This is a genomic window from Maridesulfovibrio ferrireducens (assembly GCF_016342405.1).
GTDB classification, from domain to species: domain Bacteria; phylum Desulfobacterota; class Desulfovibrionia; order Desulfovibrionales; family Desulfovibrionaceae; genus Maridesulfovibrio; species Maridesulfovibrio ferrireducens_A.
In genome coordinates, this window is the sequence record NZ_JAEINN010000013.1 from 57,672 (window position 1) to 115,342 (window position 57,671).

General features: G+C 41.4%; 50 protein-coding genes (2 of these 50 cut by a window edge). 39 read left to right on the forward strand and 11 right to left on the reverse strand.

Annotated features, from left to right (window positions below):
• The 27 genes in view from JEY82_RS14210 to JEY82_RS14340 are tightly spaced (at most 50 nt apart) and all read left to right on the forward strand, a layout consistent with a single transcriptional unit that may run on beyond the window.
• On the forward strand, nucleotides 1-328 hold the 3' end of the coding sequence (locus JEY82_RS14210; protein WP_304086642.1) for a hypothetical protein. The gene continues 482 nt to the left of window position 1, outside the view; the window shows 328 of its 810 coding nt (coding positions 483-810); the start codon falls outside the window, past its left edge; the stop codon is at nucleotides 326-328.
• A complete protein-coding gene (locus tag JEY82_RS14215) occupies nucleotides 328-1,059 on the forward strand; it encodes a TcpQ domain-containing protein (RefSeq protein WP_304086645.1) in 732 nt (243 codons plus the stop codon). Before JEY82_RS14210 ends, JEY82_RS14215 begins: the two co-directional genes overlap by 1 nt.
• Before the next feature lie 2 nt (nucleotides 1,060-1,061).
• On the forward strand, nucleotides 1,062-2,564 hold the full coding sequence (locus tag JEY82_RS14220) for a type II secretory pathway component PulD-like protein (protein WP_304086648.1): 1,503 nt from the start codon (nucleotides 1,062-1,064) through the stop codon (nucleotides 2,562-2,564).
• A gap of 2 nt (nucleotides 2,565-2,566) precedes the next feature.
• Nucleotides 2,567-3,811 carry a type 4b pilus protein PilO2 gene (pilO2, locus tag JEY82_RS14225; RefSeq protein WP_304086651.1) on the forward strand — a complete coding sequence of 415 codons (1,245 nt, stop codon included), beginning with the start codon at nucleotides 2,567-2,569 and terminating at the stop codon, nucleotides 3,809-3,811.
• Nucleotides 3,798-4,598, forward strand: a complete 801-nt coding sequence (locus JEY82_RS14230; RefSeq protein ID WP_304086654.1) for a hypothetical protein — start codon at nucleotides 3,798-3,800, stop codon at nucleotides 4,596-4,598. The genes pilO2 and JEY82_RS14230 overlap by 14 nt, the downstream gene beginning before the upstream one ends.
• A gap of 3 nt (nucleotides 4,599-4,601) precedes the next feature.
• Complete coding sequence (locus tag JEY82_RS14235) at nucleotides 4,602-6,206, forward strand: GspE/PulE family protein (RefSeq protein ID WP_304086657.1); 1,605 nt, start codon at nucleotides 4,602-4,604, stop codon at nucleotides 6,204-6,206.
• Nucleotides 6,193-7,260, forward strand: coding sequence for a type II secretion system F family protein (locus JEY82_RS14240; protein ID WP_304086660.1), 1,068 nt, complete (start codon nucleotides 6,193-6,195; stop codon nucleotides 7,258-7,260). Before JEY82_RS14235 ends, JEY82_RS14240 begins: the two co-directional genes overlap by 14 nt.
• An 11-nt stretch (nucleotides 7,261-7,271) precedes the next feature.
• Nucleotides 7,272-7,787, forward strand: coding sequence for a hypothetical protein (locus tag JEY82_RS14245; protein ID WP_304086662.1), 516 nt, complete (start codon nucleotides 7,272-7,274; stop codon nucleotides 7,785-7,787).
• Between the two features lie 33 nt (nucleotides 7,788-7,820).
• Nucleotides 7,821-8,300 carry a type 4 pilus major pilin gene (locus JEY82_RS14250; RefSeq protein WP_304086665.1) on the forward strand — a complete coding sequence of 160 codons (480 nt, stop codon included), beginning with the start codon at nucleotides 7,821-7,823 and terminating at the stop codon, nucleotides 8,298-8,300.
• A 12-nt stretch (nucleotides 8,301-8,312) separates the two neighbouring features.
• On the forward strand, nucleotides 8,313-9,299 hold the full coding sequence (locus JEY82_RS14255) for an ATPase, T2SS/T4P/T4SS family (protein ID WP_304086668.1): 987 nt from the start codon (nucleotides 8,313-8,315) through the stop codon (nucleotides 9,297-9,299).
• The gene (gene pilM, locus JEY82_RS14260) at nucleotides 9,287-9,715 is read left to right on the forward strand and encodes a type IV pilus biogenesis protein PilM (RefSeq protein ID WP_304086670.1); all 429 of its coding nucleotides are present in this window, start codon (nucleotides 9,287-9,289) and stop codon (nucleotides 9,713-9,715) included. Before JEY82_RS14255 ends, pilM begins: the two co-directional genes overlap by 13 nt.
• 9 nt (nucleotides 9,716-9,724) lie before the next feature.
• Nucleotides 9,725-10,873 (forward strand): shufflon system plasmid conjugative transfer pilus tip adhesin PilV, encoded by a 1,149-nt coding sequence (pilV, locus tag JEY82_RS14265; RefSeq protein ID WP_304086673.1) that lies wholly within the window; start codon nucleotides 9,725-9,727, stop codon nucleotides 10,871-10,873.
• Between the two features lie 11 nt (nucleotides 10,874-10,884).
• Complete coding sequence (locus tag JEY82_RS14270; protein WP_304086676.1) at nucleotides 10,885-11,496, forward strand: phage tail protein; 612 nt, start codon at nucleotides 10,885-10,887, stop codon at nucleotides 11,494-11,496.
• A 9-nt stretch (nucleotides 11,497-11,505) separates the two neighbouring features.
• Nucleotides 11,506-12,720 carry a TrbI/VirB10 family protein gene (locus tag JEY82_RS14275; protein WP_304086678.1) on the forward strand — a complete coding sequence of 405 codons (1,215 nt, stop codon included), beginning with the start codon at nucleotides 11,506-11,508 and terminating at the stop codon, nucleotides 12,718-12,720.
• Nucleotides 12,720-14,672: a type IV secretory system conjugative DNA transfer family protein gene (locus JEY82_RS14280; protein ID WP_304086681.1), complete on the forward strand. Its 1,953-nt coding sequence runs from the start codon at nucleotides 12,720-12,722 to the stop codon at nucleotides 14,670-14,672. Before JEY82_RS14275 ends, JEY82_RS14280 begins: the two co-directional genes overlap by 1 nt.
• On the forward strand, nucleotides 14,659-15,081 hold the full coding sequence (locus tag JEY82_RS14285; protein ID WP_304086684.1) for a hypothetical protein: 423 nt from the start codon (nucleotides 14,659-14,661) through the stop codon (nucleotides 15,079-15,081). Before JEY82_RS14280 ends, JEY82_RS14285 begins: the two co-directional genes overlap by 14 nt.
• Nucleotides 15,050-15,445: a DUF1937 family protein gene (locus tag JEY82_RS14290; RefSeq protein WP_304086687.1), complete on the forward strand. Its 396-nt coding sequence runs from the start codon at nucleotides 15,050-15,052 to the stop codon at nucleotides 15,443-15,445. The genes JEY82_RS14285 and JEY82_RS14290 overlap by 32 nt, the downstream gene beginning before the upstream one ends.
• Entirely contained in the window at nucleotides 15,408-17,099 is a 1,692-nt protein-coding gene (locus tag JEY82_RS14295; protein ID WP_304086690.1) for a hypothetical protein, read from the forward strand. The genes JEY82_RS14290 and JEY82_RS14295 overlap by 38 nt, the downstream gene beginning before the upstream one ends.
• On the forward strand, nucleotides 17,096-17,620 hold the full coding sequence (gene traF / locus JEY82_RS14300) for a conjugative transfer signal peptidase TraF (protein WP_304086694.1): 525 nt from the start codon (nucleotides 17,096-17,098) through the stop codon (nucleotides 17,618-17,620). The genes JEY82_RS14295 and traF overlap by 4 nt, the downstream gene beginning before the upstream one ends.
• Nucleotides 17,613-18,230 (forward strand): S26 family signal peptidase, encoded by a 618-nt coding sequence (locus tag JEY82_RS14305; RefSeq protein ID WP_304086697.1) that lies wholly within the window; start codon nucleotides 17,613-17,615, stop codon nucleotides 18,228-18,230. The genes traF and JEY82_RS14305 overlap by 8 nt, the downstream gene beginning before the upstream one ends.
• 19 nt (nucleotides 18,231-18,249) lie before the next feature.
• Nucleotides 18,250-18,417 (forward strand): hypothetical protein, encoded by a 168-nt coding sequence (locus JEY82_RS14310; RefSeq protein ID WP_304086700.1) that lies wholly within the window; start codon nucleotides 18,250-18,252, stop codon nucleotides 18,415-18,417.
• Nucleotides 18,418-18,419: 2 nt separating this feature from the next.
• A complete protein-coding gene (locus JEY82_RS14315; RefSeq protein WP_304086703.1) occupies nucleotides 18,420-20,600 on the forward strand; it encodes a DNA topoisomerase in 2,181 nt (726 codons plus the stop codon).
• Nucleotides 20,600-21,271, forward strand: coding sequence for a Lar family restriction alleviation protein (locus tag JEY82_RS14320; RefSeq protein ID WP_304086705.1), 672 nt, complete (start codon nucleotides 20,600-20,602; stop codon nucleotides 21,269-21,271). The genes JEY82_RS14315 and JEY82_RS14320 overlap by 1 nt, the downstream gene beginning before the upstream one ends.
• A 16-nt stretch (nucleotides 21,272-21,287) precedes the next feature.
• Nucleotides 21,288-21,503 (forward strand): hypothetical protein, encoded by a 216-nt coding sequence (locus JEY82_RS14325; protein ID WP_304086708.1) that lies wholly within the window; start codon nucleotides 21,288-21,290, stop codon nucleotides 21,501-21,503.
• A 4-nt stretch (nucleotides 21,504-21,507) separates the two neighbouring features.
• Nucleotides 21,508-23,835: a zincin-like metallopeptidase domain-containing protein gene (locus tag JEY82_RS14330; RefSeq protein ID WP_304086711.1), complete on the forward strand. Its 2,328-nt coding sequence runs from the start codon at nucleotides 21,508-21,510 to the stop codon at nucleotides 23,833-23,835.
• A 50-nt stretch (nucleotides 23,836-23,885) separates the two neighbouring features.
• Entirely contained in the window at nucleotides 23,886-24,164 is a 279-nt protein-coding gene (locus JEY82_RS14335) for an XRE family transcriptional regulator (RefSeq protein WP_304086715.1), read from the forward strand.
• A 3-nt stretch (nucleotides 24,165-24,167) separates the two neighbouring features.
• Entirely contained in the window at nucleotides 24,168-25,028 is an 861-nt protein-coding gene (locus JEY82_RS14340; RefSeq protein ID WP_304086717.1) for a hypothetical protein, read from the forward strand.
• Between the two features lie 85 nt (nucleotides 25,029-25,113).
• Here JEY82_RS14340 and JEY82_RS14345 read toward each other — a convergent pair whose 3' ends face one another.
• The 9 genes from JEY82_RS14345 to JEY82_RS14385 all read right to left on the reverse strand — a co-directional run bounded on the left by JEY82_RS14345 (nucleotide 25,114) and on the right by JEY82_RS14385 (nucleotide 39,151).
• Nucleotides 25,114-25,944 (reverse strand): FliG C-terminal domain-containing protein, encoded by an 831-nt coding sequence (locus tag JEY82_RS14345; protein ID WP_304086720.1) that lies wholly within the window; start codon nucleotides 25,942-25,944, stop codon nucleotides 25,114-25,116.
• Between the two features lie 91 nt (nucleotides 25,945-26,035).
• Nucleotides 26,036-28,147 (reverse strand): site-2 protease family protein, encoded by a 2,112-nt coding sequence (locus JEY82_RS14350; protein WP_304086723.1) that lies wholly within the window; start codon nucleotides 28,145-28,147, stop codon nucleotides 26,036-26,038.
• A gap of 3 nt (nucleotides 28,148-28,150) precedes the next feature.
• Nucleotides 28,151-28,417: a hypothetical protein gene (locus tag JEY82_RS14355; RefSeq protein WP_304086725.1), complete on the reverse strand. Its 267-nt coding sequence runs from the start codon at nucleotides 28,415-28,417 to the stop codon at nucleotides 28,151-28,153.
• A gap of 13 nt (nucleotides 28,418-28,430) precedes the next feature.
• Nucleotides 28,431-29,783 carry an efflux RND transporter periplasmic adaptor subunit gene (locus tag JEY82_RS14360; protein ID WP_304086728.1) on the reverse strand — a complete coding sequence of 451 codons (1,353 nt, stop codon included), beginning with the start codon at nucleotides 29,781-29,783 and terminating at the stop codon, nucleotides 28,431-28,433.
• Entirely contained in the window at nucleotides 29,780-30,601 is an 822-nt protein-coding gene (locus JEY82_RS14365) for an efflux RND transporter periplasmic adaptor subunit (protein WP_304086729.1), read from the reverse strand. The genes JEY82_RS14360 and JEY82_RS14365 overlap by 4 nt, the downstream gene beginning before the upstream one ends.
• A gap of 81 nt (nucleotides 30,602-30,682) precedes the next feature.
• Nucleotides 30,683-32,206, reverse strand: a complete 1,524-nt coding sequence (locus JEY82_RS14370; protein WP_304086731.1) for a TolC family protein — start codon at nucleotides 32,204-32,206, stop codon at nucleotides 30,683-30,685.
• 14 nt (nucleotides 32,207-32,220) lie between these two features.
• A complete protein-coding gene (locus JEY82_RS14375; RefSeq protein WP_304086733.1) occupies nucleotides 32,221-36,960 on the reverse strand; it encodes a GLUG motif-containing protein in 4,740 nt (1,579 codons plus the stop codon).
• A gap of 188 nt (nucleotides 36,961-37,148) precedes the next feature.
• Nucleotides 37,149-38,837, reverse strand: coding sequence for a TraI/MobA(P) family conjugative relaxase (gene traI, locus JEY82_RS14380; protein WP_304086737.1), 1,689 nt, complete (start codon nucleotides 38,835-38,837; stop codon nucleotides 37,149-37,151).
• Nucleotides 38,834-39,151, reverse strand: coding sequence for a conjugal transfer protein TraJ (locus tag JEY82_RS14385; RefSeq protein ID WP_304086739.1), 318 nt, complete (start codon nucleotides 39,149-39,151; stop codon nucleotides 38,834-38,836). Before JEY82_RS14385 ends, traI begins: the two co-directional genes overlap by 4 nt.
• Nucleotides 39,152-39,792: 641 nt before the next feature.
• On the opposite strand from JEY82_RS14385, the gene JEY82_RS14390 reads away from it, so the two are divergent.
• Genes JEY82_RS14390 through JEY82_RS14420 form a run of 7 tightly spaced genes read left to right on the forward strand, consistent with a single transcriptional unit; the run spans nucleotide 39,793 to nucleotide 50,779 of the window.
• Entirely contained in the window at nucleotides 39,793-43,056 is a 3,264-nt protein-coding gene (locus JEY82_RS14390) for a helicase-related protein (RefSeq protein WP_304086743.1), read from the forward strand.
• Nucleotides 43,057-43,062: 6 nt separating this feature from the next.
• A complete protein-coding gene (locus tag JEY82_RS14395; RefSeq protein ID WP_304086746.1) occupies nucleotides 43,063-43,722 on the forward strand; it encodes a DUF4391 domain-containing protein in 660 nt (219 codons plus the stop codon).
• 25 nt (nucleotides 43,723-43,747) lie between these two features.
• Nucleotides 43,748-44,044, forward strand: a complete 297-nt coding sequence (locus JEY82_RS14400) for a hypothetical protein (RefSeq protein WP_304086749.1) — start codon at nucleotides 43,748-43,750, stop codon at nucleotides 44,042-44,044.
• Nucleotides 44,045-44,088: 44 nt separating this feature from the next.
• Nucleotides 44,089-44,625 (forward strand): hypothetical protein, encoded by a 537-nt coding sequence (locus JEY82_RS14405; RefSeq protein WP_304086751.1) that lies wholly within the window; start codon nucleotides 44,089-44,091, stop codon nucleotides 44,623-44,625.
• A gap of 1 nt (nucleotide 44,626) precedes the next feature.
• Complete coding sequence (locus JEY82_RS14410; protein ID WP_304086754.1) at nucleotides 44,627-46,498, forward strand: site-specific DNA-methyltransferase; 1,872 nt, start codon at nucleotides 44,627-44,629, stop codon at nucleotides 46,496-46,498.
• On the forward strand, nucleotides 46,495-47,712 hold the full coding sequence (locus JEY82_RS14415; RefSeq protein WP_304086757.1) for a YhcG family protein: 1,218 nt from the start codon (nucleotides 46,495-46,497) through the stop codon (nucleotides 47,710-47,712). Before JEY82_RS14410 ends, JEY82_RS14415 begins: the two co-directional genes overlap by 4 nt.
• Nucleotides 47,696-50,779 (forward strand): type III restriction-modification system endonuclease, encoded by a 3,084-nt coding sequence (locus JEY82_RS14420; RefSeq protein ID WP_304086759.1) that lies wholly within the window; start codon nucleotides 47,696-47,698, stop codon nucleotides 50,777-50,779. Before JEY82_RS14415 ends, JEY82_RS14420 begins: the two co-directional genes overlap by 17 nt.
• A 287-nt stretch (nucleotides 50,780-51,066) precedes the next feature.
• On the opposite strand, the gene JEY82_RS14425 is transcribed toward JEY82_RS14420, so the two are convergent.
• The gene (locus JEY82_RS14425) at nucleotides 51,067-51,489 is read right to left on the reverse strand and encodes a hypothetical protein (RefSeq protein WP_304086762.1); all 423 of its coding nucleotides are present in this window, start codon (nucleotides 51,487-51,489) and stop codon (nucleotides 51,067-51,069) included.
• A 298-nt stretch (nucleotides 51,490-51,787) separates the two neighbouring features.
• Here JEY82_RS14425 and JEY82_RS14430 point away from each other — a divergent pair, with 298 nt between their 5' ends.
• The 4 genes from JEY82_RS14430 to JEY82_RS14445 all read left to right on the forward strand — a co-directional run bounded on the left by JEY82_RS14430 (nucleotide 51,788) and on the right by JEY82_RS14445 (nucleotide 56,302).
• Nucleotides 51,788-52,273, forward strand: coding sequence for a methylated-DNA--[protein]-cysteine S-methyltransferase (locus tag JEY82_RS14430; protein ID WP_304086764.1), 486 nt, complete (start codon nucleotides 51,788-51,790; stop codon nucleotides 52,271-52,273).
• 281 nt (nucleotides 52,274-52,554) lie between these two features.
• Complete coding sequence (locus tag JEY82_RS14435) at nucleotides 52,555-53,457, forward strand: hypothetical protein (RefSeq protein WP_304086768.1); 903 nt, start codon at nucleotides 52,555-52,557, stop codon at nucleotides 53,455-53,457.
• Between the two features lie 375 nt (nucleotides 53,458-53,832).
• Nucleotides 53,833-55,131, forward strand: coding sequence for a hypothetical protein (locus tag JEY82_RS14440; protein WP_304086770.1), 1,299 nt, complete (start codon nucleotides 53,833-53,835; stop codon nucleotides 55,129-55,131).
• Nucleotides 55,118-56,302 (forward strand): sensor histidine kinase KdpD, encoded by a 1,185-nt coding sequence (locus JEY82_RS14445; RefSeq protein ID WP_304086772.1) that lies wholly within the window; start codon nucleotides 55,118-55,120, stop codon nucleotides 56,300-56,302. The genes JEY82_RS14440 and JEY82_RS14445 overlap by 14 nt, the downstream gene beginning before the upstream one ends.
• Before the next feature lie 188 nt (nucleotides 56,303-56,490).
• Here the strand turns inward: JEY82_RS14445 and JEY82_RS14450 are convergent, their stop codons facing one another.
• Nucleotides 56,491-57,432: an FkbM family methyltransferase gene (locus JEY82_RS14450; protein WP_304086775.1), complete on the reverse strand. Its 942-nt coding sequence runs from the start codon at nucleotides 57,430-57,432 to the stop codon at nucleotides 56,491-56,493.
• 154 nt (nucleotides 57,433-57,586) lie between these two features.
• Between JEY82_RS14450 and JEY82_RS14455 the strand changes: the two genes are divergently transcribed.
• A protein-coding gene (locus JEY82_RS14455) for a DegQ family serine endoprotease (RefSeq protein ID WP_304086778.1) crosses the window boundary here: on the forward strand, nucleotides 57,587-57,671 show its 5' end (the start). It continues 1,367 nt past the right edge of the window; only the first 85 of its 1,452 coding nucleotides appear in the window; it begins with the start codon at nucleotides 57,587-57,589; its stop codon lies off the right edge, out of view.

Here is a 57,671-nt window from a genome sequence, read left to right on the forward strand (position 1 = left end):
ATTTTATGATGCACTAAAAAAACTACCTGACAGTGCAACTATATTCAAGCAAGTCCCTACCTTAGAAAAAATAAATACAGTTCAGGTGAAAAAGAATCTTCACGAGACAATAGAAGATGCGAAGCTGAAATTTATTCAGAACCTGATAAAGACCGCTTCCCTTACAGGCTATTTTGTCGAGCTAGGGATGCAAGTCATTATTAGCTCAAATGAAAAAGTCATACACTTAACTAAATGGATTTACGTTTCTACTCTCAAAGAAGCTGAAAATATATTAAACACATGGCTTAATGAAAGAGACAAAGAGTTAGTTGGGGAGGACAAGTAATGAAATTACTTTTTACACTTCTTCTACTGACCATTCCCTTCACTGGCTGCACTGCTTTTAAAATTATGAAAAAGCATGTGACAATCGCAGAGCAAACTGCGCCCATGTACGAAGATCACGAAGTTGAACCTCTGGTTGAAGAAGCCGCGCTCAAAGTTGCAACGCACTACCCTCCCGGCAGAACTGTTTTTCACATGAATGTTTCAGACAATCCTTTTGGAAGACAGTTTGAAAACAATCTACGTGGTCAAGGATTTCAATTCAGCCCCAAAACCACCGATCCTAATGTCCTGAATGTGAATCAGGTGTTCGACGCCATAGGCAACAGCACCATGTACTACCTGCATATCCAGTCTTCTGACGGCTGGTCATTTGGGCAGGTCTACAATCTTACATTTGAAGGCTTTCAAAAAGCCGGACTCCTTACCCAGACACCCGCCTTTTTTGAATTTGTCGGTGACGATTCTCAGCAAGTGGAATCACCACTCAATGAAAATTGGTCCATTGTTCCCGGTGGACTTAAGGATCAGCTCAAACGCTGGGCAGGCAGGGCAGAATATCAGCTCGTCTGGAAAGCCGGTCATGACTTCCAAATGCAAGCTCACGCCACTTTCAGAGACACATTTCCAAGAGCGGTTAAACGTATGTTTTCCAGAATGCACGCCGGCGGAAATTCCCTGCGCGTAACCATCTATCAAGCAAATAAAGTCATTGAAGTTTGCGAGGATTAACAATGAAACATTTTATATTATTCATTCTCATAATGTCTCTTTGCAGTTGCGGAAGCTTTAAACCTTCCCCGCAGGAAAGGTCTGTGAAAAGCAGAGCTGCGGCAATGGATTATGCGACCAAAAAGAAAACGGTCAGAGTTGTTCATGCTCCATATCTAGGAGCTATTCCGGTCGAGCTGGATGAACATAGATTGCCGGCAGTATTTGCAAGACGGATTACACTGCATGCTTCCGGCAGTGCTTCAGAACTGGCCAAACAAATTAATGAACTTGTTCCCGTCCGCATCGAGGTTGAAAACAGCAGTCCAGTTGCTAATACAGAAGACAAACAAGTCACAAAAAAAATGAAGCTGAACTATGACGGTAAGCTCAAAGGATTGCTTGATTCTTTGTGTGAATATTTCGGCATGGGCTGGGAATTTGATGATATCACTTCCAAAGTTGAAATCACGCGGTTTCAGACCAAATCATTCAGTCTTGCCGTTGCTCCCGGCAACATTTCTTACGAATCCATCATTACCAACAAATCACAAACTTCCGGCGGATCTTCTGACTCCGGAAGTATTGAAGGAGTCGGCCAAACATCTAAGACTTCCGACAGCGTAAGCCAGACTTCTCAGACCAACAAAGCCACCTTTGTGGGCGATGTATGGGATGACACATCCAAGGCCATTTCAACAATGCTTTCAAAAGACGGCCAAGTTGTAATCAATCAGGCTGCCGGCATGGTTACTGTTACCGATACTTCTACAGCCCTGCGCAGAGTCAGCAAGTATATCAAATCTCTGAACATCAAAATGGGCAGACAGGTTGCTCTGGCCGTTAAAGTCTGGGCTCTGGAATTGAACCATAATGCGGATGCCGGCTTCAATCTCGAAACAGCTCTGCAAGCAGGACAAGCAAGTCTCGGGCTTATGGGCGGCCAGCCATACAATACGATTTCCGGAGCAGGAACGCTGACTGCGGCGATTCTTGACGGTTCATGGAAGGACTCCAAGCTTGTTCTCAGAGCTTTAAAACAGAACGGACGCACCACTCTGCTTACTTCCGGTTCAGGAATCGTCATGAACAATCAGGCTCTACCTGTTCAGGTTGTTAAGCGTGATTCCTACCTTGCCGGCATGAGCAGCAGCCGTGACAACCAATCTGTTCAGACTTCAGAACTCACGCCCGGTGAAGTCTCTACCGGATTTTCCATGACGGTTATTCCTCACATTATGAATAATCGAAAAGCAATCCTTCAATACAACATCAATCTTTCATCACTTGATTCTCTTACCGAGTTTTCGACCGGAGACATGAAAGTTCAGCTCCCTGAAGTTTCCACTCGCAGTTTCAGCCAGCGCGTAACCATGAAATGCGGACAGACTTTAATTCTGGCCGGATTTGAACAGGAAACTAATCAAGAATCAAAAGGACTCGGAATCACTTCCGGCGGGAACAGTCAGAAATACGGAAAGAGCCTCATCATAATCACCATTGAAATGGAAAGTGCGGGAGTCTAATCATGCACACAATAAGGATTAAGAAAAAACAATATGCTGTCGGTTTCTGGTGGCAAATTCTGGATGGAAAAGGCGGCAAAAAGCTACTCATGGAGCAGGCGAGAAAAGTAGCAACTGACTTTTCTGACCGGGAATACAACTATGTAATTGCCAGAAAACAGCAATTCGGACTCAGCTCAGACTCGGCAAAACTAAATAGAATTCCTTCCTTGGCATGCGCCTTGGTGGAACGATCCAGATCTACTTGGATCGGAATGTTCTGCTTAAGTGATGAAGAAAATCTGTGGTGGGTCTGCGCTGTCAGCAAAAAGATAATTGTTGCTGAAGGTGATCAGTTTTTCACTTCCCGCGAAGAAGCTGAAGCTCATTTAAAGAGTTTGAAAGCCATGTCGAACTGGGAAAACAATGAGTTCATCTGCGAAACATTTGGAGACACTCTTAACCATTTTGATGGACTTATTAAACCATCAGAACGGATTCAGCCGCTCTATCCTCAGAAAAACAATAAAAAACTTCTTGTGCTCGCTGCGGCAATAATTCTTACCGTTGCCGGCTTTATTTTTTGGAATAATTACCAAGCCGATCAACTTGCAGAGCAACAAAGAATCGCAGCTATTAAGGCCCGGACGGAAGCTGAAAGGAATAAGGCTAATTTTAACTCTGATCCCGGCAAGTATTTCACAATGCCGTGGAAAGTATCTCCGATGCCTTTAAAATTTGCAGAACCGTTTCTAAAAGCCATGCGAAACACAGAACCATTCAATAACGGATGGAAACTGGAAACCATTACCCGCAACGACACGGGTATTTATATGGCGTGGTCGCATCAGGATGGTGCGGAATTCACCAACCGTCCAAACAACTCATCCTTTGGATCACGTCCAGATCTGGCAGAAATAAACATAGACTATCCCAAAGAATTAATCCGCCCTGAACAAAAGTTGATTAATAAAACTGACGCAACAGCAAACCTTTATGAACTGACTCGCACCCTCGGTGCAAAATTAAATCTTACTTGGAAATCTCCTGAAATAAAGAAGAAAAACAATAAATTCCTGAATAAGCCGTTTGAAATTATTGCCCCATGGATCAAAGGAGAGTGGAAACTTTCCGGCCTTCCTGCCGGCTCTGCAATTTCTGACTTCCTGTTTATTCAGATGGATTCAATCCCCTGTCTGGTGATCTCTGAGATCTCTTTCACTAAAAACCAGTGCTCAATGGAGGGGCAAATTTATGCCAAATATTAAGAAATTAAAGAGTCGTCATTTAATTATATTGATCTGCATTTTCATATCAAGCGCAGTCATAGCCGGCACAGCAACCTACATTTTCTACGGCGGCAAAATGCAAGCAGACACAAAAATTGTTCAGGATCTTGTGGTTTTCAATGCCACGCAATCCAACATGACCGCCGTTAATGGGAATAAGACCAGCGCATTCACCCAAAGTTCAAACGGAACTTTTAAGACCGGAATCTCTACAGGAAATTCCAGCAGCACAGACACGGCTTCGACTTCTTTTTTTGAAGCACTTTCAAATGGAACGACTGAAATATCAGCTCAAACGGAAGAATCGCGCGTTGATCTGAATAAAAATAATCCAATTGACAATTCAACTAATCACTCAATTGGAAATTCAACCAATGAAGACAAAAAAAACAAGCCTTCTGAAACGAAGATTACTCCCCTCAGCTATTTCACATCGCTGAGATCTCACCTCGAACTGAAGAAGCTCGAAGTCGCAATAGCAGAGCAGGAACAAAAACTGATCAAGCTTCATACTCCTGATCCTGCTGTGATTAAAGCTATTCAACAAACTCCAGCCAAGAAGAAACAATACCGCCCTGTATGGCCTAAAATCGTTTCTATTCAAGGAGTAGACGGGAGGCTTTCGGCTACCCTTTCCAGCTCTGCCGGAGTCCAGACAGTGAAAACAGGAAGTAATGCCGGCCCCGGCAAAGTCTCTTCAATAACCCCTTCAACAGTTCTGATCCGTTTTAACGGCAAGAACGTTCCCTTGAAATTCAAGGAGTAAACCATGACCAACAACGAAATACCAAAAGAATTGCAAGAACGTGTGCTACTTCTAAACGGCATTATATACATCTCTGCCGAGGTGGCGGACGATGCAGTTTTAATGTCTTTTCTGAGCTATGCGGCACGCAAAGGTTTCAAGGAAACGAAAAGACTTGAAGCTGAAGAATTCCAGAAAATGCGTAAGAAAAATATCACTAAAGCTGAAACTAAGAGCGACATTCAAGATCTAGCTGTTCAGATTATTGCTGATGCTTACGTGCAAGGCGCGTCTGATATTCACATCGGCGATTACGGCCCGTTTGCCTCTATCCAGTTTAGAAAGCTGGGCATGTTGCAGAACTACAAGCAGCTAATGGGAGAAATTGGCAGAAAAGTAATTGTTGCAATGTATCAAACCATGTCCAACAGCGCAGATACCACATTTGTAGCTAAAGAAAGACAGGACGGCAGGATCGTAAGCAACGACTTTCTTCCTGCGGACGTTCATTCAATCCGGATTCATACGGAGCCGCTCGACTGCTCAATGGCAGAAAACGGGACCGGAACTTTCATGGCGCTGCGCCTTCTTTATGATCGCACAACGGCGAAAGGTAGTTTGCAGGATAGATTGAAAACGCTTGGATTTTCCGATCGCCATATCCGCAGATTTCAGTTTCTTACCCAGCGTTCCGGACTGACTCTTCTTTCAGGTCCGACCGGTCATGGTAAAAGTACACTGCTAAAACATATCATGGAGTGCATGGCCGAGGATAATCCGGAAAAGAACTTCCTCGCCATTGAAGATCCACCGGAATATCCGCTTGAAAGGGTAAAGCAGGTTCGAGTCAGCACCAACGAGAAAGATGAGAACCGTGGAACGGCATATCGTAACGCTATTGCCGGAGCCATGCGTTCTGACCCGGACACCATTATGATTGGTGAAGTCCGTTATCCTGAAGCGGCTTCAGCTGCTCTCGATGCGGCTCAAACCGGACACGGAGTATGGACAACAATTCATGCAAACTCAGCGTTAGGAATCATTCAAAGAATGGTCTCACTGCTCCGAGCTGCTCAATATCCTGATCCTCTTGAATATCTTTGTGACCACACAGTTCTGTCCGGACTTCATCATCAAAGGCTTGTGCCGGTGCTTTGTCCGAACTGCAAAATGCCACTTAAGGAGATAACCAAACTTCCAACTGACAATAAATTGCGCTGTAAATCACTGCCTGAAGCCGTGCTCAATCGGTTATTCAGAGCAGTTAACAATATGGAGAACGTCAACATCAGAGGTGAAGGTTGTAAGCAATGTTCGGGTGTTGGAATTATCGGGCAGACCGTAGCATCTGAAATAGTCACCACTGACCATGTGATCCTGAAAGCGGTACGCACCGGTAATATGGAAGCGGCTTATAAACATTGGAGACATGAACAGAACGGCCAGACCTTTGTCAGCCACGCCATTGACCTAATCGAAGACGGATTGATTGATCCTTATCTGACAGAACGCAGACTTGGTGTACCGCTAAACTATGCCAAGGCTTTTGATGATTTTAACCTTTCATCTTCCGACCTTGATGAACTGGCCGGTGCAAAAAATGTGGAGGCTCCTCATGGTGCTTCCTGAAATTAACAATTTACTGGCTAAGCTTTTCTTCAAGCAGAAAGAACGGATTCGTATCTACCGAAAACTTTCTGCAATGACCAGACACGGAGTCAGCGTTGCCGAGAGTCTTACTTATCTAGAAGAAAGATATGCTAAAAATTACAGTCCGCTAACTCCCGTTCTTACGGAAGTTTCAGCAAGAATAAATTCCGGTAATAAGCTCCATGAAGCTCTGCAAGGATTCATTCCCGCAGAAGAATCTATGCTGATTCAAAGCGGAGTTAATTCCGGAAAACTTTGTGAGGCTCTGGAACTCTCAGTAAAATTAATCAAGGCCAAGTTAAAAATCATAAGCAACATGTGGAAAGCTCTCAGTTATCCGTGTCTTTTGATTTGTGCGTTAATTACGCTTCTGCTCGTGCTTTCAAGATACGTCATGCCCAGACTTACCGAGATTTCAGACCCGACACGATGGCAAGGAAGTGCGCAAACTCTTTATCAAGTAACGAAATTCATAGACTCCACAGCAGGAACTTTGTTCCTTGCCGGAATAGTCGCCTCCTTCTTTATCTCTCTGGCAACCCTCAAAATATGGACAGGTAAAATCCGCGTCCGTTTTGATAACATTCCGCCATGGTCCTTTTATCGTCTTATCACCGGTAGTCTCTGGCTCTTCACCCTTTCTACCATGATGGAATCGGGTATTCAGCTTTCACTTGCGATGAACGACATGCTCACCACTCCAAATTCAAGCCCATGGCTGAAAGAAAGAATGCACTCAATCAAGGCTCAGCTCAATCTGGGTAAAGGTCTTGGGCAGGCTCTGGACGATTCCGGATACCAGTTTCCCGCCAGAACAATCATTGAAGACCTGCGGGTTTATTCAAAACTTCCGGGCTTTGACAGCCAATTAAAACTCATTGCCGAGGAATGGCTGGATGAGGGCATGGAAACAATCAAAGTTCAGGCCAAAGTCATAAACATGGCGTGCATAATCGGCATCATTTTTATGATTTCCAACATCGTTCTCGCAATGACTTCTCTTCAGCAACAACTGGGACAAAACATTCTTTAACAGGAGCAATCATGATTGATAACAAAACAAAACAAAAAGCTCGCAGGAAAAAGGATCTTGAACGAAAGAAATATCTATTAGGGAATGCCTTTTTAGCTCTGTCTCGCACAAAAAAGACCTTTTCTTCTGAAAATCTCCTGACCTGCCTAAATTCAAAGGCACACACTCTGGGTGACAAAAAGCTTACAGCCGAACTTCACACAGACATAGCCTCAAAGTTCGCATGGGCAAAAGAATCTTGCGAACCAGAATTAATAGAAATGATTATCGCCTTAAAAAGCAAAGTAGAAAAATTGGAGTCATCAAGTTTAATGAACAGAAATAGCCTTAAGTGTCTTTCTGATGAAAACATAACTGCCAATTCTAGAATTAGCGGAATTGAAACAGCTTGGAGTGAAATACCAAATCTTACTCTCAAATTTAAAAAATCCAAAGATTACTTTGTTTGGTTTTTCATATGGTTATCCATTGATTTTATAGTGACTTTATACATGTTTTTCATGTTCAAAATTATCCCTGCACAATAATAACATTCAAAAAAAACTACGAGGATAGCAATCATGACTTTATTTGAAACACTCGGCTCACTCCTTATAGCTTTGATCGTGTTTGGCGGATCAGCCTACATGGTCAAGAAATCAATGGATAATGACAAAATATCCACGGCTGAACAAAACCTTTCAACCTTTCGGCTTGATCTAAAACAGCTTTATGCCGGCGAGCCGGACTTCACAGGTATTACTACTGAAATTGCCGTTAAAAACAAAATTGTGCCTGACAGCATGCTGAAAAGTAGCGGCGAAATCCGCAATGCATGGAACGGAGCCGTAACCGTAGCGGAAGGAACAGATGCCACTACATTTACGATTACCCACAACAAAGTTCCTGAATATGCCTGCGTGAAACTGGCAACATTTCAAGCCGGATCATGGGAAACGATTACTGTAAACGGGGTTGAGATCAATCAGGCAAGTGGAATGGTAGCAGCCATAACGGATCAGCTTGCCGACACTAATATCCTCGTTTTCACCTCCAACTAGCAGAGGCATTAAATGGTTCTCAAAAGTGTATCATTCACAGATTTGATTCTTCATGAAAGCGGCGAAGCCTTCATGAAGGGGTGTGATAATTGCGACCAGAAGCTTGTTCCTTGTGAAGAAGACACCAAAAAAGAAATTCAAATGCTGCATGGGGAAGTCCTCAAAGTACATGAAGAAAGTGGACGGCACACTTTCAGAATTAAGCACGAAGATATCGGTTACAGAGTTGCGCTCTATGAGGGTGTTGTTTGGGGCAGTGGGAAAGTTTTCTTCCTGCGCAGGATTCAAGAAAAGGTTTCTGCCTTCACGAAACTGGGATTACCTGAAGCTCTTTCAGAATGGCTTCTAAATTCAAACCAGAGTAAAGGGCTTGTTCTTTTTACCGGTGCGCAAGCCTCTGGAAAAACCTTCAGTGCTTCATCACTTGTAGCAACACGGCTCTCAACTCTTGGAGGCCATGCCGTCAGTTTTGAAAACCCTGCGGAAATGCCTTTGGATGGGAAGCATGGAGATTTCGGATTCTGCTTTCAAGCCGAGATTGATCATGAAGAGGATCTGGCTGAAGCCATCGAACGCTCGCACCGTTTCGCCTCTCCTAACATCATATATATAGGAGAAATCCGCAGCAAACACGCAGCAAGTGAAGCCTTACGCGTCTGCCTCGGCTCCGATCAACAAATAGTTGTGGCCACACTGCATGGCTTCGATCTTGTAACGGCTCTTGAAAGGCTGGTCACTATGGCCCGCGAAATTGACGGAGATATTGCCAGTCAAAACCTTGCTCAAGGTCTTCTGGCAGTTGTCCATCAGCAACTTGAACATGTTGACGGAAAAACAGTTCTCCATGTCCCTCAGTTCCTGCTGGCTCCTTTTAATGAAAACTTCAAAGGACTCCGTGCAAAAATCAAGAACGGTGAACTGGCGGGATTACAGGAGGAAATGCGGGAACAAAGAAACCGCATTCAATTCGGAGGGCTGGAAGCATTATGCAAGGACTAGCTGTTCTATTTTGCCTTCTCGGAGCCATAGCTCTGGCCAGTCCGGAAACGGTCACCCCGAGAAACTCACCCAAGGCTGAGTCTATAGCTGTAAATTACGCAATCTATCGCAATGCGGTGAATAACTTTGTGACAAGCAATTCATCAATAACAACAGGTGAAGTTCCCGTTTCTAATCTATCAATTCCAACCGGTTGGAAACCCATGCGTGCATGGGCCAACCGGATGGATAATGGAAATTGCTACGTGTGGGGATCTGTGCAGGGAAACGAATCTGAAGAAATCAGAAAGCTTTTCATGGGAAGTTTTGCCATCGGAGTTAAACGGAACGGTTTTCTGGCCAACGCTCACGGAGCGGACACCGCACTGCCGTCTTTCATTCCTGAAAACAGCATTGTCAGTGTCATCACCCAGTAGGAGATAGTTATGAAAGCTAATCGTAAAAACAAACAGGCCGGCTTCGGGCTTTTAGATGTACTGGCTGGGCTTACTATTTTCATGCTTATGCTTCCCATGCTTGCCGACATGATGGACCGGGGCGTGGAATCGATCAAACAGCACAATGTCAGCTCCCATTTATCTAGCGTAATGGATGCTGCGTCCTCATATGCCAAAGAAAATTATGCTGGACTGATAACATCTTCAACCGCGACCGGAGCAACTCAAATCACCATGGATCAGCTTCGAACAGGCGATTTTCTGTCTTCCGGTTTTAAAAATCTGAACGGATGGGGTCAACAATATGGAATATATGTGCTTGAACCAACCGTAGGCGATCTGCAAGTTTTAGTGCTGACATATGGCGGCCGCACTCATTCAGAAAAAAACAAAAAATTCAGCGCAGCCATTGTTCCTGCCACTGCCGCCATGATCGGGGGTGCAGGTGGTTACATTCCTGTTGGAGACCTTCCGGGACAAAGTGTAACCGAGCTCAGAGGTTCTTACGGTGGTTGGACTGTAAATTTAGCATCAACAAATATCCCCATTCCTGCCGCCGGACATATCGGAGGAAGAGCTTTCCTGCGTGAAGAGGATATCGGAAAAGATTTTCTCTATCGCGTTGAAGTTCCCGGTCATCCTGAATTGAATGAAATGTCCACCGAGCTGGATATGACCGATCACGCCATTGAAGGTGTGAAGGAAATCAAATTTGAAGAACACACTCTTGCGGATATTGACACAACTGGATTCTGCAACGATGCGGATAAAAATGGACGAGTGTTTCTTGATCCGGCTGTAGGTCTTTACGTCTGCCGCAACGGTCAGCCCGAAGTCATCGCCGACACCGGCAATTCTCAATTCCTCAAAGGATCAACCATTGCGGTTGATGGCGAACTTATTCCCAAACCTATCTGCCCCACCGGAATTACTTCCGATCCTCAGATCTTTGTGGCTCCTTCAATCTTTGCTGAAGGACCAATTTCAAAAGCTATTGTAGCGGTTCAGTCGTGGGCCACTGACGTTGGAGACAACTGGCAGGTCCATTTACGCATTCGCACCGCTGACACAGGGGATACATGGATAACACCTCCTGCTGGATACGGAAAAGTCATGGTCCTCACAACTTGTAATTAAAGGAGAAAGTCATGGAATTAACACTCAATATTATATCTAAATATCTTTTCCTTTTTCTGCTTCTTCTCTTCGTTTCCGTGCATTCCTCCGCAATCGCAGGAGACGCAACAAGCTTTGATCCTACAAGTGTCGCCGTTGAACCGAAAGCAATCAGCGGCGTACCCATTGGCGGCGTTATCCCATGGACATCCGGAACTGTTCCCGAAGGTTTTCTTGAATGCAACGGTCAATCCACCTCCGGCTACGCAGACCTTGCGGCAATAGTCGGCAGTACTGTTCCGGATCTCCGAGGAGAATTTATTAGAGGATGGGATCACGGCAAAGGGACTGATAGTAGTCGAAGTATTTTAAGCAGCCAGACCGATGCGATGAAAAGTCACACGCATCAGACTACAATAACTGTTTCTTTTAACTCTGTCGGAGTAAATATTCCTGTTCTATCAGCTAGTACAGGGTCAAAAGACATTGGTTTAGTTCATGCCGCAAACGCTAAAGCAAGCGGTTCCTATAAAGCCTATCTTTCCGGATCTGGAACAGGAACCGGCACATCCACTACTGCCGGAAGTGGAACAGAAAGCCGCCCTCGCAACATATCCATGATGTATATCATCAAGGCTGAATAGGAATCTATCATGTCAGATTCTCCTAACAGCCTCACCCGCCCGATCAAAGGGACTAAAAGTGGCAACAGAATTGTCTACTTAGGCATTGCCGTTGCTACTATTTTAGTCCTTGTGTTTGTCTATTCACTCTCTCAGTCCGGCAAAAAAAGTGACAGCGTTGAAACTGGAAAAGCGGCTAATATCGACACTGACCTTAAGCAACCATTGACTGCTCCTGAAAACCTCGGGATATCCACACCTCCTCAAGAAAAAGAAAAGGAGCCTGAAACTCAGCCATTAACTGAAAAACCTCTGATAACCGTCATCCGTCCAGCAGAACCTTCAGAAGCTGCGAAACAACGCGTAAAAGAGTTGTTGGAAGTGCGGACATTCAAACTGGAAAGAATGAAAGCCGCTCTTGCCGCTCCGCTCAAAATTCAAACGGCCATGCCGGATAAAAATGAACGGAAAGTCATACAAACATCCTTTGATGATGTTCGCGCAAGGCATCCTCTAAACGCGCCCGGAGTAACAACAGGTATTCCAGTAGAGCCCAATGATCAGCAGGAAAAAGAAGAATTTCTTAATTCCCGCGCCGCCAAGGACGGTTCCTGGCAACTGCCTTACGAGCGTGTTCCAGGCAGGAGATTTGAACTTAAAACAGGCTCCGTCATCACCGGCATAATGATCTCCGGAATTAATTCTGATCTCCCCGGTCAAATAATTGGGCAGGTCAGCAAGAATATTTATGACACTGCAAGTGGAACATACATGCTTATCCCTCAAGGCTCGCGAATGATCGGGGTCTATGATTCACGGGTAGCTGTAGGTCAATCCAGAGTTCTGGTTGCATGGAATCGCATAATCTTTCCTGACGGGTCTTCCATCACTCTCGGGGTTATGCCCGGTACTGATATCGGAGGTTACGCCGGTTATTCAGGAGATGTGGACAACCATTACCTGAAAACATTCGGTTCGGCTGCCATCATGAGTTTGATCAGCGGCGGTACGGCCTATGCCATGGACTCTTTCAACAAGAGTTCTTCTTCAAACCAAACTCCAACTCTACAAGATGAACTCGGATCAGCTGTTGCCAGCCAATTGGGACAATCAACCCTTCAGTTACTCCAAATGAATGTGAAGCTGAAGCCGGCAATATCCACCGAACCGGGCAAGAGATTCAACATGGTTGTCACCAAAGATATTGTTTTTGCACGCCCATACCTCCCGTATAGGAGCCAGTAATGAATGATCAATATGGACTCGGTGAAAACCTAAAGAAAAGTAAAATATGGTTGCTCTACTTACTCTTTATGATCGCAGTTACCCTAATAGCTATGAGCTATGCGACCCAGCATACAGCAGAACTATATGGGCATCATAAAGCTCTGGGAAATACGGTCTATAAACAATTTTACTGGCCGTGGATGATTGTAATCTGGTTTCAAAAACTTTCCTCAAGCAAAAGTTTGAATCACATTCTTGCGATCGCTCAGATTATATTTATCGGGCCGCAAGTTGTTGTACTCGGCATTGCTCAGCTCTTCACGAGAAAACCTGAAGGAATCAGCGATATTCATGGAACGGCTCACTGGGCAAGCAAAAAGGAAATCACCAAAGCAGGATTACTTCAAAACACCGGCGTTTATGTTGGCGGCTGGCAGAACAAGGAGGTTCTTCACTACCTGCGTCACGATGGTCCAGAACATATTATGGCCTTCGCCCCGACTCGGTCAGGTAAGGGTGTTGGTCTTGTTTTGCCAACTCTGCTTTCATGGGATGAGAGTTCCATTATTTTAGACATCAAGGGTGAAAACTATGCGTTAACTTCCGGATGGAGAAAAGCTCAAGGACATAAAGTTCTGAAATTTGATCCAACCGATGCCACCCAAAATTCTACAAGATATAATCCGTTGGCCGAAATAAGACTTGATGGACCTCATGCCATTCCCGATGCCCAGAATGTTGCCAACATGATCGTTGACCCTGACGGTAAAGGACTCAAGGACTATTGGAATAAAGCGGCATTCGGATTTTTAGGCGGAACAATTCTTCATTGCATGATTTTATGCAGGATCAATGAAAATAGGCATGCCACTCTCAACGATCTTTCTTTGATGCTTGCTGATGAAGACAAAGAAATGACTGAACTTTTTGAAGAAATGCTGAATACAGATCATGTCACCTATCTAGACATGCTCTTTGATACTAAAATGGATGAATTAGCGGTCAAGGCTGTGAAGCAATTCATATCCTCTGCTGCCCGCGAAATGCTGAACAAAGCCGGCGCAGAACTTTCAGGGGTTGTTTCCACTGCTGTGGCCAACATGGCTCTTTACCGTGATCCCGTTGTTGCATGGGCCACTTCCGGTTGTGATTTCCGCATTTCCGATCTCATGAATTTTGAAAAACCTGTTTCACTTTATCTTGTGATCAGACCTTCAGACATCGACCGCCTTCGCCCTCTTATCCGACTTATTCTGAACATTGTCCTGCGCCGCCTCACAGAAAACATGGAATTTGAAGACGGAGCAGCAAAGGCAACATATAAGCACCGACTGTTGCTTATGCTTGATGAATTTCCCGCTCTGGGACGCATGGAAATTTTTGAACGCGCTCTGGCCTTCATGGCAGGCTACGGAATCAAGGCCTACATCATTACGCAGGATCTCACCCAGCTTCAATCTGCATATGGCAAAGAAGAATCCATAATGAGTAACTGCCATATCAGAATTGCATATGCTCCAAACAAGATTGAAACAGCGCAGGCTCTATCAAAAATGACAGGGGAAGCGACGGTCATCCAGAAAAAGACCTCACTTTCGGGAAGTAGATCAGGGCATCTTGGCAGAGCCAGTGTAAGCATTTCAGAAGTTAAACGCAGTTTGCTCACACCGGATGAATGTATGCGCCTCCCCGGTGCAGAAAAAGAAAACGGAAAAATCATTCGTCCCGGTGACATGCTCATCTTTCCAGCCGGATTTGCGCCAATCTACGGCAAGCAAATTCTTTTCTTTCTTGATCCTGAATTTCTGAAAAGGGCCAAGATTACAGCCCCTGACAAGTCAGACATTCTCGCTGAAATTGTTCCCTGCAAAGAAAAGCCTGCAAAGGCAGATACTCAAGCTAAAACCGAAGCCGACCGCAAAGAACTCGACGACCTCATTGAAGAGACAGAAGTCCATGAAGAATGCTGACATTACAAAATTACTCCCAGTGCGTTTCCCGCGTGAAGCGTGCAGGACTTGCCCTAACTGCGCCACTTGGATGGCCAGTTACGGTTCCAGAAAAACAGGCCGCCCCGGTTGTCCGCTCTGTCATGGAGACGGACGGGTTCCGTATATGTACCTGCCCCCTGAACGAGTCTCCGGCCGGAAGCTTATCGTGATCGAGCAAGGAAACACCCCAGTGCTTATGCCTCTGTTCGGAGAGTGCAAAGAACCGGGAAAACATAGAGCTATGAAAATGGGCTCACAAGTCCGCTGCCCAGGCTGCGATGACCTTTGCGTAATGCCTGAAAATATTCAAGCCGGCGATTTGATTACAACTGACCTTAGTAAAAAAAGGAGGAGCCATGAATTTTATCCCCTCAAAGCCGCTCTCTGATCTGGCAAAAACACCTCTGAAAATTTATCTGGCATGCCCGTACACACATCCTGATCCGGAAGTACGAACGAGCCGCTATGAAGCTGTAAATATTGCCGCTGCAAAAATCATTGTCGCTGGTCATATCGTTTATTCCCCTATCTCACATTCACACGGAATCACGAATACAGGATTGCCCATGGACTGGACTTTCTGGAAACGCATTGATCAGGAATTTATACGCTGGGCAGATCAGGTGTGGGTTCTTAAACTCGAAGGTTGGGAACAATCGCACGGGATTGGGGCTGAACTTGAATTAGCCGCAAATGAATTCAAGGTAGTCAGATTTGTTTCTCCAGAACATTGCAACGTATCCTCTTTCTAAGGAATCAGGTTCTGACATGACTTCAACGGCACGGGAATACTACCCACCAAATGGTTCTGATACCAATGGTGATCGACATCAGAAACATGCTGATACCGATCACCTGAAAAAGCTTATGCGCCGTGACATAGCCGCTTTTTACAATGGGCTCTCCGGAACTGGCAGAAGAATACTTGCCGCCCTTATTAAGTCTGCTCCGGCAATGGATGCACCGTATTCTATTGTCATTTCCAGCCTTCAATATGCGGCAAGATGCAGTAAATTAAGCGTGCTAAGAACCTTTCCTAAAGGTGAAGAAGCAGGACTTTTCTGTAGAGAAATAAACAGCTCTGGACGCAGGCACGGGACAGTAATCACTCTTTATAAAGAACGCTGCGAGTACTTCATTAGCCTGTTCAAACATGAATACGGCCTGCTCGCTGATACCGATCATGATTGGTATCAGGGGCAAAATGTTACCAAAGGTGATCGGTATCAACCTAACTTTAGTAACAGCCAGAAACATAGCTCTAAAAGTAAAGGTTCCGCACTGGCTATATTGAATTATTCTGACAGAATTGATGCTCTGTTTTCCCGTCTATCCGATCAGGGTAAACGAGTGTTTGGTATCATCTGCTCATACTCAAAAGAAGCGGCGCAAGACGAAATAGGTCTTGTAATTCAGGCAATTGCCAGAGATGCCGCTTGCAGTGAAGTCACTGCTCGCAGGGTTATTAAACACGGCCATGAAGCTGGAATTTATTCTAAAAGAGTCCACGAACGCGGCCCGCGCTTTGGTATCATTCTGCAATTAAATAATGAGCCTATTGCACGCATTCAGGAGCTTTTAAAATCCTACCCACCACATTTTGATACCAATGCTGATCGGTATCAAACAGGTGTTACCAATCATGACCGGTATCATGATCGCAATGATACCAATCTTGATACCAAAGGTGATCGGTATCATGTTACCAATGCTGATTCATTAGCAAAACAGCCCGTTATCCCTTGTATTTCAAGCCTTAACACAAATCAGAATCACTCTTTTGATACCAAAGGTGATCGGTATCAAAATCCACCCTTCTTAGATAGACAGATAAAAAATCTATCTAGTTCTGAAGAATCTGAAGAGGAAAAATGGACGCGCCGGTTGTTATCAATCAGCCGCGATGATTTTCAAATCCTCTGGCCAAGACTGCACAGTGAAAGATTCGGTCCGGATCAGATCCGCCAGATCGTCGAACACCGGCTTTCTTTCGGTGAAACAATCCTCGACATCGAAGAATCTCTGCACGCAGCGCACTGGGAACTTGAAAAGGGAACCTTCCCTGAAGCCCGTAAAGGAATCTGCAACTATCTATTCGCAACCCTGAAATCAAAAGGAACATGGCGCAGGCCTGTTGGATTTTTAACCCCGAATGAACAAGCTCTTGCAAATGCAAAGAAAGCCGATAACACCCGCGCTGAACTGAAAAATATTGAAAAGCAGAAAATTGAAAAGGCCGAACAAGATATACAAAATCAGGATTTTGAAAGCTGGCTTAACTCGCTGGATGATTCGGAAATTGAATCCATTGACTCAAAGTGCCCCCTGAATACCAACAGTGAAACGGCTAAACGCAGTTGGCGTAAGACTTACTGGACCAAGAATGTTCAAAAGGTCGCAGCGTGAAAAATCTCGTCCTGACTCTTTTCTTCTGCCATAGCGTGGCAATCATTTTTCTCATTCACGAGGTTGGCTACCGCGTCAATTTCACTGAATCCATGCCCTGTGGTATTTATCAAATTGTTCCTGGCAAGCCTGCAAAAGGTAATCTGGTTACTTTCAGCCTCAGTGAAGACAATCCATATTTTCAAATTTCGCTTGATCGTAAATATTTAGGGCTAAACACAAACAGTCCTCTCCTAAAAATCCTGACTGGAACCACAGGCGACAATATAAAAATTTCAAGCACAGGCGTGTCTGTGAATGACATGTTGCTCCCACGCAGCAGACAGAAACGATCTGACAACTACGGAAGACAACTTCCAGCCCTACTTCATTCGACAATTATCCCCACTGCAAAAGGTCTAGTCATGTCCACTCATAACGAAAACAGCTTCGACGGCCGTTACTTCGGACTGGTGGACGTGAACCAAATGCAGAGGGTCATTCCCGTTTTAACCCTTAAAGAAGGAAAGTCTCATGACTAGATCACCCAGCTTTATCGAAAAACTTAAAGCACACTTTGCTGATTTTAATGAAAACAGAAAATTTATGAAAGAATTCAGAAAAGAAAACAGAAAAAAAAGATGGAAAGAAAATCCCATCGATTTTTTGCAAGACTACTTATTCATTGCTTTTTGCCTTGGAGCCCTTCTCACCATACTTTTTATAGCATGCGGCTTCAGGTTATCCCTCTATGATTCTATACCGAGAGGAATATATAAAATTTCCTCCGAAACACCCAAAAAAGGCGATGCTGTTTTAGTCTCATTATGCCGATGTAATGACTATTACCCTTTACATGACAGAGCCTATACACAAGGAAATTTCGTTCGATATTTTGCAGCTCATGCTGGTGATAATATTAGCATTTCAAACGAAGGAATTAGTATAAATTCAAAATTATGGGCGAACTCAAAAATCAATAAAAAAGATTCTCACAATCGCGAGATGTTTTCTCTCTTACATTCTGGAACAATTCCCAAAGGTAAAGCTCTTCTCCTTGCCAAAGACTATGAGAGTTCATTTGATTCTAGATTTTTTGGCTTAGTTCCTATTCATATTCTTCAAAAATTCATTCCTATTTTCACCTTTTAATCAGGAGGAGAAACCTATCATGGAATACTCCTGCCCGAAATGTGGACGCAAATTAGCCCACTTATCGCCAACCAATGAAAAAGAATCCCGCTGGATTTGCGACAGCTATCCGGCTTGTGAATACTGGACATCAACACCGGAAGATAAAGTTGATGACTTCACTGATGTCGCACAAACAAAGGAATAATTATGCGCTTATTTATCGCAGAAAAAAAAGATGTAGCTGAGGCAATCTCGATAGCTTTAGGTGGTCCGTCAAGACCTTCCGAAGCTTCATTTTTTGTAAATGGAGATCATATCACTTGGTTATGGGGCCATGTTCTCCGATTAACTGACCCGGAAGAACATAACGAACAGTTCAAAAAATGGTCCCTCAGAGTGCTGCCAATGGACTGGCCTATCAGCTATGCGCCGGAAGACAGACATATCGGGCACCTCAAAAAAGTAATTGAACTGGCCACCCAAGCCACTGAACTGGTCAACGCAGGTGATCCTGATCCTGAAGGTCAGAGGCTGGTTGATGAAGTCATCGAGTACGCAGGACTTGAAGGGAAACCAATTAAAAGAATTCTGATTAATGACAACAACGGCCCTGCAATTCTCAAGGCTATTGAGAACATTGAGGACAACGAAAAATACAGAGGGCTGTCCATGTCAGCATTGGCGCGAGCAGTGTGCGACCAGCGTTATGGATATAACCTCACGCGCTGCTATACCCTCAAGGCTCGTGAAAAAGGTTATGACGGAGTACTTTCTGTAGGACGTGTTCAGACTCCCATCCTTGGACTTGTGGTAGCGCGTGATCGTGCTCATGATGCACATCAAAAACAAGCCTTTCACAATATTAAAGCCCAGATTGAAATGCAGGACAGTAGCAGCATGTCCATAACGGCTGATTATTTGCCGACAGAAAGTGACCCTGTAGATGAAAAAGGCCGTATCATTGATAGCGTCTTTGCCAGAAAAATTGTGAATGACATTCAAGGTCAGCCCGTTTCAATCTTGTCTGTAGAGTCAGTTAATCGTAAAAACGAACCGCCTCAGCCATATAATTTGCTGGCTCTCCAAGCTGATGCAGCAGGACTATGGAACTATAAGCCTAAAAAAGTCCTTGAAATCACACAAAGGCTTCGCGATCGCTACAAGGCTATCACATACAATCGCAGTGACTGCCGTTTCTTAAATGACGAACGGCATTCTGAAGCTCCCGGCTTACTGAAAGCTCTTTCATCCGCGTTTGGAGAAATGGCGGAATACGCTAATCCAAATATAAAAAGTAAAGCTTTCAATTCAAAAAAAGTCGGAGCGCATCACGCCATCATTCCCACAATGAACGTGCCGAACCTTAAGAAGTTATCCGAAGATGAGCGCCGAATTTATGAACTGATAACAAAACTCTATATTGCCCAATTTTATCCTCCGGCAGAATTTACAACTACAAAAACACAACTGGAAATCGCCGGTCATAACTTTCTAGCTGAAGGTAGATTCAACACATCTTCAGGCTGGCGAGTTTTAAATGAGGCAGACCTCAAAGATTTTGAAAAGGCTGAAAAACAACAAGAACTGCATAAACTGCAAAAATCTGATTCCGGCATAGTAGAATATGCTGAAAGCATAAAAACTTTCACCAAACCGCCGGCACTCTATTCCATGAAAACCTTGCTTAAGGATCTGACCGGAGTGGCCAAGTATGTGACTGACCCTGAAATCAAAAAACTGCTCTTAGACAAGGACAGCGACAAACAGGAGGAAGCCGGCGGAATCGGAACACCGGCCACAAGGGATTCACACATAGACACCCTTTTTAAACGCTCTTTTCTCGCAGAGAAAGGCAAGCATATCATCAGCACCGACATCGGACGTAGCTTCCATGATGCGCTGCCCGGTTTCGCAGTCAAGCCGGACATGACCGCCCTCTGGCATGAAAAACAAAAAATGATTGAAGCCGGAAAGCTGGACTACAAAGAACTGATTGCTGAAGTAGACAAATCCGTTGCTGTCGAGATTGAGCGCGTTCTGAAAAACGGTCTAAACCTCGACATTAAAAGCGATGCAATCCAATGCCCCAAATGCAAGAAAGGAATCCTTAAACTCAGAAAAGGCCCAAAAGGAAAATTCTGGGGTTGCTCTGCCTATCCGGAATGCAATGCAATTGTTCAAGACAAATCCGGCAAACCCAACATCACAGCTAAGCCTGCTAAAAAATTTACCGCATCATCAGAGCACTTTTGCCCGGACTGCGGCAAAGGGCTCGTGCGGCATCCGGCAAAAAAACAAGGAATATTCTGGTGGGGATGCAGTGGTTATCCTGGATGTAAATTCATGGCTTATGATGAAGACCACAAACCAAAACTGGAGAAGAAGTAATGCCAATTAACTTAGAATTACGTGAATGTCCTTGGTGCGGAGCTCACGACAAAAGATTTCTTCACAATCATCACGCACAGTCTACCGTAAGTTATCATCATCGGGATCATTATTATATCCAATGCCTAAACTGCCATGCCCAGGGACCGGCGGGGAATACCGCTGCAGAAGCTGTTGAACTCTGGCACACCCTGAAAAGAGGAAAAGAAAAAAGTTATCTACAAGAATTTATACAAGTTGCACACTTCGTGTTGGAACTGTTGGATGATGAGCTATATGACTTTAATGTTCATATATTAGAGCCTCGCACTTCGCCTTCTAAAACTCCCGAAATAACCAAGTTGTTAGAGACGTATTATACACTTGAAGAAAAATTATGGGATAATTTACCTGATCGAAGCAAAGCTGAGGAAGATGCTCAAACAACTCGCAGGTGGCTTTGCTACCTCATTGATCAACGTTTTTCAGGTGAATTTTCAGATCAGTATCCAACTTTCCCTCAAACATGGGAACAACATTTACCCAGAACCCCTGAACTATTGGAGTTACTACAGCAAGCAGCACTAAAACTTAGTATGAACAACCAACAGTCCTTACTTACTACCCAAATAGACGAAGTTTTGGACAAATATGAGAACGCGAGAAAGAAAATTAAAAACAAAACCCTCTAACCACGGAGTAAAAAACATGTCCGACAAAGACGAAATCAAAAAACGTCTAGACGAACAAGCGCAGCAAATCGACAGGGATTTAACTGAAAATCCCGGTGCAGCGCTTGAAGTTGACCCGGAGCTTGCGGAACACATGGGAGCCTTTGAGGAAGACGCGATTTCCCTTGAAGAAGCCGAAGACGCTTCCTTTGATCCGTTTGACGCTGAAGAAGACCCTGAACCGGAGGAATGATGCCATGGCAAAAGCTAAAACACCATACTATCAAAAATTCGCCGAAGATATCATTGAGAAACTGAAAGAAGGTACTGCCCCCTGGCAACGACCGTGGAAACCGGGCGAATATCAGCCGGCCTTCAACCCTGTTTCCGGAACCGTCTATCGAGGCATTAATCAAGTCATGCTTGGAACAGACGGACTGAACGACCCCAGATTCATGACTTACAAACAAGCGGAATCTCAGGGTTGGCAGGTCAGTAAGGGGTCAAAGTCCAGAACCATTGTCTTCTGGCAAATGTCGCAGATCAACGTGGTTAAAGATGATAAAAACAAGCCGGTTCGTGATGAAGAAGGGAAAATACTGACTGAACAAGTTCAATTGTCAAAACCGATCCTGCGCTTTTCAAATGTATTCCACGCCAGCCAGATTGAAGGAATACCAGAATGGGATGGCCGGAAAATATCATGGAATCCAGACGAACGAGCTGAATCCATTCTGCAAAATTCCGGTGCAAGTATCACTCATGACCAGCGCAACCGGGCTTTTTACGGGCTATCAACCGACGAGATTCACCTCCCGCCGCATGCCGCCTTTGAAAGCTCCGATAGATATTACAGCACAGCTTTGCACGAACTCGGACACTGGACAGGTCACGAATCAAGGTTGGACCGTGAATTCGGGCCGTTCGGATCAGAAATATATGCCAAAGAAGAGTTGCGCGCGGAAATAGCAAGCTGGATGCTCAGCTCAGAGCTTGGGCTGGGCCATGATCCGGATCAGCACCTCAGTTACGTGGAGAACTGGGTAAAAGTCCTTGAAAAAGATCCCTTTGAAATTGTCCGGGCCTGCCAGAGTGCGGATAAAATAAAGAACTATACTCTGGACTTTGAAAAAGAGCGCAGCATGGAAAAAACCAAGGAGCAAGGCATGAACATGTCCGCACCTGACAAAGCAAAACTTGAACAGCGAGAATCAATGTCTGGAGTTCCGAAAGACGGGAAAACATACCTTGAAGTCCCCTTCTCAAAAAAAGAAGAAGTTAAAAAACATGGGGCTAAATGGGATAAAGACAAAAAAATGTGGTTTGCTCCGGAAGGAACCGATCTTGAAAAATTGTCCCAATGGATTCCCGACAGCAAAACCATTGCCCCGCAAAAGGAAAACGTAAAACAGGAGAAAGAGACAAACTCAGCAAAGAATCTCGCTACTGAAAAAACTTATCTTAATGTGCCCTACAAGGAAAAATGGCAGGCCAAAAAGCTCGGCGCACGCTGGGACAAATCTGCAAAACTCTGGTTTGCAGCCACCGGAACCGATCTGGAACAACTGTCCAAATGGATACCAAAAGACAAAGCCATTGTGCCGGCAACAAACGCTGAGCAGGAATTTGCAAAGGCTATTCAGGAAGCCGGTCTTGATCTTCAGGGCGAGCTGCCCATCATGGACGGCAATCTGTACCGTGTGCCGGTCATTGACGGAAAATTCAACTCCAAAGATGGAACCTACAAAGGATATCTTGACGGCCACCCTGCCGGATTCATCCAGAACCACAAGACCGGCCTTAAAATGAACTGGAAAGCTGAAGGTCATACTCTTACCGATGAACAAAAAGCAGAGTTAAAGGCTCAGGCTGCCCAGACAAGGCTGGAAAGAGAAAAAGCAATTAAAGAGCAGTATGCAAACGCCGCCACTCTTTCAAAAGAGAAATGGGAGAAAATTATTAAACCGGCAAATAAGGAACATCCTTATCTCAGTAAAAAAGGAGTTCCAAGATACGGACTCAAAGAGGACAAGTTCGGCAATCTAGTTATTCCCGGTAAAGATGTGGACGGAAATATTCGCACTCTTCAAACGATCTCACCGAATGGTAAATTCTTTGAAAAGAATGCGCAAAAAGCCGGAACATTCCATATCATTGATCCAGAAAATAAGCTCAAAAATGGCAACCCGATTCTCATAGCCGAAGGCTATGCCACCGCCGCCAGCGTTCATATGGCAACGGGTAATCCCGTAGCTTCCGCCTTTGATGCCTCAAATCTTGAGCCGGTCGCAAAAGCTCTCCATGAGAAGTACCCGCAAAGCAAAATTATGCTCATGGCGGACAATGATTACCATCTTATAGAAAATGTGGGCGTGAAAAAAGCTGAAGCCGCAGCAAAAGCAGTAAACGGAATAGTCTTGATTCCAAAGTTCTCGGAGCAGGAACGCACCCAAAAACTAACTGATTTTAATGATCTACATAAATCCAGTGGATTGGATGCGGTAAAGAAACAACTCTCCGGAATATTCAAAACACCTAAAAAAAATATCCAGAAAAAAGCATCAACTCCGGCAATGGCAATGTAATTTAACAAGCGGGATCTGAGGGGGGCCGTTTAAACCTAAAAGGGAATAATATGAAAAAAGATAAACAAGACAACGCACTTGATAACCCTGCATTGGCAATCAAGGACGGTCATGAATTAGTCATATGTGAAGATTGCGGAGAGGAACTTGTTTTTTCGATGCAGGATAATTATCATCAATTCGCAATAGGACTACGCACAATCCTTTATTGTCTGCGAACCGCAGAGGTAGAAGGGAACATTCCTCCTCTGCCGGAAGACTGGTGGTTAAATGTTGAATTTCGCCATGGTCTGGACAATATTTTCAAAAATTACCCTAAGCGAGAATAGTAAATGAATATTTATAAACTAAAAACCAGTGAGACTAATTACAAAATACTATCCAGCGAAGGATTTGAAATGGCTACGAAAAAACTCCCTCCCTACTACGAGAAACAAGAAAAACATGAACTGCACTTTGCTGTATGCCCTGCCTGCAACAACCCTGTTCAAATAATTGGTCTGAATAAAAAATTACAACACACAGACCACCCCTACGCAAAACATTATCATAAATCCATACGGGGACTTGCTCCCTTTGATAAAGAAGCATTTGAAAGTTGCTCTCTGGTCCATCCCAGAACAAACCTATCCAAAAGCAACCGCAAGCCTGTTTGCACGGAACGTGAAAAACAAATTCTCTCCAACCTACAGGAAAATTTTGATCAGGTTGCTTATCTTTTTCAGCTATACTCAGGAATTGTTATGACAAAAAGTTTAGCTGAAGAAATGCTGAAATGGTATGTAGCCGAGCAAGGTCACTTATATAAAGGAGCCAGCCTCATAAACGCACCTTGGGTGTTCGTGTATTTATCCAAAGCCCAAAGCTTATGGGGAAGAATAATCAAAGATCCGGAGTTACAGGAAGCCCTTTGTAAAAAAGTTCCGACAGGACTTATTAACGAAAGGAAACAATTTATCTCAAAGGGATCAGAGAAAATATTTTTCTGGTTCGCAGGTCACAAGCAAAGCAAAACTTCTGACAATTTTCTCAAGGAAACAATGCAGTTCATAGTCACTTGCGATGATGAAGATATTTATAAAAAAACAATCACCTTCGATTATGAGCACTTCCAGAATCTTTTAAACACTCCGGATGAGAAAAGACCAAGAAGAGAAAATTTTACGGAGCTTGCTAAAAAATATCTTGGATAATAGCTTGATTGAGTTAAAAATCACATTTTAAAGTTATGATGGCCCCCCCAAGAGGAGATCATCTGGTTATTTTCAATGATATTTACTAAAAGATTGAATCAAAAAGATCATCAACACTTGCAACCAATAAATGATTCAGCTCAGTAAGAAACAATCTGACAGATTTTTCTATTTCTTCTTTGGATGCAGTATTCACAGCTTCCTTGGCATCTTCTCTTATCATATCTTTTGCCCGCTCGGAAAAGAGATCGAGTATATATTCTTTCAGATTATCTGAAGAGGCTGCAACCACATGAACAACAGTAACGTTGCAAATATTCTTTGCCAGCTCAAGAAGGTACTTACGCTCAACAGATAAGACCTCTTCAAGACATGAGGGGAACAATTTCATAGAATTTTCAAATCCATTTTCGGACACATAGCTCGCCAAAACATGCTGTTGTTCAGGAGTAGTGCGATACAGCATAAGGTCAGCAAGAAGTAATTTCTTCTCTGAACGAAAAATTGTTGGTTTATCTTTTATAACATTTCGAACAATTTCAGCCAGAACAGAAAGTATTTCAGGATCATATTCTCCCTGTTCTAAAAGAGATATCCCGCTTTCGAGAACCTTATCACCGAGGTTATTCATCAAGGCAGCACGGAATTTTGGAGGGCTACAAAGAAACAAATGTCCGAGATGATTTGCTTCATCTTGTTCAACAGGAATAAATTCACCTAGCACTTGTTCAAAGCTGGTTTGGCTGCATTCTTTAAGTAATCCAGAAACGCGGCCGACCTGATCTTTGCCCATTTCATAATTTTCTAGAGCTTTTACCTGATCTGTCAAATTAGAGAGATCTCTTTCTGTCATAGACTGGGATAACTTGAGATCATCAAGAGCTCTTTCTATTTCTTTGTCTTTTTTAAATAGCATTTAGGCCTCAGCTATAAAAGTTTAACCCCAACTAATATCATTTTTATAAAAAACGAACCGACAAACAATAAAGACTATATTTTTTACAAAATCAAAAATTACTTTCTTTAATCAAGGTTCTGTAGATCTTATTCCACAAATCTAACAAATAAGAACGAGGTCGAGTATATATTCTCAGCTTCCCACTTTTACCAACAGCAAAAGGAACTATTGTATCTGGCTCAACCTCCACCAAATATCTGGATTCTAAAAGGACAAACCCGCCGTGGTTATCCTGTGTAGCTGGAATATCACCAGAGCCAAGAGATGTGAGCGCAATATGTCTGGTAGAATCAACTTTGGAACGGCTTATTTTCAAAATTTTACCAGATACTCCACCCTCTCCTGTTTCAGGATAAAAAAGGACACAGCCTTCATCTGAAAGGGGTGCCACCTTATCTTCTGGAACATAAACAGCAATATAAATATCATTTTGATCAACTATACGCCCAAAAATTTGGTCCTGTCTCACATGCTGTCCTAAGCGTAAATTGCGATCCCACTCAGTAACAGTGCCTGAAATTTGGGCTGAGACATCATACAACTCCCGCTTTTTTTTAACTCCTTGCAACTGGTTACGAATCTGCAATATTTCCTCTTCTTTCTGAGGACTCAGTGAAATTTTCTGCTGCAAAAAAATCAATTTTTGCTCAGCTAATGCTATTTTTTCCTGTAACGAAAGCTCACTGATTTCTGCCTGTAGGGAAACTGAGGTTATCTTTATAAGTTCATCCCCAATATCCACATCCGCCCCCCTATCGACCTTAATCTCAGCAATTATCCCTGAAAAAGGAGAATAAATAAGCTGTGAATTACGAGCCTCTACCACGGCCGGGAAATAATATACGTGCGGTCGGGGCCAAACAATCCATGCCACAACTCCGCAAAACATTAGTAATGTGATTAAAAGACGTCTATTAAGACAAATTTGATTACGTAATTTTATCACCGAAGAAATCTCCTTAACTATCGGCAAGGCAATGAACCACCACACTTCAACTAAAAATAAAAATATTCCTAAAATCTTAGTGAACTTGTAATAGACTAAAACAGCTATACCCATGTATAATAAAAACCGATAACACCATGAATAAATTGAATAAACAACATAAACAATTTTTCTAGTTCTATGAGGATTCTCAGGAGCTGAAACAGTCATTCCCAAGCAACACTTTCTAAATAAGTATCTAAAATAATTAAAAGACCTAGATCTAAGGTTATCAATCCCTGAAATATCCATGAATATATAGTAACCGTCAAAACTCATTGCGGGATTCAAGTTTACAAGGAGTGTCGAGAGTAATGAAGCTGTTGAGACTACAAAAAAAAGACTATTCAAAAGGCCTGGCTGACTGAACGCCCAGCCCACGAGACAAAAAGAAGCAATAATAAGCTCAGCAATCATTCCGGCTGCTGCAATTGGCAGTCGCTGCCTTCTTTTTGGAATTCGCCAAGTATCCGTCACATCACAATAAGCTATTGGCCATAATACAATAAAGGCAACTCCCATTACGGGTACTCTAATTCCACGGGATTTGGCTGCATAGGCATGCGAAAACTCATGAATTACTTTTACAAAAGTGATGGCTATACCGTAGTAAAGCAGTCCTTCAAAATTAAAAAAATACTGAAAAGTATGGAAAAACTGTTCGTGCCGCATGCAAACAAGAACAAAACCCCAGACCGCAAACAAATAATAAATGATAAATGCAACAGAAGAAGCAAAAGGACGTGCATACTTAACCGTTCTATCTAGAAACGAGTCTGGACGCAAAAGAGGAATACGAAAATAAAGATAGTGATGCAGTAGCCACTTAAACCAATGAGGAGTTTGAGCCTTAACTTCCTGTTCAAGCTGCTCGGGAGACCGCATAAGGGTATTCTCCGTCAGCCCTTCTTTGGTAAGTTCCTGACAGACACTCAGTACATCCTCTGCTGTTAACTGTGCAGAAGTTCCCCTGTTCAACTTATCTAAAACTTCGCTCAATGATCGAGGCTGACAAAGCAAATTAATTACAGCAATTTCAAACCACGAAAAACGATTATAAGTCCTTGAAAGAGGATCATATATAACTGTTGTGGGAGAACCGTCACGAGCCTTTGGTCCCGGAATTAGTTCAAGATCAGGGCGAAGAACTGGAAGGGGAGTATCCCCGGAGATCATATATTATGCCTTATTGTTTTCAGAGGCTTCTCGAATTTGACGCTCTACTTCTGCCAAAGCGGAGTTCAAAGCCTCCTTGAGTTGAATTGCCCCTGGAATAGAAAAAACAACTCTGTCTCGCAGCACTGCTTCGTTCTGCACAGAACGATGAACGTTGCCCATTTCAATCACAACTTCAGTAGCTGAAGCATTCACATTAAAAAAATCACGGAACTTGTAATCCAGATCATTAGGTATAACAACTTTAAGTTCATTCTTTTCATCTGCCATCTAACTATCTCCTTTATATTCCTAAAATTCTTCGAACTGATGCCCATGGTTTTCGCAATAACCAATAAACAACGGATACCTTTTCACCGTAAAGTATTGCTGATCCTTTTAAACCTATTCTAAGTTTTTCATGATTATTATGAACTCCTTCAAAAGAACCTTCAGCCATAACTGACGGAACTCCTTCCGGGCTAGTAGAAACACTTTGAGCAACATATTTAAGTTTTGCTTCAAGCGATTTATCAGGAAAAGCATTCAAAAACACTTTCACTTCCATATTACCCCCAAAGTCGACATTGTCGGCTTCAGGAAGCCATATACGTAAATTAATATTTTCAGGGTCAACCACCATCAGGACTCGCTGCCCTGCTTCTACAGGTCTACCCCGCCATTCATCCGGGTTATCAACAATAACAGCCCCAGATGTTTCAGCACGCACTTGTAGCATAGAAGCGCGATATTCTGCCATTGAGAGCCTTATTTTTTCCTGTTCCCGTCGATAGTCTAAAATAGCAAGTTCAGCTTTAGCCCGATCACTCTTTAGCGCATTAAGCTTATTAGTCTTTATGGTTGTTTCAAGTATATTTAGCTGCTGTCTAGCAATTTTGAGTTCATCCAAAACAACACGGCTGTCATACTCAAAAAGAGGACTGCCAATTTTAACATTATCACCGGACTCAACCTGAACTTCCATAACAACTCCTGAAAGTGGAGCCGTTACAATAAACGGATCTTCAGGAATAATCTCGCAGGGAGCAACAACCCGGAGCGGAACGCGCCAAAAGAGCAACAGAGTCAATAAAACAGCGAAGACAATTAAAAGTAGGCGGCTACTTATAATTTTTTCCTTTAATTTCCTGAAAAAAGTGGGCGGCTCTAACCTCTCAAAAGCTGCTTTATAGGTCATACCTGCTAAATTCAAAAGCTGAAGATCTCTTTCATCCCATTTTTCATTATCCCAGCGTTCAAACCAAACAGCATATTTTGTCTTGCCCCACGGATTAATAGGCAGCCAGTATACAGCCAATCCATTTGTATGGTTCTCAAGAAATTCCCATTCATGAATATATTTGGGTGAAATTGAGTTTTTTAAAAGAAGCTGAGGCTTGTCTTCAACAGAAACAGTTGAAGCTAATTTCTCCCATTTTTCGACCATCTCAGAATATTTATCCACACTGGATTTTCCGGAAACAGCCATAAATTTAGCACGACGTCTGCTAATATTAAGCAGAACAGCCCGCTTATATCCGCAAAGGGAAACGGTCTTATTTAAAATTCTAAAAATAAGCTGCTTAGACTCTGTAGCAGACATCAGTTCCATGGAAAGCTGCTGCAGTATCAAGATGGGATTGGACTCATTACTCATTTTTGCGCAACCTTGTCAGCAGGCAAAACTATTTTTCCTGTCATGCCGCATTTCAATTGCCCTTTTGGATTGGCAACCTCAATATTCACTTGGAGAGTCTGGCTGACTGAATCCATAACAGCACCGACATGCGAAACATTCCCTTTAACTACACCACCGTTGCTTAATTCGATACTAACCGCACCACCAAGAGGGAAAAAGGCTAAATCTTTCCCCATAACAAGGGTTCGGGCTAACAGAACGGAATCACTCACAATCTTAATAAGCGGAGTCCCGGCTTCAACCCATTCTTTTTCATTAACAGCGAGTTTCTCCACCCGTCCGGAATAAGGAGCCTTAATAGTGCAAAATGCAACTTCCTGACTGGCAATACACATGTTGGCCTCGGCAATGCTAAGACTGGCTTTGGCCTCTTGAAGATCAATAATTGAACGGGATTTATCTTTATATAAATTTTCAATGACTTTAAAAGTCTCTGATGCCTTTTCATAAAGAGCTTTAGCCTTATCTTGACGCCAGAGGAACATCTGAGGATTCAGCTTGATCAGCACTTCTCCCTTTCGAAAAGATTGCCCAAACTCTTTGCCAATATAACTGACTGTGGAATCCACTTCTGAGGACAGAACCACCTCTTTACGGGGATTAAATACAACAGAAAAAGATTCATGAGGGAAACATTGTTCAGATGCCTCGGTTGATAATTCCTGCGTCTCTGAATAATCTTTAAAAGAAGGTACGGTTGAATTATATGCGTAGCATTGAGAGGCAATAGAAAAACAAAAAGCAATGCCTAAAACCAAGATGACCATTTTTTTCATACTAATTCCAACCTTCACATCATAAAAATAGCCGGGAGAGCGCATGTAACGCTTTCCCGGCTGCATAGTTAATACAAATTCTTATTTAAGAGCATAGGACAAATTGTCCGCAGCCATAGCTTCACTTGAATTGATACCTGTTGAGGCAGTCAGATCCTGCTGATCAATATCACGTCCCATGGAATTGTATATCTTGGCCTTCGCAATAATCAGATCAGAATATGAAGTTAACCGTTTTACATGAGCTTCAAGGTACTGCTGATTGGTCTGCAGAAGAATACTTTCGCTTTCCCCTGCACCGGACTTAACTTCATAATCAATTAGTTTTTGAAGTTCATCCTGACTTTTTTCAAGCTCGGTAGAAATGGCAAGTGACTCATAAGCATCCCGGTATTCGATGGTAGCAAGGTTCAGCTGCACCAAAATGGCCAGAGCCTGTGCCTGACGCTGCTTGCGTGCAACCGCTGCCTTTTTCATTCCAGTCTGCTGATCAGATGACAAACGTGGAATGGTAAACAGATCCCAGGATACACGCATACCCACATTGCACCACTGATGGCGTGACATGTAAGAGTTATCATCTCTACTGTAACGGGCGAAAGGAGTCAGAGCCGGGAACATTTGAGTCAATGCGATATCAGCCTCACGAAGAGCCTCATCTTCCTTGAGATCCATCTCAAACATCTCAGGTCTGGCTGCAAGAGCTTCTTTTTCCCATTGCGGAAGATCCATCGGCATTTCATCTGGAACATCCGCCAGATCTATACCGTCAATAGAAAACTCAAATGAAGGAGAAAGTCCTAGAAGCTTAGCCAGCTCTTTCTTGGCCTGACGGTAGTCATATTTAAAGCGGCGCATGCTATCCCGAAGCTTGATAATGGAAATCTGCCCGTTCAAGGCATCCTTCTTTTTCTGGTTTCCTGCTTCCATCTGCTTCAAAATTACTTTCTGACGATTCAAGGCCCGTTCAATCAAGCTGTCCGCCCTTCCGGCAGCATCCTTGGCGATAGCACAACGCATATAAGCCTGAGCAACGCTGACAATCAGATTCTGTTTCACACGCTTAAGCTGTTGCTTACTCATGCCGAGTTGGTTCTCAGACTGATAGGTACGTTGAAAGTCCACAGCCAGATTTAGCAGGTTCCATGAAAGTTCAGCGGATTGAGTGGAAGTTTCCAAATCATGCGAAATGGAAGGCTCCAAAGACTGCTGGCCGCTCTGAAAACTTTTTGAAGAACTGGGAGTATACCAATCCTGAGTTGAAAACTCTGCATTACTCATCAAAGACGGTAGCATACGCCAGTATGATCCGGTCAGCATTTCACGCTGCACTGCCACTTGATGCTCTGATACAGCCGCATCAAGGTTATTCTTCAAGGCAAAGTCTATTGCGTCCCGAAGGGTAATAGCTTTACCGCTGAAGACACCGGAAGATTCTGCTGTAGTAGCATTAGAAGTAGAATTCTGCCCGGATAGGGTCATTTCTGCTTGCTTTGTAAAAGCAAGGTCCTTGGCCAGATTCTCGTTCCTCATTTCTACGCCGGATTTGGGGGCGCAGGCGGTGAGGAGGAGAAGGAGAATAATTGATCGATTAAAATTCAACATATACATAATTACCCTTAATGTTCATCTAGCCATTTCTGGCTTACATTGGCCCAACCCTCGACAACTAAACCTTTATTATAACTAGTTTTTCCATCAGCAAGTTCCTCACTCTTAAAGCCTGTAATTTCTCCACTATCTTTATCTTTTATAGGAATAAGTTTTATTTCTCTATGACTGCTAACATTTTGCTCAAACAAAGTTACATTGTATGATCCATCATCCAACTTATCTGAAACATGCTTAACAATTGCAACATGACCATAAGGATTCGATCCAGTTTCCGCAAATGATATAACTGCTCCATTTTTCGGTGGTTTTGAAGATGTATCAGCTTTCTGTCCTATATCAAAAAAATTATAGGATGCTTTCCCAACGTTGTAATAAGAAGATTTTCCATTAGTCAGCTCCCCTGTATCAATCCCTGAGACTGATTTTATAACCGCCTTTACTAGAGCAACACATTGAACTCCTTTCGGTCCATCATATGCAACATCTCCTCCGCTTTTTTCTGTATAAGTTGCAACAGCAGTAACACTATATGTTGCATCTCTTCCGTATATTTCCTTTAATTTTGATGTAGATAGCTCTCCTGTTTTTTCCAAATATAAAGTTTGTTCACCAGTAGAAAATGCTACACGTGAACCTGTCGGAAAATTTCCATCAACTACTTGGTCTTGTTGTAAAGCTTCTTTTACTTGAGCTGAAGTCCTTTCCCCTTTAACATAAGACCGACTCAATTCTTTTAAAATATTTGTTTTTTGATATGAGCTTACAATATCTTTAATGTTTGCGCTTGTTAGATAGTGTTCCGATAAAACATGAAATTTTCTACCTTCAAGATCATTTTTTGAAAGCAATTTAAAAAACTTTTGAATCGAAAATTCTTTTTTTGATATTTTTGTTATTAAATTCCAAGTGTTATCATTAACATTGATTTCGCCGCTAATCACCTTGTCATAAAAAATATCGCTGTTGAATGAAGTTCCATAGTTTGAATACAACGTCTCAAGTGTGGCTATCGTTTGTTTTGTCTCATTATTTTTTAATTCGTTATTAACAATTTTAGCTGCTTCAGAAGCTTCAACCTTTCCAGGGTCTCCTCCTCGCAGCTTTATCCATGCTGCATTTTTAGAATTATTCACTAACGCATTAGTCTCAGATGCCCCACCAGCGCTATCATCATTATAATAAATCAAGCCCTTGATATATCCCTCAATCAACTGGTTATGATCAATTTGTTCGCTTTCGTATTTATTTTTTAAACTCTCTGCGTATTCAATAACAGTTCCTTTTTTGTCTGCCGAAGATACATTCTCCGTGTATTTATTACTCGTATCTATAACGTAATCTAATGTTGTTTTATTATCTGATTCATTAAATTGTTTACTAACGTTTAGTTCAGGAACAGGCTTGTCCACAACCGGAGCAGCATTAACCTTTATCTTCATAAGTTTCTGCCCAGAACTAAACGCACTACTTGCACCCGTTCCAATACTACTCACAGTGCTATGAAGAGCCCCATCAGTCCCATCCCATGCCCGGAAGCGAAGGTAGGCATTACCTTTCCATCCAGAATTAGGCTTAAATCTAATCTTATCAGACCCGGAAAGTAGAAAAGCTGCAGACGAGCCAATGGCAGTATCAAGACTACGCCAACTACCACTACTGAAATACTGCCATTCACCACCAGTATCATTCACATTAGTGATAGCAATCCCCAAATCATGATCATCAGCATCACTTGCAACAGAACCAATCAAGCTTGAAACAGTCTGACCTGTTGGATTGCTGGTATTCTCCATGATTGAAGTCATAGTTACGTGACCGGAAAGAGTGGGTGCATGGTTTACCGAAGGGGTGGGATCAATTGGGTCAGGATCAGGAACTATTGCCTGAACTCCAACATTTTTCAAAGTGGGATTTTTCGTTGTATCTGCAGGAATATTCCAAAAGGTGTTATCCCAATTCTTATAAATATCGTATGAAGAATCTTTACCCGCCAGTTTTATTGTAGGATTTTTGCTTTTATCGCTAGGAAATGCCCATACACTTTCATCCCAAAAACTGTAAGCTCCATATGTGGTACCTGAAGAATCCTGTCCATCTTCGCCGCTAGGACCTCTATCAAGGATCATTTCCCCCACGACTTCTTTTCCCGCAACTATTGTTATTTGTGATTGATCTTTTAAAATCATCGTTTCTTTTGCATTGTTACTGATCAGGGTTCCAGAGTTATTACCAACAACCCTACCAACAAAACTTCGCCCTATGACTTTACTATTCCGCGCAGAACAATTATTAAGTTTAGCCTTTGAACTTCCAACTACCCCCCCCACAGAACTATCTCCGGACACATTTCCGGATGCATAACTATTGGAAACAGTGGGAGTAAATCCTGAAAGAACAACTAACTCTCCAACGAGTCCGCCAACGCTTTCTTTTGCAACGACTTCACCTGAAGCATAACAACTATCAACAGCAGAACTTGACTGCATCCTTCCGGCAAATCCCCCAACGAAATTATTTGCTTTAACAAACCCAGTTGCATAACTATTTTTGATAGAGGAGCTTTCTCTAATAAGTCCGGCAAAGCCTCCAGCTTTATTCTTAGCCGTCACCGCTCCCGTGGCATAACTATTTATAATAGAAGCAGGAGTTACGTAACCAATCACTTCTCCAACAAAACCACCAACTTGATCTCCACTAGCACTGACTATGCTATCTGTATAACTATTAAAAATTTTCCCGCCTATTAAACTTCCTATAAAACCTCCGACGGAATCAATTCCAACGACGGAACCAGAAGAATAACAATTAGTCACAGACGAGCGTATAAAACTAACCCCCAGCAACCCCCCTACCGTTGATGATCCTGTGACTTTGCCAGTGGCGAAACTATTTTTTAAATTGTTGGTACACATGTCAGTGTCCCCAAACCTTCCAATCAATCCGCCTATATTCGCTGTTCCGGTAACTTCACCAGTTGCATAAGAATTTTCTATAGAATTGATTCCCCATCCGCTGGTAATACCTACCAATCCCCCCACAGCAGTACTTCCATCTACGTTCCCTGTAGCATAAGAATCAGTAATAGTTCCGGCAAAATTTCCAACGAGACCTCCGGCTTGATCACCAATCGCTTTTACATTTCCCGAAGCAAAACTTTGTTTAATAACATTCTGTTCACTCCCAGCCGTAACACCAAGGAGTCCCCCAACCTTTTCACCTCCGAAAACAGTTCCAGAGGCAGATGATTTACTGATAGTACTAAAACTCAGAGAACCAACCAGCCCCCCCGCAGACTTACCAGTTACTAATGCAGATGAAGTACAATTAGTAATTTGTGTACCGCTTCCAATTACCCCTACAAGCCCACCCACATTTTCTGTTGCCCTGACTTCACCTGAAGAACTGCAATTTAAAACAGTAAACGCTGCAGATGCCCCAATCAAAGCTCCGACCTTACTATTTCCTCGAATGCTGGCGTCACGAACGTTGACATCTTTAATGCTAGACCACGTAACTCCACCAAACAAACCGACATTATCCTCAGTTGGTCTGTTGATAAAGAGATTGTAGACTGTATGACCATTTCCCATAAAGTTACCCATAAAACAATTGCCAGAGTGGTCTGTAATATCGGCTTTTTCTCCTATCGGATTGAATCCCTTTATATCGTCTGTATCACCAATTGAGCCATCACCATCCCAATCGACAGAAGTTTCATCCACATCAAATATAATGTCTTTTGTCAGTTCATAACTACGACCAAACCAATGACTACCCTTTGCACTTGTCTGCGACAAAGCAATCAACTTCTCAGCGCTATCAATCTCATAATACCCATCAACATCAGCATCATAAAGAGTCTGCGAAGTACCGCCAGAAGTAAGCTCAATTGTTATAGAAGGAGTAGCCAACACCCCATCAAAATTATTCAGTTTAGCACTATCGAAATATAACTCAGCCAGATCAACGCCGCCTTCCTCAAGCAACCAGTTACCACCAGCTTCAGCGTTCCCAGTATCATCAATACTGGCGGCAATCTCGCGGCCTGTGAGCTGCTCAAGCTTGGCAATAAAATCTTTACCTTCAGCTCCTTCGCCTACACCGCAACCAAGCAGGTCAATGTGACCATCGGATTCGACCAATGAACCTACGTTTTTCCAAAAAGTGGACATTTCAGGATTTGAGAGAAGTGTATCAGCATCAACGGCATAACCATCAGCCAAATGTATAGAACCGGAACCAATAGAGTGGGAAGCAAATCCAATGGAGGCGGCCTGCTTGCCATCAAGAGCGGATTCTATTTTATTGAAAATTTCGTCAGGATTATCAGTATCGGCATCGTAGGTTACGGTGATGACATTTTCTTTAGCTGCGCCGACCAGGTCATCAACATCTGCCAGTCCGCTGGAAGCGACAAGAACCGTGATGGGATCTTCTTCAGGTTGAGAAGGTTCTTTAGAGGACGTAGAATTGTTATCTTTTGTAACATTTGTTGCATCAACAGACTGATTATTCTGAGGAGCAATAGCCTTTAAAAGATTACCCACATCAGGCGTTGAGCTTTCACCAACCGGGTTCTTTCCTGGGTCATCAAAATTATGTGCTTCAGGAGTCGCATGGGAATCTTTAGCGGGTTTTGCATCATTTGGAATGTCTACCGCTCCTGGATCAGCCATAGCCTCAATAGCATGTTCAACGACAACAGCAGCTGCACCGTCCAGAACTATTCTCTCTTCCAGTCTCATATTCAGCACCTCAATCAGATTTAAAAACAAAATTCATAAATCAACATCAAAAACACTAAATTAGACGTTGATCTAAAAAAAATTAATTAATCATAAAGAAAACAGTGGCTGAATTATCACACTAATCACACCTAGTCTAGAAGAATCATTCTATATAACCGCTAGTCATTGATATTTTGAGTTAAAACTTAAGTTCTCCCTAAAATTACTTTTTTTGTAATCCCTCTACTTAGCCGGCAAATTTCATTCCCATTCATCTGTACATTCGGCCCAAACACCCTCTTAGCCAACTTCTCGGCAACAAGCCCAGCCTTCGGATCATTCATACTGAAGAAAATTTTATCCCCGTTATCTTTGACCATGCCGCCACTTTCCAGCGTATAAAGAATATTTCCAGATGAATCGACACGCCAACTAAGCTTATTTAACATCGGCTTTTCAGACTTGAACTCGCCATCTTTATTCTTCTCCCGACGCTCAATCCTTTGGCTAATATCATAACGTTTCTTTTCCTCAGCTTGAAGCTGGAGCATCTTAGAAATAGATAACAGCCTGCGCTTATCCTTCCAAGCCAAGTTTGAATCTGATCTAATCTGACTCTGTTTGAGCTTAAGCGCGGAAACTTTAGAAATAGCTTTATCAGATTCAGCTGAAGGAATACTCTGGATAGGCTCCTTCTTAGAACGTAAAACCTGCAAAGCAATTTCATCACCGTTTTCAGCCTTCCATTTCAAAAAGTCATTCCAACGGTTGAACGGTGTCAGCTTTCTAAGCTCTGCCCTTCTACTCGCAACATCCGCCTTTATTGCTTCAATAGTTTCAGTTTTCTTGCCGGTTGCTAACGCAAGCAATCGACTACGATCTTTAGGACAAAGTTTACGATCACGTTTAATTTCTTTGATCTTACTTCCCCAGAAAGCAGTGGCTTTATTCCACCGTTCATCTTGCTCAGCTTTGATTTCCTCATAGGCCTTCTTCCGGCCATCTATGGCCTCACGGTACAGGGAATAAAGCTCTCCCCGCTTTTTATGAAGCGGACGCGACACATACCTTTCCTGTTCATCTTTGCTCTGCACAACTGCAATAGGTTTTTGATATTGACCTAACTTAGCTTCAAGCTTTCCCTTGCTAAAATCCCGATCCAATCTACTGGCTTTAACGGCAGTGCTGGAATGCCTATCTTTTATGATACAACCATTACCTCTAGCTTTAACCTCAATTCCGATCTGCGCCAAAGATTTATGGAAATCCTGCCAGCTTTGCGCGTTATCCAGTGATTTAAGGATGAAATCTTTACGCTCCTTCACATAAGAATCAAAAGACTGCTGACCGGAATGCGCTTCATATGTTTCAGCCCTATCATTATTACGTTTTGGCTCCAGATTTTTTTGTCGGCCATTATCAAACTTCAAACCGAATTTCAGTTCCAGCTCACGATGCAACCGGTCACGCTTGAAATAGTCCCGGTAAGGCTCATGCCTGGTGAGAGTTTCAGGATGAATCATATTGTAAGCAATGTGCATGTGAAGATTGTTAGTATTCTTATGGACTCCACAATGACGCTGGTGTTCTTCAAACCCTAGAACCTTGGCAAATTCCTTTTCAATTTTCTTACACTTCTCTGGAGTCAATAAAGCCTCATCTTCCGGCCTGAAGGACACGATTAGGTGATAAGTCTTTTCTTTCCTCGTGCGCTGGTTCAGATCCTGAGTGTCCAAAACTTCCTGAATGGCCAGTTGATAGTTTTCACCAGCCCAGCAGCCATCATTCCAAGAATAAAGAGTCTTCTCCCCTTTGTTCTTAGCATCAGCAATGTAATCAGCCAGTCGCCGATAATTATCATTCTGAGGTTTACAGGAAATCCTTCGGCTAATCATAAACTCATCACCTTCTCGCACAATTCCTTCTGTCGCTGCCGTAGATCTTTAAGCAACTTCTCAACATCAAGCCGGTGTTTGTCATCATCAAGAATCCACATCTTGAGCAGCCCACCCAAACGAGCAAGGTCTGCATTGATTTTTAGCAACTCCCGGCGTGCCTGCTGATCCTCACGGCTCTTAATTTCATGGCCCAGGCAAACGGCTTTTGCAAAAGCAGAAACGGACAGACTACACTGCTTTGCAGTAGTACTGACCACCTTGTGTTCTTTTTCAGAAACATAAGCTTTTATGACTTTCTTTTTACTCGGCACGGATTCCACTTTTCTCTTGGACTGTCTTTATTCTTGCGTTGAGCCGCAGGTGAATAAGCCAACCTCAGCCACAGGCTGGGCAGGGCGTAAGGTCGTCCACTTTGAAAAAGTGGGCCTACCTTACCTGTCCTGCCTTCCGACTCCGTGAGATTATATGCGATTTAGTGCCATTATTACAAGCTATTAAGTAAAAAGAGAGGAATATCATAAAATCTCGTTTAATCTCATAAAATATCTCTTAAAATCATTAAATATCGTAAAATATCACTATCAGAAATGAGAAGCTGAAATTCTCGTCTCTGGACAAACGGACTCCGGTTGAAGTATTCGTTTCAGATTATATTCTACATTGATGAAGGTTGCTTCCATCGCGGCGCTCCGTCCTCCGCCCCCTGGGCTGAAAGTTCCACTTAAAATCAACCGATCCAGGTCTTAGGGATGGGGTAAGGCGTAAGGAAAAGAGCTGCCTACAATCTCATGTGTAAAACTGTGGAGCTCGCGCATGAAGTTTTTCTACTGCGGTTATTTAGGCTGCTGATTTAGTTAAACTGTTTGGGCAAAGTCGGTCGCTAAATATGAAGCATTCCAAATGAAGAATTTTTCACGGATTTAATTTTTAATATTTATAAAAAAAGCACCATATGCAAATACTAGATAATATAAACTCTCTCTGGGGCGATGACTTAAAGCAAACACTTGAGCCTGGTGTTAAATTAAAAATTGCAGCGACTTGTTTTTCTATTTATGGCTATGAAGCTTTAAAAAAGGAATTAGATAAAATTGACTCTCTTGAGTTTATTTTCACTGCTCCAGCCTTTGTTCCAAATGATGTTGCGGACAAAATGTCGAAGGAGCGCAGAGAATTTCATATACCGAAGTTGCAACGAGAAAAAAGCTTATATGGAAGTGAGTTTGAACTTCAGTTGAAAAATAAGCTAACTCAGCGTGCAATTGCGAAGGAGTGTGCGGACTGGATACGGCGTAAAGCCACCTTTCGTTCAAATGCTACAAAATCCCCTATGCAGCAATTTGCTTGTTTAGAGACAGGACATACTGATGTAACTTATATGCCATTGCATGGTTTTACGGCTGTAGACCTTGGCTACCAGCAAGGTGATGCTGTTTCTAATCTTATAAACAAAATAGATGAAGCACCGCTTACAGCAACTTATATTCATCTTTTTGATCAGATATGGAACGATAATGGGCAGCTTAAGAATGTTACCGAGAGTATTTGTGCACACATAGAATCTGTTTATCAGGAAAACTCTCCTGAAAAAGTATATTTCTTGATGCTTTATAATATCTTTAATGAGTTCCTTGAAGACTTGAATGAAGACGTTTTGCCTAATGATTTGACCGGGTATAAAGATAGTGTTGTTTGGAATAAACTTTTTAATTTTCAAAGTGATGCTGCCACTGGAATCATCAATAAACTTGAAAGTTATAATGGGTGTATTCTTGCTGACAGTGTTGGTCTTGGTAAAACCTTTACCGCCCTTGCCGTTATCAAATATTACGAGCTTAGAAATCGCTCCGTATTGGTTCTTTGTCCTAAAAAATTGGCTGACAACTGGCTGAATTATAATCGGAACCTTAAAACAAATATCCTTGCTAAGGATCGCTTTAGTTATGATGTTTTGTGTCATACTGATTTACAGCGAACAAGTGGGGAATCTTTTGGTATTCCGTTGAATAAGGTGAATTGGGGAAACTATGATCTTATCGTGATAGACGAGTCTCATAATTTTCGTAACAACGACACTTATAAAGAGAAAGAAACCAGATATAAAAAATTAATGGATTCCGTTATTCGGGATGGTGTAAAGACTAAAGTTTTGATGCTGTCTGCTACTCCCGTAAATAACAAATTCAATGATCTTAGGAATCAGCTTGCGCTTGCCTACGAAGGTGAGTCTGAAAAACTTAGTGAAAAAATTAATGTAAAAAAGGGGATTGAAGAAATTTTTAGACAGGCTCAGACTGCCTTTAATAGCTGGTCAAAGTTTCCTTGTGAAGAACGCACTGCCAGTGCTATTTTAAATGCTTTGGATTTTGATTTTTTCGAGCTCCTGGATAAAGTTACAATTGCTCGTTCAAGGAAGCATATAGAAACTTTTTATGACACTACTGATATCGGGAATTTTCCCGTGAGACGTAAGCCTTTGTCATTTCGTAGCCCTTTGACGGATCTTCCCAACATTCCAAGTTTTAATGAGATTTATGCTCAACTGTCTTTACTGAAATTGTCAGTCTATGCGCCTGTCAGTTACATTTTGCCGAGCCGACTAAAAAAATACGAAGAATTATATGATACTGCCGTTGATGGAGGTAAAGGAAAGTTGCGTCAGGTGGACCGAGAAACAAGTCTTCAGTCGCTTATGACAACAAACTTGCTTAAGCGTCTTGAAAGTTCTGTAGAGTCTTTTCGGCTTACTCTTGGGGCTTTGGAAGAAAAGCATATTGATATGCTGGATAAGATTGAGCAATTTAAGAAATCAAAATCAGATTCGGCAAAAATAACTTTAGCTGAACAGTTCGGTTCAGTTGAGAGTGACGATGAAGATATTGCGGATCTGGAAGAATTTTTGATCGGGGGGAAAGTTCAGGTTAACCTTGCTGATATGGATCTTTTGTCTTGGGAACATGATTTGAGTGCAGATATTCATGTCATATCAGCCTTGCTGGGCGAGATGAGAAAGGTAACGGTTGAAGATGATTCAAAGCTTCAGCATATTAAAAAGCACATCAAGAATAAGATTGAAAACCCAATAAATGCGGGTAATAAAAAAATTATAATTTTTACTGCTTTTGCCGATACCGCCAACTATCTTTACGAAAATTTATCTAAGCAAATGGCTAAAGAGGGTATTCATTCAGGACTTGTTACAGGCAAGAACAGCCCTAAAAATTCTTTGAAAAAGGGATATGATTTCCAGTCAATTCTAACTTTATTTTCTCCTCGTTCCAAAGAAAAGGATTTGATTTTTCCGGATGAACCCGGTGAAATTGATTTATTGATTGGTACGGACTGTATTTCTGAAGGGCAAAATTTGCAGGACTGTGACTACCTTATTAACTATGACATACATTGGAATCCAGTTCGTATTATTCAACGCTTTGGGCGAGTTGATCGAATTGGTTCTTCAAACGAATTTATTCAGCTAGTGAATTACTGGCCTGATATCTCATTAGATGAATATATCAATCTGAAAGAGCGTGTGGAAAACAGAATGCATATTGTCGACCTCACTGGGACAGGTGATGACAATGTTCTTTCTGCGCAGGCAAATGATGTTGGATATCGGAAAGAGCAGCTACGCCGGCTGCAGGATGAAGTTATCGAGCTTGAAGATTTAAAAACAGGTGTAAACATCACTGATTTAGGCCTTAATGATTTTAGGATGGATTTGTTGAATTATATGAAAGATAAAGGGGATCTTGCCCACCTTCCTAATGGTTTACATGCTGTGATTTCGGCAGCCCCGAATAAAGGATTGCGTCCTGGTGTTATTTTTACTCTGCGTAACCGCAACAGTGCTGTAAATATTAATCAGCATAATAGGCTGCACCCATATTATCTCGTATATATCAGTAATGACGGTGAAATTATTACTGATCATACTCAGGTTAAGAAAATATTGGATATGGTCAGGAATGGCTGCAAAGGATTAGATTCTCCAATTTTTGAAGCTTGCAAAATTTTTAATGACAATACAAATGATGGTCGGGATATGAAGCATTATTCCGATCTGTTAGGGCAGGCTATTCAGTCTATTGTTGAAGTTAAAGAAGACACTGATATTGATAGCCTTTTTTCAGGTACGAAGACCAGCGCACTTCTTGATACAATACAAGGTCTTGATGATTTTGAAATAATTTCCTTTTTAGTTGTTGCAGGGTAGATAAACATGGCTTTTTTATATAATTTCCCGAAGCAAACTTTCGTTGGAAGCCCTCTTCCCAAAAGCAAGATATACAAACTTGCAGGCGTTAGTTCAAAAGTTCAAAAAATGTTTGTGCGTGAAGTTGAAAAAATCACATGGTCCTATAAATTGGCTCCTGAAACGATAAATTTGCCGGCAAGTGAGAGCGTGCAGGAGATACAAATTTTCACGGTTGCCCTCAGGACTGAAAAGTTAAACTATGAAGTTTTGGAAACCATTGATAAGGCCATACCTTCCCCTCTTTTTTTTGTCTTAGATTACGGCAATAAAAATAAGTATGTCGCGGCTTATAAGCGTCCGAGTGAAGTGGATAGAAGCAAATGGGTTGTTAGCGGGTATAGCGAAACAGAATGGATTAATGACGGTTCCGAGCGTAAAGAATTACCCGTTGTGCTGAACATGGGTGCTCTTTATCATACTCTTCTTAAAAACATTATCCCCTTACCTGCTCGTAAAAATGAGCCTATAAATAAACTTTTTTTGCGAATGGATCAGTTGCGGAGTATAAAGCGAGACGCTAGTAAGCTTGAGTCTCGGATAAGAAAAGAAAAGCAGTTTAATCGCAAGGTAGAGCTTAATTCTGAATTGAAAGCTCTGGAGCTGCAGATTCGGGGACTTGAGTAATTTTTAAAATTTTGCAGGAATTTTTATGAATAGTACCATAGTTGAAATTGCGAATGCTGTTATACAGCCTGAGGTTCGTGGTATTGATTGGTATACTTTTATAGGGACAGGAATTGGTGCTCTTGTGGCAGCTGCTTTTGCAGCTTGGTATACGAACTATTCTTTGAACAAGAGAGATAAACGATTCTTAGCTAGGGAAGAAGAAAAAGAACTGCAAGCGACTTTAGATACAGCTAATTATTATGCTCAAAATATAGATTTGCTTCTGACCGATCTGTGTGTCTTTTATAATTCAAAGCTCAATTTAAATGCTATTTTTTAAATAAAGAAGTGATTACTCCGTGTGAAATACGACCGATTATCAAAATGTCGCAGGAGGCTCATAAGCATCTTGCTTCGATTTCAGATAAAATAATAAAATGCTATTTTAGAATGACATTCAACTTTAATTTTTTAAATGATGGAATTGGGCATGTTAAAGTTGAAGGCGAAAAATTTAATAGCAAGCATGGAAAATATTCATCTGAAATAGCAATAGGTGAGAATGGTAGCGGTAATGAATCTTACTCTAATTATACACAAGTAATGCTAGATACTTTTAATGGAACAGAGAGAGCTCCTGGTCTTTATAATCAAACAATGAAAACATTTCGAGATGCATTTTTTTTCTTAGCTTTGCTGCAATGGAAAGGCGAAAAAAAAGGGGTTGATTTGGATATTAATCAGAATGGAAAATCTTATTTTCCAGATATGAATTTACAATATTTGCAAACAGAAGAATTTGAAAAGTCTTTTGCTGAGTTGAAGACTGCAACCGACTGGATAATGTTTTCGTATGAAGATTTACTTCATGCTTATGTACATAATAAAAACGATATTCTTGGATCATTGGAAAGGAATTAAAATGGATAAACTAAAAATGCATACCCCCGACCTGATAGATGATAATATTTCAAAGATTGCTCTGCAGTTCCCTAATTGCATAACTGAGTCTCGATCTAAAGATGGTAGTATAAAAAAGTCCATTGATTTTGATTTACTTCGCCAAGAGCTTTCAGATTCTATCGTTGAAGGTCCGAAAGAGCGATATCAACTTAATTGGCCGGGCAAGCGTGAAGCTTTGCTTGCCGCCAATGCTCCTATTGCCAAAACTTTGCGTCCTTGTCGTGATGAGAGTGTTAATTTTGATACCACTGAGAATTTGTTCATTGAGGGCGATAATCTTGATGCTCTCAAGCTTTTGCAGGAGAACTATCTCGGCAAGGTAAAAATGATTTATATTGATCCTCCGTATAATACTGGGAAGGATTTTATATACAGTGATAATTTTACAGAATCTGCTGAAGAATATTTGCTTGAATCTGAACAAAAAGATGAAGAAGGTAATCACTTAATTGCCAATACGGAAAGCAATGGGCGGTTTCATTCTGATTGGCTGAGTATGATGTATTCACGGCTTAAGCTTGCTAAGAATTTACTGAAAGAGGATGGGGCCATTTTTATTAGTATTGATGATAATGAAGTGCATAATTTGCGTAAAATTTGTGATGAAATTTTTGGGATAACTAATTTTATAGCTGAATTCGTTTGGAAAAGGCGAGTTTCTTCTGCAATGGCTGATAATAATGTGTCATCAGATCAAGACTATGTCATTTGCTACCAAAAAGGACAGTTGGAAGGTTTTACTGGTAACGAGAAAGATTTTAAAAAATATTCAAACCCAGATAATGACCCCCGAGGTCCATGGATTTCGGACAATTTAACTGTTGGAATGACTGCATCAATGCGTCCGAATCAAGCTTACAATTTAGTAGACCCTTCAACTGGAAGCATTTACCCATACAATCCTAATCGAGTTTGGGCTTTTATCCCAAAATCAATGGAGAAAATGATTGCAGAAGGTAGAGTCATTTTTCCAGAAGATATATCCAGAAGGCCAATGCAAAAGCGGTTTAAAAATGAACTTAAAAGTACGCACAATCCGTTTTCAACATTGATGAGTGACAAAGTTGGGCTAAACACAGAAGCGACAAGGCAGATACAGCAAGTTCTGGGAGGTAATATTTTTGACTATTCGAAACCTCTTTCATTATTAACGGTTCTTATTTCTCAAGTTTGTAATGGCGACGATCTTATTCTTGATTTTTTTGCAGGCTCTAGTGTAACTGCTCACGCTGTCATGCAACTAAACGCAGAAGACAAGGGCAACCGCAAATTTATTATGGTCCAGCTCCCCGAAGAGTGTGACGAAAAATCTGAAGCTTTCAAAGCTGGCTACAAAACCATTGCCGAAATTTCCAAAGAACGTATTCGCCGTGCCGGAGCAAAGATAAAAGACGAAAATCCAGACGCAACTGATCTTGATATCGGCTTTCGTGTTTTGAAAGTAGACAGCAGCAATATGGCTGATGTCTACTACTCTCCTGATGCAATGAGGCAAGATTTAATTGCAGCAATGACTGACAATATTAAAGCTGGCCGTAGCGAGGAAGACTTACTTTTTCAGGTGCTTCTTGATTGGGGTGTTGATCTTTCTCTGCCTATTAAAAAAGAAGTTGTTGCCGGGCTTGATGTGTTTTTTGTGGATGAAAATTCTTTAGCAGCATGCTTTGCGAATAATGGCGAAATTACCGAAGATTTTTGCAAGAAGTTGGCGGAATATAAACCTTTACGAATTGTGTTCCGTGATTCTGGCTTTAAAGGTGATAGCGTTAAGATTAATGTGGAGCAAATTTTTAAACTTATGTCGCCCCATACTGAAGTGAAGACGATATGACCCTCGAAAAACACGAAAAGAATACACCGGGTAAAGCCACAGAAAATACAGCAATTAAGAAAGTTGGATTTGATGATGTGGTTGGGCTGTTTGAGAAAACTCAATCCGCTATGCAGAGTCAGGTCGCGCGTTCCGTGGATATTGCGTTGGTCGTGCGCAATTGGTTGTTCGGCTGGTATATTGTGGAATTTGAAAGCGGTGGTGCAGAACGGGCTGATTTGTATGGAAAGAGATTGATTGAGTCTTTATCTGAAAGACTTGTTAAATTAGGTATTAAAGGTATGTCCCCTACCAATTTACGAAAATTCAGAGAATTTTATCAGGCCTATGCAAAGATTCAACAGACGCTGTCTGTTACATCTCTTAGCTCTTCAGAAAAGATTCAACAGACAGAGTCTGCCAAATCTCAAACATCCCAAACACTGTCTGGGATGTTGCCTATAGATGGGGTTGATACCTGTAATCTTTGGCAAACATTATCAGTGAGTTTCAATTTAAGCTGGTCCCACTATGTTGTGCTTTTAACTATTAAATCCAGCGATGAACGAAAATTTTATGAAATTGAAGCAATTGAAAATAGCTGGAGTCTCCGAGAGCTGAAGCGTCAAATCAATTCTAGTTTTTATGAGCGATTAGCTTTGAGCAGAGATAAAGAAAAAGTTAGAGAGCTTTCAGAAAAAGGCCAGCTTGTAAGCTCCCCTAAAGATGTTTTAAAAAGTCCATATGTGTTGGAATTTTTGGGGCTAGAAGAAAATTTTAGTTATTCCGAACATGATTTAGAAACGGCAATTATTAATAAGATCGAGCATTTTCTCTTAGAGCTGGGTAAAGGTTTCCTTTTTGAAGCCCGGCAGAAGAGGTTTACCTTTGATGACGATCACTTCTATGTGGATTTGGTGTTCTACAATCGCCTATTGCGTTGCTATGTCGTTATTGATTTGAAACGTGAAAGATTGACTCATCAAGACTTGGGACAGATGCAAATGTACGTGAATTATTTTGATCGCCATGTGAAGCTTGCTGATGAAAAACCAACTATTGGTATTTTGCTTTGTCATAGTAAGAGCGACGGATTAGTTGAACTAACCTTACCGAAAGAATCCAATATTTATGCATCCGAGTATCAGCTTTACCTTCCTTCCAAAGAGGAATTGAAGAAACAACTGGAAGAAGCACAGCAGGACTGGGAGGCTCATCATGAAGTTGAAATTTAAAAAACAGGCTTACCAGACGCGGGCAGTAGATGCGGTTGTGAACTGCTTTAAAGGGCAACCTTGCACACAAGGATTAAATTACCGTATTGATCCAGGAAGTGCTCTTGATGTAGCTGCGATAGGATTTAAAAATGATGATCTAATTTTAAATGAGAATCAGTTCCTAGAAAATATTCAAGCTGTTCAGCGTTTACAAAATTTGCCGCAGAGTAATTCTTTAACCGAGTTTAAAACCCTAAATAAAAATGCGTTAAAATTAGATCCTGCCTATACTAAAAAAGCTCTGGCCATTTGCAAATATCATTTAGATATCGAAATGGAAACCGGAACCGGAAAGACATACTGCTATATTAAAACCATTTTTGAGATGAATAAAAGGTTCGGCTGGACCAAATTTATTATAGTGGTTCCAAGTATTGCTATCCGTGAAGGCGTGCTCAAATCTTTTGATATCACAGCAGATCACTTTCAAGAAAGCTATCACAAAAAAGCTAAGTTCTTTATTTATGATTCTAAACAATTAGAGAAGCTTGAAAGTTATTCTTCAGATGCTGGAATTAATGTTATGGTTATTAATGTGCAGGCATTTAATGCTCGCGGAAAAGATAATCGCCGCATTTATGAAGAACTCGATGATTTTCAGAGTCGCAAACCTATTGATGTAATTAAAGCCAACAAGCCCATTTTAATCCTTGATGAACCTCAAAAGATGGGAGGGGAAAAGACTTTAGATTCACTTAAAGAGTTCGCTCCACTTTTTGTTCTCCGTTACTCCGCTACGCATAAGGCCCAGCACAATAGGATTCACCGTCTGGATGCTTTGGATGCTTATAATCAAAAGCTTGTAAAAAAGATTTCTGTCCGAGGTATATCTGTAAAAGGACTGCCTGGAACAAATGCCTATCTTTATTTGGAGTCGATTGAAATTTCCAAGCAAAGTCCTGTTGCCAGAATTGAAGTGGAGATAAAGCAAAACTCCGGAATTAAGCGGTCGATGCAGCGATTGGTCAAGGGAAGTAACCTCCATGATATTTCAGGCGGACTTGAGCAGTATAAGGATTTTGTTATAGCTGACATTGATGCCATTACAGATATGGTTGAATTCACAAACGGGCATAAATTGTATGCGGGAGAAGCGACTGGTGATGTTGATGAAGCAATGCTTCGTCGTATCCAGATAAGGGAAGCTGTCAAAGCCCATTTGGAAAAAGAGCAAGTTCTTTTCAAGCAAGGGATTAAGGTTCTAACGCTATTTTTTATCGATGAAGTCGCAAAGTACAGATTATATACTGAAGCAGGACATGAAGGAGGTGAATATGCAAAAGTTTTTGAAGAAGAGTACGCAGATGCGGTCGCTGAGTTAAAATGTGATTTGCTTATACAGGATGATTATAAACAATATCTCAAAGAAACTTTAGTTGAGAGCACTCATAAAGGCTATTTTTCTAAAGATAAGAAAGGAAAAATGGTTGATGCTTTGAAAGCATCGAGAAGTGAAAAAACTGAAAGTACAGACATAAGCGCATATGATTTAATTCTTAAGGATAAAGAAAGGCTTTTGTCTTTTGCAGAGCCAACGCGATTTATTTTTTCCCATTCTGCCCTTCGTGAAGGTTGGGATAATCCTAATGTTTTTGTAATCTGTACTCTTAAGCACAGCGATAATACTATTTCTCGTCGGCAAGAAGTCGGGCGCGGGCTTCGTATTGCTGTGAATCAGTTTGGAGAAAGACAGGATTCCCCAGAAACAGTCCACCAGACCAATGTCCTGACTGTTGTGGCTAGTGAAAGTTATAAAGATTTTGTAACGGCACTACAAAAAGATATTAGTGACTCTCTTTCGGAAAGACCGCGTGTTGCTGATGAAGAATATTTCACAGGAAAAGTATTATTGGTAGAAGGTAAAGATGTTGAAGTCACTCCTCAAATGGCCAAGCAGATATATAGATATCTTTTGAAAAATGATTATACCGATGACAATGATAATATAGCTCCAGAGTATCATGAGGCTGTAAAGACTGGAAGCGTAGCAGCCTTACCTGTTGAACTGCAGCCATTTAGCGATCAAATTTTCCAATTAATAAATAGTGTTTACAGTGATACAGGGTTGCCACAACTAGAAAATGGTCGAGCTCCTAAAACAAATTCTTTGAATGCTAATTTTGATAAAAAAGAGTTTAAAGAGCTTTGGAACAGGATTAACCGAAAAGCTGTGTATAGTGTCCATTTTGACAGCTCTGAATTGGTGGATAAGTGCGTAAATGTTTTGAATGAAACTCTACAGGTTGCTCCTTTGCAGTATGTCATTCAGAAGGGGGAGCAGATTGCGGAAGTTAGCTCTAATAAAATTAAATCAGGTGAAAGTTTTAAAATTAGTGAAACGACAACGGAGCAAAATACGAAGTCTATTCACTCTGCTGTAAAGTATGACTTGATTGGTAAACTCTCTGAAAATGCTCAACTGACCAGAGGAACTGTGGCAAATATTTTGGGCAAAATAAGAAAGCCAGTTTTTGATTTATTCAAAGTAAATCCTGAAAGTTTTATTGCGGAATCCACCCGACTCATCCGTGAACAGAAGGCAACCGCAGTTATTGAACGGTTAAGCTATGATACTACTTCTGAAACTCATGATATGGATATTTTTACTCTTGGACAAAGTAACCAGGATTTCAGTAAAGCCGGAGCTCCGCTTAAACATCATATTTATGATTACGCTATAACTGATTCTAAGATAGAGCGAGATTTTGTAAATGAGCTGGATACCAGCAAAGAAGTTGTTGTTTACGCAAAATTGCCCAATGGTTTTTCAATTCCAACCCCTGTAGGGAATTATAACCCAGACTGGGCTATTTCATTTAAGGAAGGGGCTGTAAAGCATGTCTACTTTGTGGCTGAAACGAAAGGTTCAATGTCTACTATGGAATTACGGGAAATAGAGAAAACAAGAATCAAATGCGCCCGCAAGTTTTTTGAGGAAATTAACCGGACAATTACTCCTAAAAACGTAAAATATGATGTCGTGAATAGTTACAGCAAGTTGATGGATGTAGTCGGGGTTAGGTGAATACCGGAAGCTGATATGCTTAAATCGGATGATTATTAGTATATATTTTGATATACACTGTGATCTACATTCAAGCTTAAAGAACACAAAAAATGCCCAAAACAAATAGACCGTAAAACAATATTCTTATTAAAAACAACTCCTTAAACAAGATGCACTTGCTTGACATGCAAGGGGTCAGCAGTTCAAAGCTGCTCGTGCCTACCATTAGGTAGAACAAGGCTGGTTATCGAAAGATAGCCAGCCTTTTTATTCTTTTAAAATCCAGACTAATTTAGCGGACGAATCTACTCCGCATCAGGTGCAGGTAAAGGATTAGCAAGGGAATGTGCGAGCATTGCATCCATCAAATTTTCGGTATTTGCCGCCTCGTCGTCAGACCCCATCTCTTTTAATCCTACAAAAGCCTCACGAACCATATTCAACCCTTCTTCACGGCTACCTGAGACATAAAGAAGCTGACCAAGAAGCTCACCGATAGGACAAATATAGGACAAATCTCCTAGATCCTTAACTAGAGAATAGGCCTCAATCAGCATGAGCAAAGCTTTTTCCTTATTATCTCTGGAAATCTCTATCTGTGCCATCTCAAAAAGAGTCAGCCCGCGCCCTTTGGAATCATCATTGTTCTTACATTCCTCAAGATGCTCTTCAAGTTGTGAAAGCGCTTCTTCAATCTCATCATTTTGTGTAAAATTATTCATAGACATTATTTATTACATCTCCATATTTGAAATAATTTTTAATTAAAGAGTTAATGTAGTTAAACCATACGCACTGCGGCCCATATACTGGAAAACAGCCCGTAAAATAGTTAAATAATAATCCAATGCAATTTATTCAATTATTTAGACAGTTGCAAACCATATCTCTTGCTTGGCATGCATGAGTCAACCCAAATACACATGAATCGGACATTTTTTGCAGACCATCCTTTCCTTCCCCGTTGCGAAAAAAGACCACTTTCAATACTCTCCCTTTGAAATTGGACAGCAAAGGAAAATTAAAATGATATATTACACTCAATTCAAGACTCGTTTATGGGAGATAATCCTAGTAGGTAACGAATTAGGACTTTCTAACCTGCACATGGTCACTGAGGCGGGTAAACGGAACTTCAAAATTTCGGTAAATTGGCAACGAAACGATTCCTTTTTTGAAACAATCAAGGAACAAATACTTGAATACTTTGCCGGACAACGAAAACAATTCGACATCACTTTGAATCCACAAGGTACTGATTTTCAAAAACGAGTTTGGGAACAACTTTACGCCATCCCTTTCGGAGAAATACGAACATACAAAGATATTGCCATTGCCATAGGTAATGAAAAAGCCTCCAGAGCCGTGGGAATGGCTAATTCAAAAAACCCTCTTCCACTCATTGTACCTTGCCATCGTGTAATTGGCAGCAACGGCAAATTGACAGGCTTTGCGCACGGACTGAAAGCCAAAGAACAATTACTTAAACTTGAAAACAACACATTAAGATAATTATATTTGATAATAATGAGTTACGCATCTTTTCTTATCAAACAACAATCAAGTTTGCTTCGTGTAAATGTGCGTATTATAAATCTTGAAATCAATAGTAGTTGTATTAATAATTACATTGAATAGTACATTAAAGTGTAACAAAAAAAATTAAAGGGTTTTTTGCCGGAGTAGGCGGACAGCCTGCAAATAACGGTGGATTAGCAACTGATCTAGAAGTCAGAAATCAAACCCAAAGTTATGATTATCTTGTAAAATTTGATATAAACGGCGACGCAACCATGACTGCACAGACCGGTTCCGGAGACGGAACAGTAGCTGGTGTGGGAGCGAATACGGGACAAGGTGTCGGCGCAGTTGACGTTACCATAACTTTTGCGGCTCTCAATGCGTCTACCGGAATTTACGGCAAGGCCCAGCCTGACAAACCAACAAATTACCATACTTACGCCGCAGGATTAGTTGGAATTACCGGGGCCTATGGATTTGGATTGCAGGACCGTGCCGGAGCTACTCTAATGAATTTCAACAGGATAGCCCAACCCAATGGATACCTTGAGATCGGTATAGACACTGAAAACCATGCAGTAATTGGAGCAAGCCCTTCACAGAAATCAGGTGTTACAGTCACAGTTAACAAGTTTGCTTCTAAAGATATGGATGCCAGCGAACTGAAGACCACTTACTCTGTTAATGACTTCACTACGTACGCAACAATTTGCTCCTTCAACGCCTCCATCAATGTCAATGGCTGGTACGGATTTTTCATGTTAAATTCCAACAGCCTGCCTACAGGATCACCTACTGCTCTACAGTTAATTAAGCTTTATGAATCCAACGGAACATCTGCGTTCTTCGGGAATTACGCTGCAACGGGACCAATTTACTCTGACGGTGCGTGGTGGCTGACAGATCTTTCCGGCAATCATATTTTACCCAGTGATAGAATCATTACCGGAAATCATTATTATGCACACTTTGTTGTGAAAAATAACGGTAAGTATGACGAAAACCCGGCCCTCGGTCAGATTACAGCCCCGATTGCACTGGGAACTGACACTTCTAGCTCCGGGTGTGTACTAAACTCAGAAGCTAATTTCACCTTTGAACTTGCAGGACTATTTCTCGCAGCCCTTATTCTTGCCGGTTTCCGCAAGAAAACTACCAGTGAAAAACTAAAATAATTAAATTAGAATGATGGTAGTCTTATACGTATAGATCGACAGCAATTCAAGGCCGGTTATCGAAAGGTAGCCGGCTTTTTGTCGTGGGGAATAGGCTAATAAACTTCTACTGTATAGCAACACCAATTATTATAATCAAAACACTCTGGGCCAATTTTTTACTTCAATAATGCCATATTTACACAATACTCACAGAATGCTATTATATAGATATTAACTGCGCTGATGTGTTACTAGTTATCATGTCATCAGTCTTACATTTCGCATAAAACATACACCACTAATTGATGAATTGGCATATTCGCCAGCAGCCTAAAAAATAAAGAAATAAAATTTATTTCGCCTTAACCTATAATCAACAATAAGACAAAAAATATGCAAGAACAATTTTTACTATATGAAGTTCTTTCCCCTGACCAAAGAATAATTGTTGATGCTGTAAAAAAACATTGTTCTAGTGTTATGGACTTTAATCCAAGATTCAGCTTCTTTACGCTTCATGGATCAACTCATATTGAAAACCTTGTTACTATAGCCAATAATCTCATAGATGGTGGAATTAAATTACAAGAAAATGAGGCTTTTTATTTATATTTATCCATTTGTCTCCACGATATAGGAATGACAATTCCTCTCAAAGACCTTGAAACAAAATCCGTATTCAAAGGTCTTGAGCTTATCTCAGACCCAACATATGCTGAAAACTTTATTCGTGAAAATCACCACGATTTAATAGATGAATATGTTGCTTCCAATTTTAGTTTTTTAGCTTCGCTGGACATAGCCCCTTCTACTATTGCAATCGTTAAAGAAATATGCAGAGCTCATCGTAGAGTCAATTTAGGTGATCTTAGTGGACACGAAAAAAACGTTGGAGCGCTGCTTAGATTGATTGATGAGTTAGATATTGGCCCAAGTCGAGCGCCTATATCAACTTTAAATGCTAAATATAAAGAAATGGATTCAACCTCATGCTGGCACTGGTTTAAACATAACATTACGCAAGACTGGCAACTTCACCATAACATGAGATACTTCACCCGAAATAATAAAAAAAGCATTGAATTCATTGTTGTTGTGAGCCCTCCCCAAGAATCAAGTATTCCTTATTGGTTAAAGCAGTGTATTCGTCCATTGCAAAAAGTTTTAGACGATGAAAAAGTTTCTTCCATAATTGACGAAAGATGGAATACTAAAATTACTATTCGCTATGGAAGCCGGATGTCTAAGAAAAATTATCTTGGAGATGACTGGAACGAAATTGAACAAATAGCCCTTTCTTCTGGAAAAAAAACCATCCTTCTTATTGATGATGAAAGTAGAAAAATGGAAGATCTATTTCTCCCTCTTATGGAAAACTATCATATTATGTACTCTGTAAATGCCAAAGATGCATTTACAAAACTTGCTGCAACTCAAATTGATTTAGCTATTGTCGACATGCAAATTGGATCTGGAGACCTCTGGAGTGCTCAGGAAACTCAAAATTGCAAAACAACAGGAGTTAATATTTGTAACAAAATATTAACAGACCATCCCACCACCCAAATTGGAGTTCTTACTGGTACCCGCCACGAAGTAGAAGGATTGTCATTCGACAAATTAGCTTTCTTTTGTAAAAAACCAATTCAACCTTCTCATTTTGAAAAAAGGGTAAATGATGTTCTTAGATAATGAAACTATTCACATTGACGAAAGCTCTGAGGGAATATGGAGCTTAGTCGACGTTTTACTAGAAGAAGTTAATGAAGAATTCAACTTATCGGCGTCAATCCTTATGAAATGCCAAACAGCACACAGTTGTAGCCTCTTATCTTGCTCTAACATTGACAAATCTCCCCTTGAAGGAGGCGAAAAACAACTAGTCTTTCGGCTCATCGATGAATGTGCAAAACATTATAAAGGGCCACACGTCCATAAAATTAGTGACGACCTTTTAAAAAAAATAACCCCCCTAATCAAACGTAGAAACGCTGTTAATCAAATACTATTTATTCCATTTAAACTTTCTTCAGAATTTTTTATTGCTATAGCCTTTCAGGGAAATGCCTCGTTAAAAGAACTCCCACAATCTTTAGCCCCACGATTTTCAGAAATAATTCTCCTTTCTAAAAAAGTTTCTGACATGGATGATCTAATTAGCAGACTCCATACTTTAGAAAATTATGTAAAAGAAGTAGGACATGACTTTGCGAGCTCAGTTCAATCCACGTTACCGAAATTGAATAATGTTATAAAAGGGCTATACGAAGGTCCTATGGCTATAGACAAAATTAAAGAAGCTAAAAATGAAATATGGGCAGCATATAGATATGCATCGAATCTAGGACTTGTTGTAGACCCTAACTACTCTATTACAAATGGAAATCACTTTAACTTTATCGACGTCGTCGATAATGTTTTAAATCAATATCAAAGCGAGATTGATGAAAGACATATTAAAGTCACGGTTGAATGCAATTTACCAAGTCTTAATGTTTGGGGAGACGATGAAGCCATAGCAAGCGCCGTTAGCCACTATCTTATAAACGCAATCAAATACTCTTTCGGATCATCTACTATTTACATATATATCAATGATGTAAGATCTGAGGTTGAATTCAAAATACGTAACAAAGGCATGAGACTCAACAGAGACGAATCTCCCAACCTCTGGAAGTGTGGGTTTAGAGGACGTAACGCATATGAAAGGCATGTTAACGGCTGTGGCATTGGACTTTATACGATAAAAAAAATCATTGAAGGCCATGGTGGTAATGTTTGTTGCCGCAATATCCATGAAGACCAAGTTGAATTTTCTTTTCAAATTCCTAAAGACAAAATCTTTATGAAAAAATTGTTATAAATTGTCACCCAAAAAATAGCCAACGTTACGCCAAACAAGAGTTATTTGCCTACTTTAAAAAAACTCGAAATTGTTTCTATCACAAAAGTAAGTTTAATTATTTCAGAGCATGAAAACCGTCTCTCTGGCTTAACAGACAAAAAAGTAATAGTTCAGCTTTGCTCTTGCTTAAGATTTATGTACCCCCCTCATCCCCCCTGTCGCGCAACATCCTTATCAATAGCCTTCCAGCCGACAGCGAAGCTTGTCATTTTCTTAATATTCTGAGCAACAACGTTATTCTTTACGTTAGCGACAAAAGTTGTTTCATGATACGGATAGGCTGTTTTAAAGACCAAATCAGGATACGCGGCAAAGCTTGCCTCTAAGAGGCTGGATGCTCTCACATCCCCCACTTCATGATATGAAGCGATAGCCGCCCATGATTGCTGATTTTCACGAATATAGCGAGCGAGATCATCTGCAATTTCGACCTCTGCGCCTTCTATGTCTATTTTGAAAAAATCAACTCCCTCAGGTGCATGTTCAGCAACTAAATCATCCAAAGTTATAGCTTGTACGGTGTCTGAATCCGCCGCATCAACACAACTTTCCCCGCCGGACTTGTGCTTAAATCCTACTTCACCACTTTTGCTGTAAAGGGCCTTCCTGACAAGTTCACAATTGGTGAATCCGTTTTTATCAATATCAGAATCTATAAAATCAGCGCTTTGCTTGTCAGGCTCAAGAAAAACAACCTTTCCTTTCTCAGCAACTGCGCTGAAATACATTCCTGAAATACCGTTCCACGGTCCGGCATCCACAACAACAGAATCCGCTGCAATGGTTCCGGGCAGCGTGTATCCTCTAAGTTCACACACAAATTCAAAAAAAGGGCATGCGGATGTCAAAAAACGAGCTTTTCCTATCTTGCATTCCCACGCTTTGTGCTGAAAGGAGTAGCGAGTCATGGGATTATATTTCCAAACCGGCAAATATCCTAAAGTCGGTGTAAACTTTACTGCAAACCAGTCCCCTATTTTGACAAGTGAAAAATCCCTTGAACAAAATAAGTTCTCCACTTCTTGGAACTGTTCAACAGTTTCTTTTTCGATCTGGCCTATAAATTCATGAATCAACTCGCTATCCATGCGCCCTCCTGCTTAATAAACAGATACAGAGATAAACTTTTTTAAACAACTGTAAGACAAATATTTTCAACCTATTTACTTTTGTTCAAATAAACCTATAATTTTATCAGAGCCGTCGCTTACCCGTTTTCCTGACGGCACCTTAGGAGGTTACATGAATTCAAAACGTATTTTAGGTATTTTCACTCTTATCACCGTACTGTTACTGCCAATGTCTGCCATTGCAAACGGGCTTCCCT

What these genes read in the sequence shown, in the direction of transcription:
- JEY82_RS14425 (WP_304086762.1), bottom strand. Translation starts at nt 51,489, where the DNA reads ATGTCTATGAATAATTTTACACAAAATGATGAGATTGAAGAAGCGCTT.
- traI (WP_304086737.1), bottom strand. Translation starts at nt 38,837, where the DNA reads ATGATTAGCCGAAGGATTTCCTGTAAACCTCAGAATGATAATTATCGG.
- JEY82_RS14215 (WP_304086645.1), top strand. Translation starts at nt 328, where the DNA reads ATGAAATTACTTTTTACACTTCTTCTACTGACCATTCCCTTCACTGGC.
- JEY82_RS14245 (WP_304086662.1), top strand. Translation starts at nt 7,272, where the DNA reads ATGATTGATAACAAAACAAAACAAAAAGCTCGCAGGAAAAAGGATCTT.
- JEY82_RS14325 (WP_304086708.1), top strand. Translation starts at nt 21,288, where the DNA reads ATGTCCGACAAAGACGAAATCAAAAAACGTCTAGACGAACAAGCGCAG.
- JEY82_RS14250 (WP_304086665.1), top strand. Translation starts at nt 7,821, where the DNA reads ATGACTTTATTTGAAACACTCGGCTCACTCCTTATAGCTTTGATCGTG.
- JEY82_RS14230 (WP_304086654.1), top strand. Translation starts at nt 3,798, where the DNA reads ATGCCAAATATTAAGAAATTAAAGAGTCGTCATTTAATTATATTGATC.
- JEY82_RS14400 (WP_304086749.1), top strand. Translation starts at nt 43,748, where the DNA reads ATGAATAGTACCATAGTTGAAATTGCGAATGCTGTTATACAGCCTGAG.
- JEY82_RS14335 (WP_304086715.1), top strand. Translation starts at nt 23,886, where the DNA reads ATGAAAAAAGATAAACAAGACAACGCACTTGATAACCCTGCATTGGCA.
- pilM (WP_304086670.1), top strand. Translation starts at nt 9,287, where the DNA reads ATGCAAGGACTAGCTGTTCTATTTTGCCTTCTCGGAGCCATAGCTCTG.
- JEY82_RS14255 (WP_304086668.1), top strand. Translation starts at nt 8,313, where the DNA reads ATGGTTCTCAAAAGTGTATCATTCACAGATTTGATTCTTCATGAAAGC.
- JEY82_RS14305 (WP_304086697.1), top strand. Translation starts at nt 17,613, where the DNA reads ATGACTAGATCACCCAGCTTTATCGAAAAACTTAAAGCACACTTTGCT.
- JEY82_RS14390 (WP_304086743.1), top strand. Translation starts at nt 39,793, where the DNA reads ATGCAAATACTAGATAATATAAACTCTCTCTGGGGCGATGACTTAAAG.
- JEY82_RS14310 (WP_304086700.1), top strand. Translation starts at nt 18,250, where the DNA reads ATGGAATACTCCTGCCCGAAATGTGGACGCAAATTAGCCCACTTATCG.
- JEY82_RS14420 (WP_304086759.1), top strand. Translation starts at nt 47,696, where the DNA reads ATGAAGTTGAAATTTAAAAAACAGGCTTACCAGACGCGGGCAGTAGAT.
- JEY82_RS14350 (WP_304086723.1), bottom strand. Translation starts at nt 28,147, where the DNA reads ATGATCTCCGGGGATACTCCCCTTCCAGTTCTTCGCCCTGATCTTGAA.
- JEY82_RS14235 (WP_304086657.1), top strand. Translation starts at nt 4,602, where the DNA reads ATGACCAACAACGAAATACCAAAAGAATTGCAAGAACGTGTGCTACTT.
- JEY82_RS14285 (WP_304086684.1), top strand. Translation starts at nt 14,659, where the DNA reads ATGAAGAATGCTGACATTACAAAATTACTCCCAGTGCGTTTCCCGCGT.
- JEY82_RS14365 (WP_304086729.1), bottom strand. Translation starts at nt 30,601, where the DNA reads ATGAAAAAAATGGTCATCTTGGTTTTAGGCATTGCTTTTTGTTTTTCT.
- JEY82_RS14275 (WP_304086678.1), top strand. Translation starts at nt 11,506, where the DNA reads ATGTCAGATTCTCCTAACAGCCTCACCCGCCCGATCAAAGGGACTAAA.
- JEY82_RS14450 (WP_304086775.1), bottom strand. Translation starts at nt 57,432, where the DNA reads ATGGATAGCGAGTTGATTCATGAATTTATAGGCCAGATCGAAAAAGAA.
- pilV (WP_304086673.1), top strand. Translation starts at nt 9,725, where the DNA reads ATGAAAGCTAATCGTAAAAACAAACAGGCCGGCTTCGGGCTTTTAGAT.
- JEY82_RS14370 (WP_304086731.1), bottom strand. Translation starts at nt 32,206, where the DNA reads ATGTTGAATTTTAATCGATCAATTATTCTCCTTCTCCTCCTCACCGCC.
- JEY82_RS14315 (WP_304086703.1), top strand. Translation starts at nt 18,420, where the DNA reads ATGCGCTTATTTATCGCAGAAAAAAAAGATGTAGCTGAGGCAATCTCG.
- JEY82_RS14355 (WP_304086725.1), bottom strand. Translation starts at nt 28,417, where the DNA reads ATGGCAGATGAAAAGAATGAACTTAAAGTTGTTATACCTAATGATCTG.
- JEY82_RS14435 (WP_304086768.1), top strand. Translation starts at nt 52,555, where the DNA reads ATGACTGCACAGACCGGTTCCGGAGACGGAACAGTAGCTGGTGTGGGA.
- JEY82_RS14280 (WP_304086681.1), top strand. Translation starts at nt 12,720, where the DNA reads ATGAATGATCAATATGGACTCGGTGAAAACCTAAAGAAAAGTAAAATA.
- JEY82_RS14340 (WP_304086717.1), top strand. Translation starts at nt 24,168, where the DNA reads ATGAATATTTATAAACTAAAAACCAGTGAGACTAATTACAAAATACTA.
- JEY82_RS14290 (WP_304086687.1), top strand. Translation starts at nt 15,050, where the DNA reads ATGAATTTTATCCCCTCAAAGCCGCTCTCTGATCTGGCAAAAACACCT.
- JEY82_RS14445 (WP_304086772.1), top strand. Translation starts at nt 55,118, where the DNA reads ATGTTCTTAGATAATGAAACTATTCACATTGACGAAAGCTCTGAGGGA.
- JEY82_RS14395 (WP_304086746.1), top strand. Translation starts at nt 43,063, where the DNA reads ATGGCTTTTTTATATAATTTCCCGAAGCAAACTTTCGTTGGAAGCCCT.
- JEY82_RS14330 (WP_304086711.1), top strand. Translation starts at nt 21,508, where the DNA reads ATGGCAAAAGCTAAAACACCATACTATCAAAAATTCGCCGAAGATATC.
- JEY82_RS14240 (WP_304086660.1), top strand. Translation starts at nt 6,193, where the DNA reads ATGGTGCTTCCTGAAATTAACAATTTACTGGCTAAGCTTTTCTTCAAG.
- JEY82_RS14345 (WP_304086720.1), bottom strand. Translation starts at nt 25,944, where the DNA reads ATGCTATTTAAAAAAGACAAAGAAATAGAAAGAGCTCTTGATGATCTC.
- JEY82_RS14430 (WP_304086764.1), top strand. Translation starts at nt 51,788, where the DNA reads ATGATATATTACACTCAATTCAAGACTCGTTTATGGGAGATAATCCTA.
- JEY82_RS14440 (WP_304086770.1), top strand. Translation starts at nt 53,833, where the DNA reads ATGCAAGAACAATTTTTACTATATGAAGTTCTTTCCCCTGACCAAAGA.
- JEY82_RS14360 (WP_304086728.1), bottom strand. Translation starts at nt 29,783, where the DNA reads ATGAGTAATGAGTCCAATCCCATCTTGATACTGCAGCAGCTTTCCATG.
- JEY82_RS14410 (WP_304086754.1), top strand. Translation starts at nt 44,627, where the DNA reads ATGGATAAACTAAAAATGCATACCCCCGACCTGATAGATGATAATATT.
- JEY82_RS14415 (WP_304086757.1), top strand. Translation starts at nt 46,495, where the DNA reads ATGACCCTCGAAAAACACGAAAAGAATACACCGGGTAAAGCCACAGAA.
- JEY82_RS14220 (WP_304086648.1), top strand. Translation starts at nt 1,062, where the DNA reads ATGAAACATTTTATATTATTCATTCTCATAATGTCTCTTTGCAGTTGC.
- JEY82_RS14270 (WP_304086676.1), top strand. Translation starts at nt 10,885, where the DNA reads ATGGAATTAACACTCAATATTATATCTAAATATCTTTTCCTTTTTCTG.
- JEY82_RS14375 (WP_304086733.1), bottom strand. Translation starts at nt 36,960, where the DNA reads ATGAGACTGGAAGAGAGAATAGTTCTGGACGGTGCAGCTGCTGTTGTC.
- JEY82_RS14320 (WP_304086705.1), top strand. Translation starts at nt 20,600, where the DNA reads ATGCCAATTAACTTAGAATTACGTGAATGTCCTTGGTGCGGAGCTCAC.
- JEY82_RS14405 (WP_304086751.1), top strand. Translation starts at nt 44,089, where the DNA reads ATGTCGCAGGAGGCTCATAAGCATCTTGCTTCGATTTCAGATAAAATA.
- pilO2 (WP_304086651.1), top strand. Translation starts at nt 2,567, where the DNA reads ATGCACACAATAAGGATTAAGAAAAAACAATATGCTGTCGGTTTCTGG.